The sequence below is a fragment of the Desulfosarcina sp. genome, from assembly GCF_055467485.1.
Window position 1 is genome coordinate 1 of the sequence record NZ_JBUOIV010000035.1, and the last position, 56,068, is coordinate 56,068.

At 56.8% G+C, this 56,068-nt stretch carries 55 protein-coding genes and 1 pseudogene; 26 read left to right on the plus strand and 30 right to left on the minus strand.

The window, feature by feature from the left end:
* The 3 genes from ACZCED_RS16050 to ACZCED_RS16060 all read left to right on the plus strand — a co-directional run.
* On the plus strand, positions 1-153 hold a 153-nt coding region (locus ACZCED_RS16050; protein ID WP_464861202.1), incomplete at its 5' end, for a DUF1214 domain-containing protein.
* Positions 154-267: 114 nt separating this feature from the next.
* A complete protein-coding gene (locus ACZCED_RS16055) occupies positions 268-1,674 on the plus strand; it encodes an arylsulfatase (protein WP_464861187.1) in 1,407 nt (468 codons plus the stop codon).
* A 423-nt stretch (positions 1,675-2,097) separates the two neighbouring features.
* Positions 2,098-2,781, plus strand: coding sequence for a GAF domain-containing protein (locus tag ACZCED_RS16060; RefSeq protein ID WP_462967763.1), 684 nt, complete (start codon positions 2,098-2,100; stop codon positions 2,779-2,781).
* Between the two features lie 127 nt (positions 2,782-2,908).
* On the opposite strand, the gene ACZCED_RS16065 is transcribed toward ACZCED_RS16060, so the two are convergent.
* Genes ACZCED_RS16065 through ACZCED_RS16075 form a run of 3 tightly spaced genes read right to left on the minus strand, consistent with a single transcriptional unit; the run spans position 2,909 to position 5,509 of the window.
* Entirely contained in the window at positions 2,909-4,150 is a 1,242-nt protein-coding gene (locus ACZCED_RS16065; protein ID WP_462967762.1) for an aldo/keto reductase, read from the minus strand.
* Between the two features lie 3 nt (positions 4,151-4,153).
* Positions 4,154-4,987, minus strand: a complete 834-nt coding sequence (locus ACZCED_RS16070) for an MBL fold metallo-hydrolase (RefSeq protein WP_462967761.1) — start codon at positions 4,985-4,987, stop codon at positions 4,154-4,156.
* Between the two features lie 45 nt (positions 4,988-5,032).
* Complete coding sequence (locus ACZCED_RS16075) at positions 5,033-5,509, minus strand: cache domain-containing protein (RefSeq protein WP_462967760.1); 477 nt, start codon at positions 5,507-5,509, stop codon at positions 5,033-5,035.
* Positions 5,510-6,481: 972 nt separating this feature from the next.
* Between ACZCED_RS16075 and ACZCED_RS16080 the strand changes: the two genes are divergently transcribed.
* Together ACZCED_RS16080 and ACZCED_RS16085 are read left to right on the plus strand one after the other, a co-directional pair.
* The gene (locus ACZCED_RS16080) at positions 6,482-6,919 is read left to right on the plus strand and encodes a DUF3015 family protein (protein WP_462967759.1); all 438 of its coding nucleotides are present in this window, start codon (positions 6,482-6,484) and stop codon (positions 6,917-6,919) included.
* A 68-nt stretch (positions 6,920-6,987) separates the two neighbouring features.
* Positions 6,988-8,913, plus strand: a complete 1,926-nt coding sequence (locus tag ACZCED_RS16085) for an Lnb N-terminal periplasmic domain-containing protein (RefSeq protein WP_464861188.1) — start codon at positions 6,988-6,990, stop codon at positions 8,911-8,913.
* 286 nt (positions 8,914-9,199) lie between these two features.
* Here ACZCED_RS16085 and ACZCED_RS16090 read toward each other — a convergent pair whose 3' ends face one another.
* The 4 genes from ACZCED_RS16090 to ACZCED_RS16105 form a co-directional block, all read right to left on the minus strand.
* On the minus strand, positions 9,200-9,673 hold the full coding sequence (locus ACZCED_RS16090; protein ID WP_464861189.1) for a hypothetical protein: 474 nt from the start codon (positions 9,671-9,673) through the stop codon (positions 9,200-9,202).
* Positions 9,674-9,765: 92 nt separating this feature from the next.
* Positions 9,766-10,215, minus strand: coding sequence for an SRPBCC family protein (locus ACZCED_RS16095; RefSeq protein WP_464861190.1), 450 nt, complete (start codon positions 10,213-10,215; stop codon positions 9,766-9,768).
* 6 nt (positions 10,216-10,221) lie between these two features.
* Positions 10,222-11,463: a radical SAM/SPASM domain-containing protein gene (locus tag ACZCED_RS16100; protein WP_464861191.1), complete on the minus strand. Its 1,242-nt coding sequence runs from the start codon at positions 11,461-11,463 to the stop codon at positions 10,222-10,224.
* Positions 11,464-11,706: 243 nt separating this feature from the next.
* Positions 11,707-13,128 (minus strand): MFS transporter, encoded by a 1,422-nt coding sequence (locus ACZCED_RS16105; RefSeq protein WP_462967756.1) that lies wholly within the window; start codon positions 13,126-13,128, stop codon positions 11,707-11,709.
* 496 nt (positions 13,129-13,624) lie between these two features.
* On the opposite strand from ACZCED_RS16105, the gene ACZCED_RS16110 reads away from it, so the two are divergent.
* The 4 genes from ACZCED_RS16110 (at position 13,625) to ACZCED_RS16125 (ending at position 16,230) form a co-directional block, all read left to right on the plus strand.
* Positions 13,625-14,098, plus strand: coding sequence for an EVE domain-containing protein (locus ACZCED_RS16110; RefSeq protein WP_462967755.1), 474 nt, complete (start codon positions 13,625-13,627; stop codon positions 14,096-14,098).
* Positions 14,099-14,905: a helix-turn-helix domain-containing protein gene (locus ACZCED_RS16115; RefSeq protein WP_462967754.1), complete on the plus strand. Its 807-nt coding sequence runs from the start codon at positions 14,099-14,101 to the stop codon at positions 14,903-14,905.
* A 94-nt stretch (positions 14,906-14,999) separates the two neighbouring features.
* Positions 15,000-15,620 (plus strand): LysE family translocator, encoded by a 621-nt coding sequence (locus tag ACZCED_RS16120; protein WP_462967753.1) that lies wholly within the window; start codon positions 15,000-15,002, stop codon positions 15,618-15,620.
* A 355-nt stretch (positions 15,621-15,975) separates the two neighbouring features.
* Positions 15,976-16,230, plus strand: coding sequence for a hypothetical protein (locus ACZCED_RS16125; protein ID WP_462967752.1), 255 nt, complete (start codon positions 15,976-15,978; stop codon positions 16,228-16,230).
* Between the two features lie 165 nt (positions 16,231-16,395).
* Here ACZCED_RS16125 and ACZCED_RS16130 read toward each other — a convergent pair whose 3' ends face one another.
* The 7 genes from ACZCED_RS16130 to ACZCED_RS16160 all read right to left on the minus strand — a co-directional run bounded on the left by ACZCED_RS16130 (position 16,396) and on the right by ACZCED_RS16160 (position 24,719).
* Positions 16,396-17,925: a class I adenylate-forming enzyme family protein gene (locus ACZCED_RS16130; RefSeq protein WP_462967751.1), complete on the minus strand. Its 1,530-nt coding sequence runs from the start codon at positions 17,923-17,925 to the stop codon at positions 16,396-16,398.
* A gap of 103 nt (positions 17,926-18,028) precedes the next feature.
* Complete coding sequence (locus ACZCED_RS16135; RefSeq protein ID WP_462967750.1) at positions 18,029-19,366, minus strand: TRAP transporter large permease; 1,338 nt, start codon at positions 19,364-19,366, stop codon at positions 18,029-18,031.
* 30 nt (positions 19,367-19,396) lie between these two features.
* Positions 19,397-19,972: a TRAP transporter small permease subunit gene (locus ACZCED_RS16140; RefSeq protein WP_464861192.1), complete on the minus strand. Its 576-nt coding sequence runs from the start codon at positions 19,970-19,972 to the stop codon at positions 19,397-19,399.
* A gap of 243 nt (positions 19,973-20,215) precedes the next feature.
* Positions 20,216-21,232, minus strand: coding sequence for a TRAP transporter substrate-binding protein DctP (gene dctP / locus ACZCED_RS16145; protein ID WP_462967748.1), 1,017 nt, complete (start codon positions 21,230-21,232; stop codon positions 20,216-20,218).
* A gap of 78 nt (positions 21,233-21,310) precedes the next feature.
* Positions 21,311-21,973, minus strand: coding sequence for a GntR family transcriptional regulator (locus ACZCED_RS16150; protein ID WP_462967747.1), 663 nt, complete (start codon positions 21,971-21,973; stop codon positions 21,311-21,313).
* Between the two features lie 367 nt (positions 21,974-22,340).
* Positions 22,341-23,612, minus strand: coding sequence for a sulfate adenylyltransferase (gene sat, locus ACZCED_RS16155; RefSeq protein WP_464861193.1), 1,272 nt, complete (start codon positions 23,610-23,612; stop codon positions 22,341-22,343).
* Between the two features lie 309 nt (positions 23,613-23,921).
* Entirely contained in the window at positions 23,922-24,719 is a 798-nt protein-coding gene (locus ACZCED_RS16160; protein WP_464861194.1) for a sulfite exporter TauE/SafE family protein, read from the minus strand.
* Positions 24,720-24,853: 134 nt separating this feature from the next.
* Between ACZCED_RS16160 and ACZCED_RS16165 the strand changes: the two genes are divergently transcribed.
* Positions 24,854-25,570: a type 1 glutamine amidotransferase gene (locus ACZCED_RS16165; protein ID WP_462967744.1), complete on the plus strand. Its 717-nt coding sequence runs from the start codon at positions 24,854-24,856 to the stop codon at positions 25,568-25,570.
* 150 nt (positions 25,571-25,720) lie between these two features.
* Entirely contained in the window at positions 25,721-27,313 is a 1,593-nt protein-coding gene (locus ACZCED_RS16170) for a PilT/PilU family type 4a pilus ATPase (protein ID WP_462967743.1), read from the plus strand.
* Positions 27,314-27,326: 13 nt separating this feature from the next.
* On the opposite strand, the gene ACZCED_RS16175 is transcribed toward ACZCED_RS16170, so the two are convergent.
* The 3 genes from ACZCED_RS16175 to ACZCED_RS16185 are packed head-to-tail and all read right to left on the minus strand — an operon-like array spanning position 27,327 to position 29,298.
* Positions 27,327-28,151: a M48 family metallopeptidase gene (locus ACZCED_RS16175; RefSeq protein ID WP_464861195.1), complete on the minus strand. Its 825-nt coding sequence runs from the start codon at positions 28,149-28,151 to the stop codon at positions 27,327-27,329.
* Complete coding sequence (locus ACZCED_RS16180) at positions 28,152-28,601, minus strand: YbjQ family protein (protein ID WP_462967741.1); 450 nt, start codon at positions 28,599-28,601, stop codon at positions 28,152-28,154.
* A gap of 10 nt (positions 28,602-28,611) precedes the next feature.
* Entirely contained in the window at positions 28,612-29,298 is a 687-nt protein-coding gene (locus ACZCED_RS16185; RefSeq protein ID WP_464861196.1) for a YbjQ family protein, read from the minus strand.
* Positions 29,299-29,436: 138 nt separating this feature from the next.
* Between ACZCED_RS16185 and ACZCED_RS16190 the strand changes: the two genes are divergently transcribed.
* Positions 29,437-30,183 (plus strand): hypothetical protein, encoded by a 747-nt coding sequence (locus ACZCED_RS16190; protein ID WP_462967739.1) that lies wholly within the window; start codon positions 29,437-29,439, stop codon positions 30,181-30,183.
* 113 nt (positions 30,184-30,296) lie between these two features.
* Positions 30,297-31,034, plus strand: a complete 738-nt coding sequence (locus ACZCED_RS16195) for a lysophospholipid acyltransferase family protein (protein WP_462967738.1) — start codon at positions 30,297-30,299, stop codon at positions 31,032-31,034.
* A 16-nt stretch (positions 31,035-31,050) separates the two neighbouring features.
* Here ACZCED_RS16195 and cmoB read toward each other — a convergent pair whose 3' ends face one another.
* From cmoB to ACZCED_RS16210, 3 genes are read right to left on the minus strand one after another with little or no spacing between them, the layout of a single operon-like run.
* Positions 31,051-32,028 (minus strand): tRNA 5-methoxyuridine(34)/uridine 5-oxyacetic acid(34) synthase CmoB, encoded by a 978-nt coding sequence (gene cmoB / locus ACZCED_RS16200; RefSeq protein WP_462967737.1) that lies wholly within the window; start codon positions 32,026-32,028, stop codon positions 31,051-31,053.
* On the minus strand, positions 32,025-32,891 hold the full coding sequence (cmoA, locus tag ACZCED_RS16205; protein ID WP_462967736.1) for a carboxy-S-adenosyl-L-methionine synthase CmoA: 867 nt from the start codon (positions 32,889-32,891) through the stop codon (positions 32,025-32,027). The genes cmoB and cmoA overlap by 4 nt, the downstream gene beginning before the upstream one ends.
* Before the next feature lie 16 nt (positions 32,892-32,907).
* Positions 32,908-34,227 carry a uracil-xanthine permease family protein gene (locus tag ACZCED_RS16210; RefSeq protein ID WP_462967735.1) on the minus strand — a complete coding sequence of 440 codons (1,320 nt, stop codon included), beginning with the start codon at positions 34,225-34,227 and terminating at the stop codon, positions 32,908-32,910.
* Positions 34,228-34,453: 226 nt separating this feature from the next.
* On the opposite strand from ACZCED_RS16210, the gene ACZCED_RS16215 reads away from it, so the two are divergent.
* Positions 34,454-35,053 carry a lytic transglycosylase domain-containing protein gene (locus tag ACZCED_RS16215; RefSeq protein WP_462967734.1) on the plus strand — a complete coding sequence of 200 codons (600 nt, stop codon included), beginning with the start codon at positions 34,454-34,456 and terminating at the stop codon, positions 35,051-35,053.
* Between the two features lie 49 nt (positions 35,054-35,102).
* Here the strand turns inward: ACZCED_RS16215 and ACZCED_RS16220 are convergent, their stop codons facing one another.
* Positions 35,103-35,288 (minus strand): DUF2065 domain-containing protein, encoded by a 186-nt coding sequence (locus ACZCED_RS16220; RefSeq protein WP_462967733.1) that lies wholly within the window; start codon positions 35,286-35,288, stop codon positions 35,103-35,105.
* A gap of 625 nt (positions 35,289-35,913) precedes the next feature.
* On the opposite strand from ACZCED_RS16220, the gene ACZCED_RS16225 reads away from it, so the two are divergent.
* Positions 35,914-37,098 carry a phospholipase A gene (locus tag ACZCED_RS16225; protein ID WP_462967732.1) on the plus strand — a complete coding sequence of 395 codons (1,185 nt, stop codon included), beginning with the start codon at positions 35,914-35,916 and terminating at the stop codon, positions 37,096-37,098.
* 101 nt (positions 37,099-37,199) lie between these two features.
* A complete protein-coding gene (gene recQ, locus ACZCED_RS16230; protein WP_464861197.1) occupies positions 37,200-39,266 on the plus strand; it encodes a DNA helicase RecQ in 2,067 nt (688 codons plus the stop codon).
* A 136-nt stretch (positions 39,267-39,402) separates the two neighbouring features.
* Here recQ and ACZCED_RS16235 read toward each other — a convergent pair whose 3' ends face one another.
* The 5 genes and pseudogenes from ACZCED_RS16235 to ACZCED_RS16255 all read right to left on the minus strand — a co-directional run bounded on the left by ACZCED_RS16235 (position 39,403) and on the right by ACZCED_RS16255 (position 41,698).
* A complete protein-coding gene (locus ACZCED_RS16235) occupies positions 39,403-39,540 on the minus strand; it encodes a hypothetical protein (protein ID WP_462967730.1) in 138 nt (45 codons plus the stop codon).
* 142 nt (positions 39,541-39,682) lie between these two features.
* A pseudogene (locus ACZCED_RS16240) lies at positions 39,683-39,988 on the minus strand (GGDEF domain-containing protein); the annotation flags it as partial.
* A gap of 143 nt (positions 39,989-40,131) precedes the next feature.
* Positions 40,132-41,013, minus strand: coding sequence for a substrate-binding periplasmic protein (locus tag ACZCED_RS16245; RefSeq protein WP_462967729.1), 882 nt, complete (start codon positions 41,011-41,013; stop codon positions 40,132-40,134).
* A gap of 24 nt (positions 41,014-41,037) precedes the next feature.
* Positions 41,038-41,220, minus strand: a complete 183-nt coding sequence (gene tatA / locus ACZCED_RS16250) for a twin-arginine translocase TatA/TatE family subunit (RefSeq protein WP_462967728.1) — start codon at positions 41,218-41,220, stop codon at positions 41,038-41,040.
* Between the two features lie 79 nt (positions 41,221-41,299).
* Entirely contained in the window at positions 41,300-41,698 is a 399-nt protein-coding gene (locus ACZCED_RS16255; RefSeq protein ID WP_464861198.1) for a hypothetical protein, read from the minus strand.
* A 298-nt stretch (positions 41,699-41,996) separates the two neighbouring features.
* On the opposite strand from ACZCED_RS16255, the gene ACZCED_RS16260 reads away from it, so the two are divergent.
* Genes ACZCED_RS16260 through ACZCED_RS16270 form a run of 3 tightly spaced genes read left to right on the plus strand, consistent with a single transcriptional unit; the run spans position 41,997 to position 45,146 of the window.
* Positions 41,997-43,070 (plus strand): uroporphyrinogen decarboxylase/cobalamine-independent methonine synthase family protein, encoded by a 1,074-nt coding sequence (locus ACZCED_RS16260; protein WP_462967726.1) that lies wholly within the window; start codon positions 41,997-41,999, stop codon positions 43,068-43,070.
* 28 nt (positions 43,071-43,098) lie between these two features.
* Positions 43,099-43,953: an AAA family ATPase gene (locus ACZCED_RS16265; RefSeq protein WP_462967725.1), complete on the plus strand. Its 855-nt coding sequence runs from the start codon at positions 43,099-43,101 to the stop codon at positions 43,951-43,953.
* 2 nt (positions 43,954-43,955) lie between these two features.
* Entirely contained in the window at positions 43,956-45,146 is a 1,191-nt protein-coding gene (locus ACZCED_RS16270) for a vWA domain-containing protein (RefSeq protein WP_462967724.1), read from the plus strand.
* A 63-nt stretch (positions 45,147-45,209) separates the two neighbouring features.
* On the opposite strand, the gene ACZCED_RS16275 is transcribed toward ACZCED_RS16270, so the two are convergent.
* Complete coding sequence (locus tag ACZCED_RS16275) at positions 45,210-45,998, minus strand: TatD family hydrolase (protein ID WP_462967723.1); 789 nt, start codon at positions 45,996-45,998, stop codon at positions 45,210-45,212.
* 205 nt (positions 45,999-46,203) lie between these two features.
* Between ACZCED_RS16275 and ACZCED_RS16280 the strand changes: the two genes are divergently transcribed.
* The 3 genes from ACZCED_RS16280 (at position 46,204) to ACZCED_RS16290 (ending at position 49,526) form a co-directional block, all read left to right on the plus strand.
* Positions 46,204-47,040 carry a sulfide/dihydroorotate dehydrogenase-like FAD/NAD-binding protein gene (locus ACZCED_RS16280; RefSeq protein ID WP_462967722.1) on the plus strand — a complete coding sequence of 279 codons (837 nt, stop codon included), beginning with the start codon at positions 46,204-46,206 and terminating at the stop codon, positions 47,038-47,040.
* 111 nt (positions 47,041-47,151) lie between these two features.
* On the plus strand, positions 47,152-48,564 hold the full coding sequence (gene gltA / locus ACZCED_RS16285; protein WP_464861199.1) for an NADPH-dependent glutamate synthase: 1,413 nt from the start codon (positions 47,152-47,154) through the stop codon (positions 48,562-48,564).
* Between the two features lie 89 nt (positions 48,565-48,653).
* On the plus strand, positions 48,654-49,526 hold the full coding sequence (locus ACZCED_RS16290) for a phosphatase PAP2 family protein (protein ID WP_462967720.1): 873 nt from the start codon (positions 48,654-48,656) through the stop codon (positions 49,524-49,526).
* A 188-nt stretch (positions 49,527-49,714) separates the two neighbouring features.
* Here the strand turns inward: ACZCED_RS16290 and ACZCED_RS16295 are convergent, their stop codons facing one another.
* A complete protein-coding gene (locus tag ACZCED_RS16295) occupies positions 49,715-50,041 on the minus strand; it encodes a hypothetical protein (protein WP_462967719.1) in 327 nt (108 codons plus the stop codon).
* Between the two features lie 333 nt (positions 50,042-50,374).
* Here ACZCED_RS16295 and ACZCED_RS16300 point away from each other — a divergent pair, with 333 nt between their 5' ends.
* Together ACZCED_RS16300 and ACZCED_RS16305 are read left to right on the plus strand one after the other, a co-directional pair.
* Positions 50,375-51,052, plus strand: a complete 678-nt coding sequence (locus ACZCED_RS16300; protein ID WP_462967718.1) for a zinc ribbon domain-containing protein — start codon at positions 50,375-50,377, stop codon at positions 51,050-51,052.
* Between the two features lie 228 nt (positions 51,053-51,280).
* Positions 51,281-51,841, plus strand: coding sequence for a nucleotidyltransferase family protein (locus tag ACZCED_RS16305; RefSeq protein WP_464861200.1), 561 nt, complete (start codon positions 51,281-51,283; stop codon positions 51,839-51,841).
* 14 nt (positions 51,842-51,855) lie between these two features.
* On the opposite strand, the gene ACZCED_RS16310 is transcribed toward ACZCED_RS16305, so the two are convergent.
* Complete coding sequence (locus ACZCED_RS16310; RefSeq protein ID WP_462967716.1) at positions 51,856-52,395, minus strand: type I restriction enzyme HsdR N-terminal domain-containing protein; 540 nt, start codon at positions 52,393-52,395, stop codon at positions 51,856-51,858.
* Positions 52,396-52,459: 64 nt separating this feature from the next.
* The gene (locus tag ACZCED_RS16315; RefSeq protein ID WP_462967715.1) at positions 52,460-53,320 is read right to left on the minus strand and encodes a DMT family transporter; all 861 of its coding nucleotides are present in this window, start codon (positions 53,318-53,320) and stop codon (positions 52,460-52,462) included.
* 151 nt (positions 53,321-53,471) lie between these two features.
* On the opposite strand from ACZCED_RS16315, the gene ACZCED_RS16320 reads away from it, so the two are divergent.
* Both ACZCED_RS16320 and ACZCED_RS16325 read left to right on the plus strand, forming a co-directional pair.
* Positions 53,472-54,557: a S1C family serine protease gene (locus ACZCED_RS16320; RefSeq protein ID WP_462967714.1), complete on the plus strand. Its 1,086-nt coding sequence runs from the start codon at positions 53,472-53,474 to the stop codon at positions 54,555-54,557.
* Between the two features lie 430 nt (positions 54,558-54,987).
* On the plus strand, positions 54,988-56,068 hold a 1,081-nt coding region (locus ACZCED_RS16325; protein ID WP_464861201.1), incomplete at its 3' end, for a sodium:proton antiporter.

Consider the following 56,068-nt stretch of genomic DNA (forward strand, 5'->3'; position numbering starts at 1 on the left):
TATTTTGGTCCCAAGCCACCACCTGGCAAAGAAAACAACTGGCTGCAGACTGTTCCTGGGAAAGGCTGGAACGTCATTCTTCGTCTGTATGGTCCGCTGGAGCCTTGGTTTGATAAGACGTGGCGCCCAAGTGAGGTCGAAATAGTTAAGTAAGTTCAGCTAACAACCGGCTGCAGCGGACGGCGCTTCACGCCGCCGCTGCAGCCGGAGCATTAGCTGGAGACAGCGAGGATCGATGACCAGGCTATAACGATGAAGGGGCAGAATATGAAGAGTAGCAAGGTGGTTAGCGTTGCATTGGTAATTGTCGCGATGGCAATTAATGTCGCTTATGCTCAGTCGAGCAAGCCGAATATAGTGTTCATCCTCACAGACAACCTCGGTTACGGTGAGGTCGGAGTTTACGGCGGCGGAGTGACACGGGGAGCTCCAACGCCAAGTATCGATTCGTTGGCAGAGGAGGGCATGCGTTTCCTCAACTTTAATATGGAGACGCAGTGTACGCCAAGCCGTTCAAGCCTGATGACCGGTCGCTGGGCTATTCGGTCAGGAACCCACTCAGTCCCGTTTGGTGGTGTCGCCGATGGTCTAACGCAATGGGAAGTAACCATCGGTGAGGCCCTTTCAAACGCAGGCTACGCTACCGGTTACTATGGAAAGTGGCATCTGGGAAGCCACGACGGACGTTTGCCAAATGATCAGGGATTTGACGAATGGTTTGGCATTCCCCGAACGACGGACGAAGCATTTTGGCCGTCATCTCCGGGATGGTCAGCGGACATCATGCCAGCCGAGCAGATCATGGAAGGCCAGAAAGGCAAAAAGAGCGTTCCGTTGAGGATCTATGACGTGGAGCAGCGTCGGCTCATTGATGCTGAAATTACCCGCCGAGCGGCCGCGTTCATCGAAAAGCAATCCAAAGCAAGCAAACCCTTCTTCGCTTACGTAGCCCTCACGCAGCCGCACCTACCGAGCGAGCCGAACCCGGCATTCAAAGGCCGAACCGGCAACGGCGACTGGGCGGATATGCTCACCGAAATGGATGCCAACGTCGGTAAGCTTCTTGCCGCAGTAGAAAAGACAGGCCTACGGGATAATACGATCGTTATATTCACCAGCGACAACGGCCCTGAGTACATCCAGCCTTGGGATGGCTGGGCTGGTCCTTGGCGCGGGCAATATTTCACTGCTTTGGAGGGTGGTGTTCGCGTGCCATTCCTAATCCGCTGGCCCGGCAAGATCGCTGCCCGGCGCGTGAGCAACGAGATCGTTCATGGTGTGGACATTTTCGCCACGCTCGCCACATTCGCTGGTGCGGACGTACCAACCGACCGACCGTTCGACAGCATTGATCAGTCAGACTTCTTCCTCGGCAAAACGGAGAAGTCTGCTCGCGAGGGTTTTCCCATCTGGTGTGCTGAACGATTGCAGGCAGTGAAGTGGCGCAACTGGAAGCTCCACTTTATGCGGCAGGAAACCATGTTCGATCCACCGGTCAAGAATCCCGTGCCGACGATTTACAACCTTTACACCGATCCGCGTGAGGAAAAACCAACGGTAGACACGTGGGTGGTTAGCCCAGTACTGAAGATTGTCGATGCGTTTGAACAGAGCGTGAAACAGTATCCACTCATTCCGATGGGTACGCCAGATCCCTATATACCTACACCTTGAGACGGTCAGCTAAGAATCGGTTACAGTGGACAGCGTCCCGCCGCCACTGAACCGGAGCGTTATATGCTCAAAACTAAGGACAGCTAAGTCGTGCCATACACAGTAGCGGTGTCTTTCGACAAATTTTATCAAAATGTTAATTTGTCAGGTGATCATAGGGAAACGGCAAATCGACGGAAAGACGATATTGTATCCACGTTGAAGAAAAAGCAAGACGTGATAGAGGCATTTGCCTCAAGCTCCATTCCCAGGTACACCGCTTTATAGTAAAGGGGTCAAGTCTGCTCTTGGCTCATTCGAAGATTCAAATGGAAAAAAGGGGGCAGACCTAACCCGCAATCTCGAAGGGGAATTCTGGGATTTGGGGGCGACCCCGAATTGCACCGCATTTGCTGGTTTATAAGAAAACTGGGGGAAGTGACAATGGATGGCGTGGATGCAAACCCGTTCACTCGGGAAAAGCTTACTGAAGACGTCTTGAATGAATGGCAGAATCTGCTCAATGAGACGGCTGAGATACTTGGTGTCCCTGCGGGGTTGATCACACGCGTTGACGGTCGGAAAATTGAGATCCTCCTTTCAAGTGAGACTGAGGGCAACCCCTATCCGGCAGCGTGCACATCTCAGTACCCCGATTCCGGATGGTACTGTGAGTATACTTTAAAGAGCAGGGGGCTTAATCTAATTCCAAATGCGCTCAAAGATCCTAAATGGGAAAACAACTCGGCTGCAGTCGAATTGAACATTATATCCTACTTGGGCTTTCCCATTGAACGCCCCGATGGAAGACAGTTCGGGACAGTCTGTTTCCTGGACAACAAGCAGAACGCTCATAATGAAATGCACATCAGACTGGTTCAGCAGATCAAGAGGATGATCGAACTGTCTCTTCGCATTGTTCTATCCAAAGAGGAGATAGAAATCCGGGATCGTTTGATTGATGATTTGAGTAAGATTTATCCAATCTGTAGTTATTGCAAGAAGGTTCGCGAAGAAACAGGCGAGTGGGTCCCGGTTGAAAAATATGTCAGAGATATTTCCGGCGCCGAGGCTTCTCACGGTATCTGTCCGCAGTGTTACGAAAGGGAGATGAAGCAACTTTCCTGACAAAGCGCTTTCAGCGGATCGCAAAAAACCGCGCCCGTTGAAAACAACGATAATTCCCTATTTATATTTCCCCCCCGGATAAAAAATTCCCGGGCGTTCGGCTGTGGACATGTCAAGGCGCCGGGCGTCACCCCAACAGGTGCTCGGCTTCTCGCAGCATGCGACCGATGGGAAGCCGGTGCGGGCAGAGTTTTTCGACGGTTCTGAGAGAATCCCTGTCCAGTTTTTTGGCGGCCCGGAATGTCGGCAGGGAACGGTACAGCGCTTTCCCCCGTTCGGTTTCGCCGTAGCCACGGGCGTACATGAGGGAGCGGAGGATATCGCCGATGGGTAAGCTGCCGCCGGTTGCGGTTTCGCAGATGCCGCGGCATCCGGCGCAATAGCTGCGCGCCGTGGCGGCGGCATGGCGGCAAAGCAGATCGCGTTCCGCCACCGACAGCGTTTCCCGTCGGACCGCAGCGGCCACGTTGGCCTGGAAGATGGTCATGTTGGGCATATGCGAGCAGGTGCTGGCGATGGCCTTTTGTTCCCACACCGCCATCAGCCGGGCCTGCTCCACGGTAAGCCCGCGCGATGCCAGGCGCTCAACGAGAGCATCGGCGGCATCGCTTTCCAGTGCCGGATCGTGCCACATGGCGTGGCCCTGGGTTTTCATGGCCGTCAACCCGATACCCGCCCGGGTGCAGGCTGTCACGGCCTCCGCCAGTTCGGTGTTGTTCATCAGCCGGTAGTTGTAGGTGAACATGATGCCGTCGATCCAGCCCAGCCGGCTGGCGTCGGCCAGGCAGGCGGCCATGTTGGCGTGGGTGCTGAACCCGAAAAACCGGATTGTCCCGTCTTTTTTGGCGTTGTCCGCCCAGCGCCGGATGTCGTCGGTCATCATCCGTGAGACGTCATCCACGCCGTGCATGCAATAGAGATCCACATGTGTCGTTTTCAGGCGGTCCAGTGATTTGGCGAGCGCAGCAGACAGTTTTTCCGGTTCGTGCGCATAGGTCTTGGTGACGAGGAAAACCTTTTTACGGTCGTCGGGGTGCCGCTGGAAATGCGCACCCATGCCTTCTTCGCTGCCGCCCTGGTAGTAGCTTTCCGCCGTGTCCCAATAGGTGACGCCCGCCCGCATGGCCTGGGAGAGCAGCATCCGGCTTTGCCGGAAGTCCACCATCCCCCCCAAAGACAAAATGGAGACCTGCGCACCGGTTCTACCAAACGGCCGGGTCGGCACCGGGTCCCTGCCGGCATTGTCGTTGCGATCCGCCAGGGTCAAGCCAGCCAGCGCATCAGAGGAAGCCGCCACGCCGGCAAGGCCGGTGGCGGCAACGGTTTTCAAAAAACCCCGGCGGGAGCATCCGTGGCTGCTGTCGTTCACGTTTCAATCCTCCAGTGAAATGCGGTTTCCCACGCCCATGGCGACGAAGTTACCCCCGTATGCGGCGTGCATCCGTTCGATGGCCCGGTCGCCGGTGCAGTGGCTGGGTCCCAGGCGGGTGACGTCCATCTCCCGGAGTTCTCCGATGACCGCGTCGATCGCTTCGTCCGGGGCCTCCAGCAGGTGAAATCCACCGAAGACAAAGTGGATCGGTTCCTTGAAATGCCGCCTGGCCCGGTCGGTGATCACCGCCACCCCCGGATGGGCGCAACCGGTGACGAGAACACCCCCCTTCGCGGTCCGAAGATACAGGGCCTGTTCGCCGACGCCACCCGCACTGCGCAACTCGCCGGTGCTGTAAACGCCGGGAACAATGGCCAGCGGTTCGCCCACCCGGATTACGGGGGAACTCCTGGATTCCAGGGAACGGACGAGGTGATCGTTGGCAGAGGCCGGGAGATAGAGCGGTATGCCTTTTTTCTTCTCAACCAGGTCGAACAGCCCGCCGATGTGGTCCCCATGGGTGTGTGAGATGACAATGGCATCGATGGACATCGGGTCGATGTCCATTGCGGCCATGTTTCTGAAGAGAATGCCGGGCATGCCCCCCGTATCGAAGAGAACCACCTTGCCGCCGGCCCTCACCAGGCAGGCGTAGCCCCATTCCGCCTCACACCCCTCGGCCACCGTGTAATTGTCGTAGACCACTTCAATGGACAGCGGCCGGGCCATGCCGGCGCCGCCCCATGCCGAAGCGGCGGCGGTATGAACAGTCCAGAAGACGACTGCCAACACCAGCAGTCGCCTCCACCCGGATCGGGTTCGCATGGATTTCATCTGATGGCCCTTCCCGTGCCTACACACCATCCGCGGTTCATATCGTTACTCGAAAATCCCTGCACCCACAATGACATTGGCTTCAGGCACCTTCAGGAAATAGCTGGTTTTTTGAAAAGACTCCTGGGTACCCGGTTTTCTCGCCATGTAGGTGACCCACCCCTCGTTTTTCAAATTCGCTGCGTCCAGTATTTTTTTAAAGGGTTGTTCGCCGGTCTGGTCGCGCCATTCTTTCATGGGGCGTTGCAGGGCCCGCGGCGGGAAATAGGGATGCCCCCACAGCTCGGCATTTTCGTTTCCTAAGCAGAAAACGTAGGAATCCTTCCACACGAAGGGGCCGCTGCGATCATTAATTTTTGCCACCGTGGCCTCCATGCCGTCCTTTTTGATCATCTCGGCGGCCGCCTTGCACTTGGCCACGCACTCTTCCCGCGTGGCCCCATCCCCACCCCACGCCGCCGGTTGTGCCGCCAACGAAACGCACCCCACCAACAAAAGAACCATCCAGACCCTGGGTTTCATGATGCCCTCCTTAATGTTGAAGGTTCTGACATTGTAAAGGACCCATTATGACCATTTGGGTGTTCTGTCAAGTATATTTATACATTTTATGGTAAAAATGGACATTCCAGGCCGAATCCAAACTGAAAACCAAATCCGCCCGATTTCGATCCTGTTCCCGGTCCTGACGAGGCGGCATCCGAACGTTTCCGGAAGAGGTCTCCCTCCCCGTTTGGTCATACCCCCTATACGGAAAGATCGTTTTGATGTCGTGTGATCCGGCATGAATAATTTTATCTTTGACCGATGATACCGGTATCCGTCCCGTCTACCGTCCTCAAGGTTGAAGGTTCTAACACTGTGAAAGCTTTCATATACTCATTTGGGCGTATTGTTAAAACATTTGGTCATTCTTTGGGAAAAATGGACAGTTCGGGACGAATCCAAACTGACAATCAAACCCGCCCGATCGTGTTCCGGGTTCTGAGGAGGCGGTATATGGAAGTTGACGGAGACGTCCATTAATATATAAATACAGGAAAATATTATGATGAAAAGGAAGACTTGTTTATGACCGAATGGACATCTCGGGTGCTCCAGAATAGATAATTAAGGCTGTCCAACTTGGCCCTTAAATTGACCTTGACATAAATTTTCAAATTATAATATATTCAAATGCATATGTAGTTCAAATACGATTGAAACTGATCTCCACAATCAAGCGGCATTCCAAACATACTGCCCTTTCGCACGAACGCTGAAATCTGGCTTTTCCGGAAGTTTCTAACCGAGTCCTTAGAGCGGGTGAAACAGGGAAGAACAGCTGAAAAACAGCCTGCTATGCATTGATCCACCTTTCATTACTCCGGTAAAGGTGCCAACCCTGACACACCGGATCAGATCCGGTATCCAGTCATTCTCCGGATTCCTGCTTTCGCCGAAATGACCAGCATTGGAATGTTTATTTGCCACAGCAAAAACAAGGAGGGTATTATGGGAACTTCAATTTATTCTTTTTTCCGTGCGGTAGCCGTGTTGGGTGTTCTATGTATCATTTATGCCTGTGCGGTTACAAATAGCTCCACAGAATCGTCGTCCCAAACTTTTCAAAATACGACCGATGCATCGAGCAAATTTACCTCTAGCACCAGCCCGGGCTCAGGTTCATCCGATTCTGCTAAAAGAGAACAAGCATTGGCTTTTTCGAAAATGAACCTCGAACGCATTAAAACCGATATGGCCGTGGGAGGAGGCGAACATCTTACCTCGCTGGCAACGCTAATGGAGATTCCGGCTCACAATCAGCAGCAATTTTTCGCACTAACAAAATCGAATTTCAGCATTCTGTTCAGTTCCGATAAGACAACCGCCGAGGAACTGCTGGCACGGCTCGACGATGAACTTGACACCCATCCAGCCTTGTTAAGATAGCCTGCGGGCGATACCGAAAGGATCCTGTGCGAACGTGGCCAGTGAGACTCGCCTGCTCACGCAAGGCGATGGTGATCGCTACTTGTCTTTTTCTCAACTTGTTGATGCCCTGTTCGCACCGTTCCGTGTCGGGAGCTGCCGCCAACGACGGCGATGCCTACCTGCTTGAGCTGCAACAGTCCGCCCAAGAAAAGCGACTGTGGGAGCAGCGGCATTGGCAGGTGTTGATGCACTACCAGCCACGCCTTTTTGGCGCTGGCGTAAAAAGCCAGGTTGATGATCCATCTTTTTTTTTAAGTCCTTCAGGCAAATTCGATCCCCGGGCCGAACTCGAAGCCACGCTTTCAAGTTTCTTTGCACCCTCTTTAGATGAAGAGGGAACTGAGCATTCCCAGTGTGCCTTCATTGCGCGATACCACTGGTTGAAGCAGGAACTTGGCTTTGATAGCGCCCGCCTTCCGGAATACGCCTGCCCCCAGTTTAACGACTGGTTGGCCGAGATGAACCCGGACGCGGTGACGCTTGTTTTTCCAGTGGCCTATCTCAATAATCCCGCTTCCATGTTCGGGCATACGCTCCTTCGCATCGATTCGAAAACAAGTAACGAGCAAACACGTTTGCTAGATTATACCGTCAATTATGCCGCCAACACCCAGCAAGAACGCGGATTGTCATTTGCGATGAAAGGGCTGTTCGGAGGCTTTCAAGGTAGATTTTCCGTTGAACCTTATTATGCTCAGGTAAAAAGGTATGGAGATTTGGAAAATCGCGACATCTGGGAATACCGCCTAACCCTGTCCTACGAAGAAGTGATGCGCATGATGATGCATGCGTGGGAACTCAAATCTGCACAATTTGATTATTATTTCATCGATGAAAACTGTTCTTATCAGTTACTCTCTCTTTTGGAGGCTGCCCGTCCGTCTTTGCACCTGCTGGATCAATTTGGCCTCTGGGCGGTTCCGGCAGATACCGTCCGGGTTGTCGCCGATGTTGAAGATCTGATATCATCTACAACCTTTCGTCCCTCCAGAAGAACGGTGCTTCAGGAACGGATAAGGAACCTATCGCCCGAATTGCAGAACATCGCCAAATGCATTGGAGACGACCAATGCCCGGTCGATTCTGTTTCCGAAAAAGGGCTTTCACCCCTGGGTCAATCAAAAGTCCTCGAATTGGCGATGGAATATGTGGGCTATCGGTACGCTGGGGAAAAAGAGGAAACAGCAGAAAATGATCCCCGGTTGATGCACATTCTAAAGGCGAGAAGCAAACTGGATATACCGCCGCAAACACCACGTATTGAAAAGCCGTCCATAAGGCCGGATCAGGGGCATCAAAGCAGCCGCGCTGAACTCAGCTACGGCTATGAAAATGACCAGCATTTTATCCAACTGAGCCTGAGACCTGTGCTGCACGATTTGATTGATCCGCCCGGAGGCTATATCGATGGTGCACAGCTCGAATTTTTAGATGCAGCAGGACGATACTATGTTAGCGACAACAAACTGGAACTGGAATATTTAGATTTTGTCGACATCGTGTCAATTCCGACTCGAAACCGTTTTATAGAACCATTTTCCTGGAAAGGAAATGCAGGGCTGAAACGGATGCTCTTCGATGACGATGACCGGCCGATCACCGGTCAAGGTAATTTTGGCGCTGGGGTAAGTTACGATATTTTGCATGACGCGACGATCTTCTTGTTTGCCGAAGCGATGATGGTCATCAGTGACCGTTTTGACGAAAAGCTGGCCCTGGGAGCAGGTCCGAGCGGCGGGATCATTTTTGAGCTGACGGAACAGTGGCGAATGGCGTTTTTTGCCCGCGCACTTGCCTTTATGCTGGGCAGCACAAACCTGACCTATGACATCGCTCTGGAACAGGTAATAGACCTGACGCCACAAAGTGGTCTGCGGTTTCGTATTTCTAGAAATCAAGAGTTCGGTAGTCCATATAACTCGTTAACGGCCGGGTTTGTCATTTATTTCTAGCACATTTTTTTGGTAAGACTTAGGTGATTTGGGCGAGATCAAGGGTCGCCCATTAAAGGCGTGTCAATAGTAGGATTGGTGGGGACATCCATTAAGATGAAGAGCAAAAATGTTTTTATGAATTAATGGACGTCCCGGATGCCCCCCCGACTTGCAAACCGCCCCTGCGCCGCATTCGCATGCCCGCCGATGCTTTTTTTCGATTTTATGGATATCTGTTTGGATAAATCCAGCCGTTTTGATTGGCTTCTTGTTTTGCGGAAAGACCCGGTTCCTGCGGCTCAAGTCAGGGGAGACTGCTCAAAATTTTGCGATAGATGTCCCACAGACGTTCCTGTTTCTCACTCCTTGGCTTTATCTTGAGGAAATTGACGGTACTGATCAGGACCCAATCGCCTTCACGAATAACGATTACTGCAAGGTATCCTTCGGACACAGTCAGTAGGCATCTATCACCAAGACCAAAGATTTTGTTCAGTTCAGTACCTGGTGGCATCTCTTTTTGGAAGAACTCCCGAAGATGCTTCTGGCTTTCTATTACAGCGATTTGGAAATATACCCTGCCGTCCGGCTGATCGCTCCATTGACAACCCTGTTCCTGCTCGATCGGGAAAAGTTTGTTCTGGTAAATCCCGATCAGCTGGCTGTCGCTAACCTGTTCGCAGACATCGAATCTAATATCACCCGCAAAGCATCGTGTGAATGCGCCCAATAAAAAGAAAACAATAAAAATTGCAGATCCACGGTATGCCGGCTTCAAGATTTCCTCCACTTGTGAATGATATTCCGTATCGGCATTTATCCGCCGATTCCCTGTCGTGCTTTCGCCATTGCCGACAACGTGAACACCGCTTACCCGCCCTGGTGATTTTTCACCGTAAACGCCCTGTCATCCGCTTCCATTTGATCGATAATCTGATGGATAACGCGCTTCGTTACCCTGGCGATGATCCATCCGGTCAATGGGAATGTCGGCTTGAAGTCAGCATGCCATTGAACGACGGTGGAATCCTTCTCCTCGCGAAACACCCACTTGCCAAGGTATTGCTTTACCGGAGAACCCGACAGGACACTGTACATGAACGTGTGGGGCGGCGTAACGACCTCAAGGCGTTCCATGACCGTGATTTTGCCGATGGCGAGGGTTCTGACGGTACCGACACCATTGTCCGCAGGGTCTCCTTTTTCATGAACAACAACCGGGAAGGCCGGGCTTGGCGATCCGGTAAAATCGCTCAACAACGACCATATCTTGTCCAAGGAGATGTTCGTTTTTCTGGTAACCTCGGCGGTTGTCACCATGTGCGCCTATTTTAACCCCATTCTTTTGTAAAATTCAGGTACCCTTTCCCGATGACACGAGGGGCATTCGTTCAAAATTTCAAGCGTGGCCTGTTTTTTCAAGGGCCATTCTTTGGTTCTTTTCGAAAAAATCGCGTCATTACTGACGTTGGCATAGCATTGCAGCCCCGGGGTACAAAAATGCTGACTGGTCTCTTCCCAGATCTCCCGGACCGATCGATCAAGAATATTGCCAAAGGAAAGCATGGTGAAATCACAGGGGCAGACATTGCCCTGGGAATCGATAAACATGTAGTTGAAACCCGCCCCACACCCATAGTATCGTTCGCTTTCAAAAAAATCATAGGCGAAAACACCGGGGTAGCCTTTTGTTTTCGTGCACTTTTTTTGAATGTCGAAGATGGTTTTCACATTTTCCTCCGACAGCTTTTCTTCGGGTCTGCTGATCAATTTCCCGCTCAGGATGGGCGACGTCAGCCGCAGGTCATTTATGCCGATGTCCTTGAAGAAGTCTATCACCTTGAAGATTTCCTGCCTGTCATCGACAAGCGCTTTGTCGGGCACAAAAGAAACGGCAACGTAAAAACCTTCATCCTGAAACAGCTTGATGGCGTTCAGGGCATAGTCAAAAATACCCTCCTTGCGGCGGCCTTTGTCATGGATTTCAGGTTTATAATGGTCGAGGCTGATTACCGGGATTTCCAGCCCCGCTTTTTTAAGGCGTTTTACCCGTCTTCGGGTAAGTTTGTATCCGGTGGTAAACATGAGAGGCATGGATCTTTTGTCGATGGACGCAATGATATCTTCCAGGTCATCGCGCAGTAAAGGCTCACCTCCGGTAAGACCGATGACGCTCGTACCCAAATCCTGAACGTCCGAAATTGTTTTTTGGAGCTGGTCGAAAGACAGGACGTCCTGCTTGGAACGGTCTGAAAATGAACAATGCCAGCAATTGCACGGGCATTTGGGCGTTATGGCAAAATTGGTCACAACAGGCACGGGTTTTCCGGAGGTTACGGAAACGACACCCTTGAGAAAACGGTCATACGCCAAGGAAGGGAAGGATGGCGTAAAGGTGTTCGTATATATTTTATCATCAATTTTAGTGAGCTTGCTTTCCTTGGACACATCGTGCATGGCCAGCTTTTGCCGGATGGATAAATGCGCAAGCTCCTTGTTCAGGCCCATTTTCAGGGTCGCAAGAACCTTCTTGATTCCATATAATTGTTTTCCATTATGTTTGCGCATGGCATACCCTTTGTATTTGCAGCGGGATGTAATTGATGGCTGCCTGAGCCGTTTAAACAGGCCGCATATCGGTCAATGTCGGTGCTGGGCTCTCCTTTCAATCCTCGAAATAGGACATGTATCCCTCCGGTTGAAAGGATCGCCCGTCTTGATCTTGACCCAACGGCCATCTTTTAAACAGCCGCTGCCGGCACCCGGCGCGCCTGAACGAACCTTCCCGGACAACCCCCCCTTCTGCCGCGCTCATGGTTTCCGCAGCCGCCCCCGGAACATGGAAAAAAAGATCCCGACCGTGCACAGGCCCACTGACACCGCGAAGACCACCCGGGTGCCGGTGAGAAAGCGGGTATAGCTGGCCGGCGTGATTGCCCGGTGGCCAACGAGCAGGGCGAGCACGGCGGTGGCGATCGCCATGCTGAGCATCTGCCCCAACAGCCGCATGGTGGCCACGGCCCCGGAAGCGATGCCGTAATCCTTTTTGGCCACGGCGCCCATGATGGCGCTCATGTTGGGCGAAGAGAACAGCGCGAACCCGAAACCCAGCAGCACCAGGTTGCCGACGATACCGGTGATGGTGGAATGGGGGTGAAGCTGCGTGAAGACGGCCATCCCCAGGGCGGTGATGGCCATTCCGCCCGTGGCCGGCAGGCGCGGCTCCACGCGGTCGGAAAGGCGCCCGGCCAGCGGTGAGAAAATGGCCATGACCACCGGCTGGGCCATGAGCACCACGCCTGTGCTTTGAGGCGTCATGCCCTTGATGTACTGCAGGTAGAGGCTCAACATGAACGTGACGGCAAACGTGGCCGAATAGTTGAGCAGGGCGGCCAGGCTGGAGAAGGTAAAGGTGCGGTTTTCCGCGAACAGCGACACGTCGAAGACCGGGTGAGGGGAGCGGCGCTGCTGCCGGAAAAAGAGCACCAGCCCCAATGTGCCGGCCGGAATCAGCGTGCATCCCAGCGGTGACGGCATCACCGTGGCACCGTAAACCAAAGAGAGAATGGCCCCGGCGTAGATCAGGCATCCGGCCACGTCCAGCCGACGGCTGCTGGGATCGGCCCATTCACCCTTGAGAAAGGCATGGGTGACGGCGATGGAACCGACCCCCAGAGGCAGCATGGCCACGAAGATGCTGCGCCAGCTGAACTGCTGGGTCAAAAAGCCCCCGACGAACGGCCCGACCGAGAGCCCTACATAGACGGCCGAAACGTATACGCCGATGGCCCGGCCTCGCTTTCGAGGCGGGAAGATGGAGGTCAGGATGGCCATGCCGGTAGTCACGAACAGGGCTGCGCCCAGGCCCTGGATCACCCGCAGGAAGAGAAACCAGGCGGTGGTGTGGACCAGGGCCGCGGCCGTCGCGCCGGTGGTGTAGACGATCAGGCCGGCGCTGAACACCTTCTTGCGGCCGTGGATGTCGGCCAGCTTGCCGGCCGGGATCAGGCCCACGGCCATGGCCAGCAGGTAGGCGGTCGCCACCCAGCCCAGCTCCACAGCCGTCATCTTCAGATCTTTTTGGATGGCCGGCAGGGCCACATTGACCGACGAAATCATGAACGGCCCCATGAAGGAGGTCAGCGTGGCCACGAACAGGGCCGACCGTTCCAGGGCGGTCTGTTTTTCCGGCGCGGGTGGGCCGGTTGGATCCGGATGGGGATTCACTGACATCCTGTCTTCCTGTCGGCGGCAACCTGAAGGTCGACGGTTATGGTTCTGCCTGTTATTCATTCAACGCTCGGCTGGCTTTTCCTTATCACCGATCGAGGCCTTTCTTCAACGCCAAGCACCGGCGCATCAAGGGGCTCTTGTGCAGCGCAGGTGCGGCTATCAGCCGCGATTGTCCACGTGGAATGGGGGCCACATGCCGCTCTTGCAGAATCATTTTCCATTTTGAGAACGTTTCTTAAAGATAATGGGCTTGCCGGTTCCCGTCATCCCCGGACGAGCGGGGCTCCACCAGGCGGACCACGCACCGACCCCACCGCAGCATTTAAGCCCTTGAAACCCAGAGCAAAATCAGTTAAAGTATAATTTATTATAAGTTCAGCGATTTACGTTCCTGTTCGTATCGGTCCGTGTTCGTCAATCGAATTAATACCGCGCCATTTTCTTGATGCCCGCCCTGCAGGTAATCATAGTTTCAGACCTTCCAAAGGAGCGACAAGTGAACTACTGGCTGATGAAATCCGAACCGTCGGTATTCAGCATCGATGATCTGAAAACCATGCCGGACCAGACGGAACACTGGGACGGCGTGCGCAATTATCAGGCACGCAACATGATGCGCGACCGGATGAAAGTGGGCGATCGCGCCTTCTTTTATCACTCCAACTGCACGGTGCCGGGGATCGTCGGGCTGATGGAAGTCGTGCGCGAAGGCTACCCGGATCACACGGCCTTCGACCCCAACAGCAGGTATGTCGACGAGAAAAGCGATCCGGAAAACCCGCGCTGGTTTATGGTCGACGTCAAATACATCCGCCACACGACACGGGTCATCCCCCTGGCCGAACTGAAGGCCCATTCGGCACTTGAGAACATGCCACTGGTGCGCAAGGGGAATCGACTCTCGCTCATGCCGGTTTCCGAGACCGAGTGGCACTATATTCTGTCGATTGAGAATCGCCCGGAGGAATAGATGGGCGGCGACCTTTTTTTTAAACATCCGAAACTGCCTTTTGCAGAATACCGCTATTCAACGAACAGCGGACGGCACTACAAGCCCCATATGCACAAGTCCTTCTGTGTCGGCGCCATCGATCGAGGAGAAGTGATCTATCAAGTTGAGGGGAAGACAGCGACATTAACGCCAGGAAGCCTTGCGCTGATCAATCCGGAAACGCTTCACGCCTGCAATCCCAGCCAATTGGGTAAACGAAGCTATTCTATGCTCTTCCTCGATGTTGCGTGGTGTCTGCAATTGCAGCAGTCCCTGTGGCAACTCGACACCTTCAGTCCGGTGAGGGCCGTTTTGTTGGAAGACCATTCGATCTATCAACAATACGTCCGCACGATGCAATTGCTGACGGACGACAGTGATATATTGGAAAAAGAGCAGTTGCTGGCGGAACTTGGAGAAAAAATATTTTTACAAGCCTGCGAACCGGCGGCGGAAAAAAAAGAACCGGCCTTGCACATCGAACAGCTGAAACAGCAGTTAAGTACAAATTTAGATATGGATACATCCTTATGCCAGATAGCCGTATCGCTGCAAGCCAACCCATACACGCTGCTCAGGCAGTTTAAGGCAGCCACGGGTATAACGCCGCATGCGTATCGACTGAATTGCAGAATAGAACTGGCCAGAACGCTTTTGCAAAAAGGCATCGACCTGTCACAAGTTGCCCTGGAATGCGGTTTTTTTGACCAGAGTCACTTTCACCGCCATTTCAAAGCAATAACGACGGTGACCCCCAAGGCGTATCAAGTCAATTTTATACAATAATTTAATTTTCAAAAATTCCATTCTTCCTGCATAAGGATCAGAACGATCTTCAATCTGCAGTGCGCCCATAACCCATCCGCAGGAGGCCTCCAATATGGAATTACACCTCTATTTAGCGTTTGTGGTTGCCACCACGATCATGATCGCCTTGCCCGGGCCGAGCGTGCTTTTAACGGTCGCTCACAGCATCTCCTTCGGTTGGCCGCACGCGCTATCCACTGTCGCCGGCGCGACAATGGGAATCGCCGTCCAACTGATTGTCGCCGCCATCGGCCTGACCTCCCTGCTGAACGTTGTCGCAGACGCATTTGAATGGCTGCGCTGGGCCGGGGCCGCATACCTGGTTTATCTCGGAATCAGGCAGTGGCGAAGCGCAAGCATGCCCCTGGAGATTGACACAATGTCGGTCTCAAGGACGAATCTGTTTGTTCAAGGGCTGGTTATCACGATCCCCAACCCCAAAAGCCTGATCTTCATTGCAGCCTTTCTGCCCCAGTTCGTCGACGCCGCGCGTCCGCTTGGATTGCAGTTTGCTCTCATTGTTCCGACATTTTTGGTGATCACGTTTGCCGTGACATCGGTTTGGGCATTGGTCGCAGGAAAGGCGAGCGGGTATCTGCAAGGTCGGCGAGCCTTTAAAGCCGTCTTGCACGCAGCGGGAGGATTGATGGTCATCGCCGGGGCCGGGCTGGCATTGGCTCGCCGGGGCAACTGAAAAGATGATTGGAATGGAAAGACAAAACAGACCGAAAAAAAATGGCAGTGGACCGCATTCGACCGCCGAAGTGCGAAAGTTAACTGTTTCCGGGCACCTCAACGGCAGCGGCCGCCTCGACACCTGCGTTTACCTGGCTGACCTGTTTTCCGCCCACCGGTGATGACCCGACAGGGGTGAACGTGCGCAAAAATGGTCAGGGCCCACCCGATTTTTCCCTCAGCTTGTCCCCAACATCCTTTAAAAATTAACTAACCTTCAGAAATAGTGGTGTAATTTTTTTTGGTACACCACATGCTTACCTGTTGGGACAACTCCGATCAACAGCTGCCGACCCATGGGGGAGGACCTTATTATGATGGTTCTACGCGAGTCTCACCAGAACTGCGAACGTGTTCCGGTCGAACACACCCGCCTCAATCGTAAAATACGACTGGTCGACCCCGGAGCGGGGATGGAATCAACCCGAAGGGACGATTGTCGGCGAAAGGGTCGTCTCCTCGACTACGACCCGGTCAATGGTTTTTTCAAGGGCCTGCTCATCATGCTGCCCTGTTCCATCCTGTTGTGGGTCGCCGCTATCTGGGGCATTCGATGGATGGTCCATTGATGGTGCGCTAAAAAGGGCGCGCCATGGCGGGTGGGTTGCGCGGGTCAACCTCACGGTTTTCCTGCAGGCGCAGTGGCGATATCCCCAATGGAGCACCTTTGAGGGGGGCGTCAAGCGGTTGGGTTCTGCAGGGGCACCGTGGAGGCGGCCACAATGGCCCCTTGCCTATTCGAAGAATCTTTTTTTGACTTCTTCCTTGAGTATCTTGCCCATGGTATTGCGCGGGATCTCCTGCAGGAAAACAATCTCCTTGGGGCATTTCCAGTCGTGCAGGTTGGTCTTGCAAAAGGCCCTGATATCGCCTTCGGTCAACTCGGCGTCCGGTTTGAGCTTCACCGCTGCCACCACCTTTTCACCCCATTTCTCATCGGGCTTGCCCACCACCACCGATTCATCGATCCCGTCGATGCGGTTAATGACCGTCTCCACCTCTTTGGCTGATACATTTTCGCCGCCGGTGATAATGATGTGCTTGATCCGGTCGGTCAGGTAATAATACCCTTCCTCGTCGATTTTACCCAGGTCCCCGGTGCGAAACCAGCCGCTCTCGAACGTATCTGCAGTTTCGCGGGGTTTGCGCCAGTATCCCGGCGTGATGGCTGCGCTCTTCAACCAAATCTCGCCGATTTCGCCCCGGGCGACATCGGTAAGGGTTGCCGGATCGACAATGCGTACCTGAAGGCCCGGCAGGGGCAGGCCGATCGATCCGGGAACGCGTCTTCCCTTCAGCGGGTTGGAAAAATTCATGCCGGTTTCAGACATCCCCTCACGTTCGACGGGTTCCCGCCCGAAGACGGTGGCGATGCGCTCGAATTCTTTTACCAGCAGGGGCGCAGAACCGGAGGTAAACAGGCGCATGTGGCTGAAATCCAGATGCCGGTCGCCAATATAATCCATCAGCTTGGTATACATGGCCGGTACGGCCATGAAAACCGTACAGCGGGAACCGCCGTCCCTGCGGGTGAGTTCGGTGACCACGGTTTCCGGCCTGAACTGGTCGAGCATGCGCACATGGGCGCCGCTGAAAAGGGCCGTGTGCAACGCAAAGCACAGCCCGTGCACATGAAACAGGGGCAGTGCGTGGCACAGCACATCGCCGGCGGTGATCTCCCAGATCTCGATGATGTTGCCGGCGTCGCACACCAGGTTCCGGTGGGTAAGGACCGCACCTTTGGGGTTGCCGGTGGTTCCGGAGGTATAGATGACCAGGGCCGGATCGTCCGGGGCGATGTCGGCCGCGGGAGCGGATTGCGGTGCCGAGCGGAAAAAGTCGATGTCCTGATAGGGTCGTGCGGTCACTATTTCCAGCAACTGTGCCTCGGGATCGATGCCGCGGACCAAGGCCTTTTTCTCCGGTTCGACGATGATCAACCTGGCGTCGGCATCGCCGAGCAGGTACGTCATCTCATTTTTTTTGAATCCGGGATTCAGCGGCACGGCAATCGCCCCGACCGCCTGGACGGCGAAATGGGCCACCACGGCGAACAAGGATTTAGGGATGAAGAGAATAACCCGATCTCCTTTTTGCACACCCAGACCCGTAAGGGCATTGGCCAATTGGTTTACATCGCGCATTAGCTGCGCATAGCTCATTTCGGTTTCTGTTCGGCCATTGCGCATAAACGTGATAGCGGTAGCGGAACCGTGCCGGTTGACCACGGTTTCGAGCCAGCGATTGATGGATTCTGCTTTCATGGTTTGCTCCCTCGGTCACTGCCCATGCGGATTCCATCGATGAAGGGATGGCACCAGGTGGCAACAGCCCGCAATCTTGAAACGGAATCTGATCCGATTGGGATTACCCGATCATTTTGTTGGGCAGCCATATAGCAAGTTCCGGCCAGATGCACAACAGGACGATCACCAGGAGATCGATGATCACAAACGGAACCACCCCAAGCAATACCTGAGACATGGGTACGTCCGGGGCAATCGTTTTGACGACATACAGGTTCAACCCCACCGGGGGAGTCACCAGTCCGATTTCCAGGTTGACGGTCATGATGACGGCAAACCAGACGGGGTCGAATCCGAGCCCCTGAATGATCGGCAGCAGCAGGGGGGCCACCATTAAAATCACGGCCGCCGGTGGAATGAAACAACCTAAAATGAGCAGCAGGATGTTGATCACCACGATGATCCCCCACTTTCCCACGGGCAGTTTCAATATCAGCTCGCCTAATGTCTGGGTGGCGTACAGATCCGACGAAATCCAGGCAAACACCAGGGCGGCGGCCATGATCATCAGGATCATGCTGCTTTCGTTCAGGGCCTTGATAAATATGGGCCAGAGTTGTTTCGGCCGGTAGATCCGGTAAATGGTCATTACGAAAAACAGGGACAACACCGCACCCAACCCCCCGGCTTCACTGGGTGTGGCCCAACCGCCGTAGAGCGAGCCCATGATGCCGACAATGATCAGCACAAAGGGCAGGACCTTGAAGAGCGAAACGAACCGGTCGGCCCAGGCGAACGTCTCGTGTACGTCTTCGGTTTCCAGAAAGTAGGTCGATCCGCGCCGGGCAGGCACAAATTTGCGGTAGAAAAAAACGATGCCCAGCCATGCGCAGCTGAGCACCACCAGCAGGATCCCCGGAATCACACCGGCAATGAAGCACTTGCCGATGGAGGTCTCGGTGGCCACCCCGTACAGGATCATGGTCACGCTCGGTGGAATCAGAATGCCGAAGGTGCCGGCATGGGCGATCAGTCCGGTGGCCAGGGCCGCCGAGTATCCCCGCCGCCGCATTTCCGGAATGCCGATGCCGCCGATGGCTGCGGCCGTAGCCGGGCTGGAGCCGCACAGGGCGGCGAAAATGCCGCAGCCGACCATGTTGGCGATGCCGAGGCCCCCCGGAATCTTGTGGAGCCATTTGTGAAGGGTTTCGTACAGGTCCTTGCTGGCGTGGGAGGCGGCAATCGGTGCACTCAGCAGAATAAAAAGCGGGATGGCCAGGAGCGCAAAGCTGTCCATGCTGCCGTGGAGCACGTAGGGTAAGGTGGGCAGCAGGTGGGGAGAGAATATTAGAATAAAAATGACCGATATGCCTGCCAACCCGGCCCAGATGGGAATCCCGGTGACCAGCAGGCCGAATGCGCTTCCAAACAAAAGGATAGCCAGTACGTATTCGTTCATACCTTGCCTTTCAGTTCAACGGATCATGCGCTATTCTGACGGGGCGGTTTCCTTGTTTAGCTTAACCTCTGCCAGTTCCGATGGCAGCACCTTCGTTTCGATGTCGCCTTTGCGCAGCCGCTCGATTTTGCGCCCGATGAAAACGATATACTGCAGAAACAAAAGGGTCATGCCCAGGGGGAGAAACAGGAAGGGAATCCAAAGCGGCGGACCCCACAACGATTCGGAATGCTCGTTGTTGACGACCGTCTCCCACCACATGGGCCAGGCATACCAGGCCAAGATAGCGGTCAGGATGCACGAGACGATGGATACCCCGATCAGGGTGATCTCGCGGGTGCGGGGCGACAGGTGAATGATCACCAGGTCCACATTGAGGTGGTGTTCATTCTTCTGGACGAACGGAGCGCCCACGAACACCGTGAAGATCAGCAGAAACACCGATGCCTCGATCTGCCAGATAGTGGAAATTCCCAGCAGCTTGCGGACGATGACTGCCTCGGTGACAATCAGTGCCGCCGCCACGAGACACAGGGCGGCCACCCAGCCGGTGATAACGGTCAGGCCGTCGGTGATGCGGACAAAGAACTGGAATGCAGTTTTCATTGGTTTCACCCGAAGCTTGAAGCGTTGATTGTGCGGGCATGCTGTGGATGGGGGAACATGCATACACCCGCCAGTGTCCCCCGTGCCACGGGGTACATGCAAGGCGGTCAGGCAGGCCCGGGCATTAGACCCTCCGCATCGGATGCGGGGTGAAAAGCCCGGGGCCTGCCGGTTTCAGTCTGCCTGTCCCTGGCAAATGCGGCCTGAAGCGGCAGAAAGGAATAGGGGGGACTGACGCACTCCCTATTTCATCGCATCCAGAGCCAGGTCGAGATATTCCTGGCCGCCTTCAACGGTTTTGGCATACTCCGGCCACGCGGTCTTTTGGGCAAATTCGAGCCACTGGTCGAATTCGGCCTTGCTCATATAGTGAATGTCGACGCCGGCTTTGGAGTATTCGTCAATCAGTTTGTCGACCAGGGTCTTGAAGTTCGGAACGACCCAATTGGCGTTCATCCACTCGGCAACTTCTTCGAAGACTTTTTGCTGCTCCGGGGTCAGGCGCTTCCAGGTAGTATTGGACATGATCAGGTTTTCGGCCATGTACCAGATCGAATAGTCCCGCGGCGCATTGATGTAGCTCAGCACCTCGTAGAGCCGGTAGGAAACGAAGGATGCCGAAGAGGTCAGCATGGTGTCCAGTACACCGGTGGACAGCGCATGGTACGTCTCGGATGACGGCATGCTGGTAATCGACGCCCCGGCTTCGCTCAGCATGAATTCAAATTTTTTTCCGGCCGCTCTCAGCTTGGTGCCCTTGACGTCGGGCGGCAGGACGATCTGCCTGACTTTGCTGCCGAGACCACCGTCGAACCAGGCCCAGACCAGGTTCTTAACGCCGTTGTCCTCCAACAGCGCGTCCACTTTTTTGCCGATGGGTTTGTTGCGCCAGGTCATGCCTTGCGCGACGCTGGTAACCGCGCACGGCATGAGCGTGATGGACAGCTGCGGCACCTTGCCCGAGGCGTAATCCAGGGGAAATACCGACATGTCCAGCGCCCCTTTGCGCAGGGCATCCCACTGCTCCTTGGATTTGTACAACGATTGGGCCGGATAGTAGCGGAACTTGATTTCGCCGTTGGTCTTTTCGGTGACCATGTCCCCGAAAACACGTGCCATCTGGTCGCGAACGTCTCCTGCGGCAAACTGGTGCGAGACTTTCAGCGTCATCGACCCCGCGCCGGCGATTCCCGGCGGGACAATCAACAGCGCAACGAACACAATCAAAAACGGCCACACAACGTTTCTTTTCGCCTGCATGGTATCCCCCTTTTTGTAGATGGTTGCTGGTTGGTGTTAAGGCGGCAGCGGCCGGTCACGTGGAACCATGCTTGATCTTCAGGTCGCCGCCTGTGATTGCTCGACCAGACGTTTAAGGGCCATGGTCTGGTTTTTCAGGTGCTCGCGCATAAGGGCTTCGGCCCTGGAAAAGTCGCGTTGCCGGAAGGCTTCCAACAAATCGCGGTGCTCGCGGATCGAGTCGGCGAATCGTGTTGGCAGGTTCAGGGACTGGAACCGGTACAACAATATTTTTTTGCGAAGGCCGGCGACAATCTGGTTGAGGGTGCGGTTGCCGGCTATCTCCTGGATAAACGAATGATACTGATTGTTGATGCGGATGTATTCTTCCTGGTCGTGCCGCTCGAAATTTTCTTCGAGCCTGGCATGCAGCATTTCCAGGTGCGCAAAATGTTTGGGCGTCATTTTTTCGCAGGCCCTGCGGGCGCAAAAGCCTTCCAGCAGGCTCATCACATCGAACATTTCGGCAATTTCCTCGAACTCCGGCTTGGTCACAAAAGCGCCGCGATTGGGCACCAGCCGGATCAACCCCTCGACGCTGAGGACCCTGAGCGCCTCGCGCATGGGCGTCTTGCTGATACCCATGGTTTCGCAAAGCTTACCTTCGTTGACCTTGTCGCCTTCCTTGAGCTTGCCGGTCATGATCATGTCTCTGAGCATATCGGCAATTTGAACGTGGTAGGTGGCCTTTTTAAATTTCATAATCATTTGTTTATATATAAAAAATTGACGTTTTGGTCAAAATATAATAATTTATAATAAATAATTTATTATAATCGCCTACCTTGTCATGGTCCGGAAGTCAACTGTTTTCTTGGATTTGCCGCCACCCGGGCGTGTCCACCCCTTGCGGACGCAAAAGCCCGGTGGTGCAAACTGATGCACGGCCGGGCTTTTGCTGTTGCTTCCATTGAACCGCAGCAGCTATTCCATTCCCCATCGCTTGTCGGAGCGAAATCAAGATGCCGAGTGTCGGTGCCGCGGGGGATCGTCACTTGCACTGCAAAAAAAAAGCGGGGCGCACGTCGGTGCGCCCCGCTTTTAATTGTCTGCCGGCAGATACGGTCGATCAGTTGCCGGTGGCTGCCTTGTGGGTCTTGATCTCCACCTTCTCGGTGAGGCCTTCGTAATACGTGCGCAGGATGGCGACAACCTCGTCGCGGCCGAAGTGATCGGGCAACTCGCCGCCTTCGGAGAGCATTTTTCGCAGCATGGTGCCGGAGAGCAGCACGCGGTCTTCCTTGGCGTGGGGGCAGGTTCTCAAAGAGGCCATGCCGTCGCACTTGTAGCAGTAGAAGGTCCAGTCGATTTTCAGGGGCTGGCAGAGCAGGCCCTTGCCGTCGCCCGGGGTCGGAATCTTGTCGAAAATGGTCTGGGCTTCGAACATGCCGTAGAAGTCGCCCACACCGGCGTGGTCGCGGCCGATGATCATCTTGGAGCAGCCATAGTTCTGGCGGAAAGCGGCGTGCAGGAGGCCCTCACGGGGGCCGGCATAGCGCATGTCCAGCGGGTATCCGCCCTGGACCACGTTCTTTTCCACAAAGTAACCCTTCACCAAGGCGTCGATGCACTTGACGCGAACGGATGCAGGAATGTCGCCGGGCTTCAGGTTGCCCACCAGGGAGTGGATGTAGACGCCGTCACACACCTCCACGGCGATCTTGCACAGGTATTCATGGGAGCGGTGCATCGGGTTGCGCAGCTGCAGGGCAGCCACCTCGCTCCAGCCTCTTTCCTCGAACTTCTTGCGGGATTCGGCCGGGCGCATGTAGACGCCGGCGTAGCGGGTGGGGTAATCCCCCTCGCTCAGGACCTTGACCGGGCCGGCCAGATTGACGGCTTTCTGATCCATGACCATCTGGACGCCGGGGTGATCTTCCTTGGCGATCTTCCAGAACTCTTCAGCCGTCGGGGTGCCCTCACCCATGAAGACCTTTTCGCATTCCCATTTTTTGTCGGCATCGGTCAGTTCGTATTTCTCGGTGACCTTCATGGTGGCCATGATCTCTTTGCCCTCGGGATCGTACAGGGCCACTTCATCACCGACGTTGATCGCATCGGCGTCATCCTTGGTCACATCCAGGCACACCGGTACCGGCCAGAAGGTGCCGTCTGCGGTCAAAAAATTGTCGCAAACGCCTTTCCAGTCGGCCTTGGTCATGAATCCGGTCAGGGGGCTGAAGCCGCCGATGCCGATCATGATCAGGTCGCCTTTGACGCGCGGGGAAATTTCGACCTGCTTGAGGCCTGCGGCTTTTTTCAGTTCGGCTTCTTTTTCAGCGCCTTCGAGCAGACAGACAGTGAGGCCTTTGCCGCCATGGGGGGGAATAAGATTGGACATGTGTTCTTTCTCCTTTCGATAATGTGATTTTCGCAATCTGTATACACAGATGATAAGCCTGGGGGGAATTAAAATACCAAGTAGAACTAACTATGCGGGAACGGTTTCTTTGTCAAGAATATTTCGGGAGTGGGCGGGCGATCGAAGACGATTGACAAGCCGGTTCCGGTTTTTTACACCGTTGCCAAGGAAAGTGGGACCCTCCCCGCGGCAAGCCGTGGGGAGGGTCCTCCGTAAGGATGAAGATCGTTTTCCCGTTCGCTCGAAAACCCTGTCGCAAGACCCGGGGAAAACACTCGCTGCCTGGGTTCACAGGATTCCGATCAGCATGCGGGTGGCCACTGCCAGCAGTAAAAAGGCAAAGATGCGTTTGAGCCGGTTTACGGGCAGGCTGTGGGCCAGGCGCACCCCTAGCGGGGCTGTCAGGACACTGGTCACCACAACGCCAAGCAGGGCCGGCAGGTAGATATATCCCACGGAATAATCCGGCAGGCCCTGGACCGTCAGACCGTTATAGATGTAGCCGAAGGTGCCGGCCATCGCTATCGGAAAACCGATGGCTGCGGAGGTGCCGATGGCGTGGTGAACGGTCATGTTGCGCCAGATCATGAAAGGCACGGAAAGCGATCCGCCGCCGATGCCCACCAGGCTGGACACGATGCCGATCACGTTGCCGACGCCCAACATGGCCGCGTGCCCGGGAATCTGGCGGGAGGGCGTGGGTTTCCTGTCGATCAGCAATTGAATGGTCACGTAGTAAAGAAAAACGACGAAGAAGCCTTTTAGAAACCGGGTGGAGAGCTGGGCGGCGATGCAGGTTCCGAGGAAGGTGCCGGTAAGGATGCCGATGGCAAATTTTCGTACCACGTCCCAATGGACGGCGTTGCGTTTTTGGTGCGCCCGGAAGCTGGCAACGGCGGTAAACATGATGCTGGCCAGTGATGTGCCTATAGCCATGTGCATGATCAAGGCATCGGGGATTCCCTGGCGGGCAAAGCAGAACACCAGGATGGGCACGACGACCACGCCACCGCCGATGCCGAGCAGGCCGGCCAGAATGCCGGCCACGGCACCATCCAGAATATACATCAACAAAATTGCCGTCATCGTGGCACCTCGTGGATCGCTTCATGTCATGCCAATGAAATCGGTTGACGAATCGACCGGACCCGTTATCATGTTTGCCCGGCACCCACAAGGTCAACCCGGCTATTCACCCACGCGTCACGAAGGAGTGGCATATGAAAATACACTGGCTGCAGCATGTTGCATTCGAGGGTTTGGGGCGCATTGCCGGCTGGGCGGCGGAAAACGGCTGCCCGGTGACCGGTTCACGGATGTTCGCCGGTGATGCCCTGCCGCCGACCGACAGTTTTGACATGCTGGTCATCATGGGCGGCCCAATGAGCGTCAACGATGAGCGTGCGCATCCCTGGCTGGCCGGCGAGAAGCGATTCATCGACCAGGCCATCCAGGCGGGAAAAATGGTGCTCGGCATCTGCCTGGGCACACAGTTGCTTGCCGGTGTTGCCGGTGCCCGGATCCGCCACGCCGATCACAAGGAGATCGGTTGGTATGCGGTGGAAAAAACGCGAGCCGCCCAAGATGCGGCGGCCGGCTGCGCCCTGGCAGGCAGGGCCGAGGTCTTCCACTGGCATGGCGAAACGTTCGACCTGCCCCCTGGCACGGTGCACCTGGCCCGCAGCCGGGCCTGCGAAAACCAGGCATTTGCCATGGGGCCCCGCATCGTCGGCCTCCAATACCACCTGGAGACCACACCGGAATCGGCCAACGCGCTGATCGAGCATTGCCGACATGAACTGGTGCAGGCGCCCTATATTCAGACCGCCGCCGAAATACGGTCCCAGCCGGATCGTTTCGAGGCATTGAACCTCGAGATGGACCGGCTGCTCGACTATTTCGGTTCCATCCACCGGATGCAGACGACGCTTGATTGATAGGCGGACGTGAGGCTTCAGCCCGGGGTAGTGGGATTGTTTTTGTTTTGACATCAAGGCATTGTACTTTTATATGGTCACCTGGTGCTGCGAACCGGTATCGAACCTATCCCCCCTTAGGGGCACTGCGGAAAAAGGAGAATATGGCTTATGATTGCGCAACAACCCCCCAAGGACTCGAACACCCCGAGAAAAAGACGACTCGGCGAACAGCTGATGGAAGACGGCCTCATCAGTGCCGAGCAGCTTCAGCAGGTTCTCAAACGGCAGGCCCAGGCCGGGGGGCAACTGGGTTCGATACTCATCGAAATGGGGTTTGTGGCCCTGGACGACCTGTTGGACCTGTTGAGCCGGAAGTTCGGCGTCCCGGGAGTGAATCTTTACCAGCGAAACATCAAGAATGATGTGCTCCAGTTGATTCCGGTGGAAAAGATGACCGCCATGCAGGTGCTGCCGATAGATTTGGAGAACCAGACGCTGCTGTTGGCCATGGTCAACCCCCAGGACTTCGCCGTAATCAGCGAGCTGGAGTTTTCCCTGGGCAAGAAAATCCGGCCGGTTGTGATGCCCGCCTTCATGATCGAAAGCGCCATCAGAAGCATCGCCGCCAACCCCGGCATGAACCTGCGCGGAGAGGTGCTGTCTGAGCTGGTGGAGATGGAAAAAGGAGAAAAATCCCCACGGCTCATGTCCCTGCTGCGTTACCTTGTCAAGACCGGCGCCAACGACATGGTATTTACGGCCGGGGCACCGCCGTCCCTTAAAATCGCCAATAGCATCAAGCGGCTGGCCATACCCGCACTCACCCCTGAAGACTGCATGAACTACGCCCGGGAGATGCTGTCCGATGAGGGCTGGCAGGCCTTTTCAAATATGACCGATTTTGATTTTTCCGCCACTTACCCGGATATCGGTCGATTCCGGGTGGCCCTTTATCGCCAGCGCAATTCCATCGCCATTGCCCTGCGGCCCATCATGGACGAGGTGCCGGACCTGCCCAAGCTGAACCTGCCGGAGTGGATTGCCAACTTTGCCCTGCGCCCCCAGGGTCTGATCCTGATTTCCAGCCCGGCAGGCCATGGAAAGACCACCACCCTTTCCGCCCTGGTGGACATCATCAATACCCGCCGGGGGTGCAACATCGTAACCCTGGAAGACCCGGTGGAATACCTGCACAGGCATAAAAAGAGCAACGTCAGCCAGCGCGAGGTGGGGCGTGACGTGGGATCTTTCGCCCAGGGCATGCGCCATGTGCTGCGTCACACCCCGGACGTTATCGTCGTGGGCGAGATGCGCGACAAGGAGACCTTCCGCATTGCCCTTCAGGCGGCCAACTCCGGCCATCTGGTCCTTTCCACCGTCCACTCGGACAACTCCACCTCGATCATCGATCGCATCGTGAACATGTTCGAGCCGTATGAGCAGAACCTTATCCGCATGACCCTGGCCGAGTCACTGCTGCTCTCCATTGCCCAGCGGCTGGTTACCCAGAAGGACGGCAAGGGACGGATGTTGGCCCTGGAGTTTTTTATCAACAGCCACCGCATGAAAGGATTTATCCGGGAAGGCAAAACCCATCAGATTCGAAGTCAGATGCAGACTGGCAGCGAGGATTTCTCCAGTATCGACATTTCACTGGCCAGACTGGCCAGAAAAGGCCTGATCCGCGTGGAGGATGGATTGAACCAATGTGAAGATGAGATGTTCTACCGCGGTTTGATGCAGGCGCCGGATAAGCGGTAGACCGTCAGGCCGCTTATTTTGGGGCGGCCATTTCGGCCGGCAGGGGAAGCGGGTTTCCGGTGGGGTACCCGCGCTCCCGGGCCAGCTCCTTCAGGCGGCCGATGCGGCGGCGATTTTCCGGGTGGGAGGCGAAATAGTGGCCGAAGCGGCCCGGGTCGCCGTCCTCGGGGATTTTGCTGAAAAAAGAGGTGGCATCCGCCACGTGCCCGTAATGGCAAAACAGCGTTTCCAGGGCGAACGCGTCGGCCTGGCTTTCCTGCTTGCGAGAAAAACTCAGTTCGGTGAGGACCATTCCCTGCCCGATCATGCTGTTGATGCTGTTGTCCGCCCCCAGCAACACCGTGGACGCGGTCATCAGCACCAGGGTCCGGCCCAGCCCGCGAAGGTGATCCCTGTTGGCATAATGCCCCAACTCGTGGGCCAGGACAAATGCCAGCTCGTTCTCCGAGGTCATTTCCGCCAGCAGACCGGTAAAGACCACCATGTGCCCGCCGGGCAGGGCCGCCGCATTGACGGCATCGGATTCGGTGACATGGACGGTAATCCTATAGGGCTGCGGGGCGCATCGATCCTGGAGACGATCCACCAGGATTTGGAGGGATCGGGTGGTGGTGGCGACCTCTTCATCTTCGACGATCCGCCCGATGAAGGCGCCGGCCAGCTTTTCTTCCAGATCCATGGAGAGCCGGGGGACAATCAGGTCGACCGCCAGGCCGAGGACCAGGTAGATGCCAACCACGATGGCCAGCAGGCCGCCGGCCAGTATGGCGAACTCCTTGAGTGGGTGGGTGGGTGAGACATTGACGTTGATTCCGGGCTGGCGGGCCGTGAATTTCACCTATTCCTCCACGGTAAGCGCCGTTCCGTAAGCCATGGCTTCCAGGCAGCCGATGTTCTTGCGATTGGACTGTTTGCCGATGGCCGACGTCTCGATGCGCACGTTGACAATGATCGTGGCATTGCCGGCCATTTCTTTCATGCGCAGCAGAGCCTCCCGCCGTGCCCGGTCGAGAAGGCTTTCGTAGGACTTGACCTTCCCGCCGAAAATATTGCGCAGGCCCGCCAGAATTCTCTTGAAATAATCTACTGAAATCACTGCGCTGCCATAGACCAGCCGGGCCGACCGGATTTTATGTTCGGGAATACCCGCGGATCTCAAGGTGACGGCCGGAAGGTTGACCGTTGCATTTTCCCGCTCGGCAATCGAACGGTAGTGCCGCTTTTCGGCCCAGGTCCCCGCACCGTATCCCAAGGCCAGCAATGACAAAAAGACGATCAGGTCAATCATCGGCAGTCTCCTAATCCACCCGGACGGCGGTCCCGTAGGCGTATAGTTCCGCTGCGCCCTGAGCGACGGAAGAAGTGGAAAAACGGACGTTGACAATAGCATTGGCGCCCATCAGCCGGGCCTCTTCGATCATCCTGTCCATGGCCTGCTGGCGGGATTCCTGGAGCAGCTGCGTGTAGCCCTTGAGTTCCCCGCCGACGAGATTTTTCAGGCTGGCCATCAAGTCGCGGCCGATGTGCTTGGCCCGGATGGTGCTGCCGGAAACCAGACCGAAATGCTCCGCCACGGTCTTCCCGGGAACCGTCTCGATATTGGTGATTATCATTTTGCCTCCATCGGATGTCGTGATATAGTGAACCTTGACTTGGGAAACCGGCGGTTGCGCGGGCGATCGCGATTCGTTGGAGGCGTCGTCAACCGCTGCCGAACCGCCGGAAGACGGCAGCTGGGCCTGGCTCTCGGGTGAACCCTCCTCGCGGATTTCGCAGAATGCACCGGCGGCGGCGAACACCTGCTTATACTTTTCGGCGGTGGCCAGGTCGGTGTGCTTGCGGACGGCTACGGGGCTGCCGGTGAACAATTTCGCGATCCCCTGGTCATCGGTTTTGAGTGCGGACTTCAATCGATCCTTGACCATCCCGGCGCTTTTCCCGGGCATGATCCTGCCTTCGAAGATAACGGTGTATCGATCGCTCATGGGTCGCTTGCTCCTCGTCAGGGTGTTGATGATGAACGGCCCGAACCGATCCGCAGACAAACTCGCGTGGAACGGGTTCGACTCGCTTATACGTCATCGATGGTTATCGGGCAACCCTCGATGAAACATGAGGGAAAAATGATCAAGACAATCTCCGTCCCCCGGCTGTTGCTGGGCGCCATGTTTCTGTGGCTGACCATGGGTTGCGCGACCTCCACCATGCAGACCCCTGCCGGTCCGGCACCCCTGACGAAGGCCGATGTGCCGCAGGGGTCCGGATGGTGGTACGTCCGCTTCAGGATGGACCGACCGGCTGAGGAAACCCGCTGGGAGAGAGATCTTCTGCTCGCCCATCGGGTCGCCGCTCCCCTGATTGGCGCCCATGAAGGGGAGATCGATTTGTGGCGCTTTCACCGCCGCTCCGCGGCGGATGAAACCGGCCACCAGTTCAGTTTCCTGTTTTTTTCGACTGCGGGGGTGGCGGACAGCATCAATCAGGTGATTTTGGAGGATCCGCTGGTCGGACAAATGCTTGCCGACGGTGTGATCAAAGAGGTGATCACCGATGCGGTCGATCACAATGATCGTCCGGATGTGGGCGACACCAGCGACGCCAACTGGTCGCCGGTCATGCAGCGTACCTGGCCCTATTACATCATGGGGGTGAGCCGCATGTGGCTGGCGATGATCGATCAGGTTTCCCGGGAACGCGGGGTGTCAGCCGAGGCCACGTTGGGTGAAACGCTGGAGCACTATGCCCAGGTAAATGATGCGATCAAACACATCTGGCAACAGGAAGGCTACCACGCCTTGCTCCACCACCTGAATGCCATCTATGGGTATGAAGCCCTGGTTTACTGGGAAAAGCGCTGGAAATCCTTCTGATTTTATGGTGTTCAGAGCGATCGCGCCGCTGCGTTCTGACTACGCGACAGCCGTTTTGTCGGAAGTGATCACGCCGCCGACCATGCGACGAACGGGTGCCGGAGTCACGGTTTATGCTGAATCGAATCATCGCCGCCCTTTTTCTGCTCTTTTTGGGGCTGACCTCAGCCGTTTTTTTCATCGCCGCACTGGTCATATGGGCGCTGACTGTGCCGGTAGACAGGCGGCTGGTCGTGCTGCACCTGTTCACCTCGTTCTGGGCGTCCCTCTATCTGTGGATCATGCCCGCCTGGTCCGTGCATGTTGACGGCCGGCGACCAGACGCCTGGAAACGCAACTATGTGATTGTTTCCAACCACCAGTCGCAGCTGGATATCCTGGTGGCCTTCCGTCTGTTCATGCCCTTCAAGTGGGTGTCCAAGGCCGAGGTGTTCAAGCTCCCGTTCATCGGCTGGAATATGTCGCTGAACCGGTACATCAAGCTCAAGCGGGGAGACAGGGAGGCAACGGCCAGAATGTTTGCCGACTGCGAGAAAGCCCTGTCCCAGGGCAACTCCATTTTTATTTTCCCCGAAGGTACGCGATCGAAAACAGGGGAGTTGAAACCGTTTAAACCGGGGGCGTTCATCCTCGCCAAGAAGATGCAGGTGCCCATCCTGCCGGTAGTGATCAGCGGCACCAATGCCGCTCTGCCCAAACACAGCCTCAATTTCCACGGCAGGCAGCATATGCACCTTCGCGTGCTCGAGCCCATCGACGCGGAACGGGTTGCCGCCATGTCGGTTGAGGATCTGACCGACATGGTCAGGGCGCGGGTGGTCGATCATCTGGAGGAACTGGCGCCGGCCTGACAGGGGCTTATGGTCGCTACCTCTGACGGGCAGTGGCCATAAGCATGGCCCGGACCGGCGCGGGATAGCCTTCTACGGTTTTTTCCGGATCATCGGGATCCAGAAAGTCTGCCAGGCTTTCCGTGTCAATCCAGTCGGTCCTGCGCTGTTCCTGCGAGGTGGTCCTGGAGACGTCCACGCATTGGATGTCGTGGAAGCCTGACCGCGTCAGCCAGTGGGTCAGGCAGGCCACGGTCGGGATGAAGAAGATATTATTCATTTTGGCATAACGCTTTTCCGGAAACAGCGCCATCTCACCATCCCCTTCCAGGACCAGGGTTTCCAGCACCAACTGCCCACCGGGCACCATCAGCCTGTGAATCTGGAGCAGGGTGTCCAGGGGAGATCGGCGGTGATACAGGATGCCCATGCACAACACCGTGTCGAAACAGCGGTGCATCGACGGCATCTCCTCCAGCTTCAAGGGCAGGCAATGCACCTGGGGAAAGGCCAGGTAGCGGGACAGGGCCAGAAACTGGAAATAGTAATTCAGGTAGGGTTCGACCCCCAGTATGAGGGCCGGTTGCCTGACGGCCAACCGGAACATGTAGTAGCCGCAGCTGGAACCGACGTCCAGGATCCGCTTTCCGGTCTGCGAACCCAGGTGCCCGGCCAGCCGGTTCCATTTGATGGAGCTGTCCCACTCGCTGTCTATCTGAATGCCGAAAATCTCGAAGGGGCCCTTGCGCCAAGGTTTCAGGTCGCACAGGGCCGCATCGAGAGATGCCGTTTGATCGGGGTCGAGATCGACAGCGGCGCCGATGCGGATGCGGTCCCGGTCCGCGTCGACCGAGGACGGCCGGACGTCGGGCAGCCTGTCCAGCGCACCCATCAGCGCGAGCCCCTTTTTATTGCTGCGATGGATGACATGGCTTCGCCTGTTGACTGTCGCGGCCAGTTCCGGCAGGAACGGTCCGAGAACCGGATCCCGGGCAAGGGCATCCAACCGGTTCATTTGGTGCAGATCCATGAACAGAAATTGAACCATTTCAGCCAGATGTCAATGCCGCTGAATCCACAGCGGCGCAGCCGTTCATGGTGCGTTGCCACCGTTTCCGGAACCAGCACGTTCTCGAGGGCTTCGCGTTTCTGGCTGATTTCCAGATCGGAATAGCCATTTTCACGCTTGAACCGGTAGTAAAAGTCAACCTGCAGATCCGACAGCGCCTGATTCGGGTGCACCGTTTTTTCTGAGAAAAGAAGCATCCCGCCAGGCACCAGGGCCTCGTGGATTCTCTTTAACAGGGCGTCCCTGTCCCCCGGCGGAATGAACTGCAAGGTAAAGTTCACGACCACCGCACCGGCCCGTTCCATGTTCACCCGGCGAATATCACAGCACAACGGCGTGATCCCCGCGGGTCGGCCGGCGTCATGCAGGCGCTTTTCAAATATGTCCAGCATGGGTTGGGAGTTGTCCACGGCAACCATCTCGAATGCACCGGCCGGCATTCGGCCGCAAAGGGCCATGGCGAGGTTGCCGGTGGAGCATCCCAGGTCGTACACCCGGGTTCCGGGGCGCAAGGACCGTACCACCAGCTGGGCCTGCCGGCGGATGATTTCGCCATACATGGGCACCGAGCGGTGGATCATGTCGTCGAATACGTCCGCCACCGCTGCGTCAAATTCAAATGGCGGCACCGGGGTTTTCGCTGTGCGGTAAATGGTGTCTTTGCCCATGATAATTCCCGTTGCTGCCAGCATGACATCAAAACGGGCCTGGTCCGGTTGTTCGGCAGCAGCCCGCTGGCTGTCAAGCCTTAAAAAAATGAAAAACGCCCCTACCGGGTCAATTCGACAGGGGCGTCGGTTGTACGTCATCAACTTGCCATGCGGATCAGCTTGCCTTCCTGCCCGGCAGTACCAAGTTGAGCACAACTCCCAAAATTCCGGACAGGCCGATGCCGCCCAAGGTGAATTTGCCGAAAGGCAGCACCATGCCGCCGATGCCGCAGACCAGGATCAGGGCCACAATCGCCAGATTGCGGGGTTCGGTGAGATCCTCGCCGGCCTTCACCAGGGTATTGAGGCCGATAACGGTGATGGCGCCAAAAAGCAGCAGCATGATCCCGCCCATCACCGGCACCGGGATGGTCTGGAGCAGGGCGCCCATCTTGCCGATAAAGGCCAGGGCAATGGCAAAAATGGCGGCCCAGGTCATGATGCCGGGGTTGAACATCCGGGTGAGGGTGACCGCACCGGTCACCTCGCTGTAGGTGGTGTTGGGCGGCCCTCCTAAGAAGGAGGCAAAAGAGGTGGCGATGCCGTCGCCCATCATGGTGCGGTGAATGCCCGGCTCCTTGACGAAATCCTTGCCGGTGACGCTGCCGATGGCCAGAATGTCGCCGAAATGCTCGATTGCCGGTGCAATGGCGACCGGCACGATGAAAAAAATGGCCTGAAGGTTCCACTCGGGCAGGACAAAATCGGGTACGGCAAACCACGGGGCGTCTACCAGCGGCGTAAAGCTGACCAGGGCGGGGCCGGTAAAGTTCTTCAACGCTCCGGGATCGAAACCGGCCTGAACGGACCCGGATACACCGATAAAATCGAGGATCAGCGACGCCGCGTAGCCGGCCCCGACACCGATGAGAATCGGGATCAGGCGAAGCCAGCCCTTGCCCAGCAGGGAGGTCACAATGGTCACCAGAAGGGCGACGCCGGCCACGATCATCGCCGTGCCTTGGGGAACCAGCCAGGCCGAACCGTCGCCGGTGCGGCCCATGGCCATGTGGACGGCCACCGGTGCCAGCACCAGCCCGATGACCATGATCACCGGTCCAACCACCACCGGCGGCAGCAGCTTGTGCAGAAAACCGGCACCGAAGGCTTTGATGCACAGGCTCAGCACTACGTACAGCAGGCCGGCAGCCACCATGCCGCACATGGTGCCAGGAATGCCCCAGGTATTCACCCCATAGATGATCGGTGCGATAAAGGCAAAAGAGGAGGCCAGGAAAATCGGTACCATGCGCTTGGTGATGAACTGGAATATCAGGGTGCCCGCGCCGGCGGTAAACAGGGCGACGTTGGGGTTCAGGCCGGTGAGCAGGGGGACCAGCACCAGGGCGCCGAAGGCAACAAACAGCATCTGGGCGCCCACCAGGCTGTCTTTGGGGCGGAACACATAATCGGTGGCGGACTCTTGCGCGGACATAACACCTCCTTTTGGAAATTGGGATACCATGGGGTAGACGAGAAAGTTGAACCGGTCTATATGCGGAAACCAAAGATGTGTCAAGCGTTGTGCCGTTGCCGCAGCCGCATCTTTTTTTGCTTGCCATAAGAAAGAAAAAACTTTACAAATCCACAAGTTGTGCCGATATCACCGCAAGTGAAACGAGAATGAAGGCCACTGCGTTCCCTATGACGGCGGATAACTCATGCGCAAACCGATTCGACACATTCCAATCCTGAAGCCCGGCACATGGATGGCCGTCGTGCTGATCCTGCTGCTGGCGCTGCCGGCTGCGGCCGATATCTACATGTATATCGATAGTCAAGGTGTCATGCACTTTACCAATGTTCCCACCTCCAGCGACTATCGGGTGTATATCAAGGAGCGCCCCAAGCGCCAGGGTACCCAGATGGACGCCAATCGCTTCGACCGCTATATCGACGAGGCCGCCGGTCTTCACGGGCTGGACTTTCCCCTGATCAAAGCGGTAATCCGTGCCGAATCGGCATTCGACCCCAAGGCCGTATCCAAAAAGGGGGCGCTGGGGCTCATGCAGATCATGCCGGCGAACCTGGAGGCCTTCCGGGTTTATGACCCGTTCGACCCCTGGCAGAACATCATGGGTGGCGCCCGCTACTTGAAGGCCCTGATTCAGCGGTTTGACGGTCAGGTGCCCCTGGCCCTGGCCGCCTACAATGCCGGCCCCCGGGCGGTGGACACCTACCGCGGCATACCGCCCATTCCGGAAACCGAGGCGTACGTTAAAAAAGTGATGAAATTCTTCTACCTTTACAAAAATGGATGAGTACGGTGCACTGCGGTGCAGTCGGTCGTCGATTCAGCTAACGCCCTGACTATCGTCGCCCCAGGTAGACCAGAACTAACCCAGCCACCATCATCACCAATCCAAACCGGCGAAGGGATTCAGGCGCCATCTCCATTATTTTGGCCATCCACCCCTTCATCTGATTCGGTGCCGCAAAATAAGGAACCCCCTCGATGATCATCACCATGCCAATCACGCAGAGAAAATAATCCATTTTTTCCAGTTTTTCGCTTTAAGCGGGTATGTTCGAAAATGACCCGCTGCCAGGGTCGTCTTCGACGATCAGGTATTACTGCTGGGAACCGCGACAGCGAGCGCATTCCCCGCGGCTAGCCGCGGGGAGGGTTAAATCCGTTAGGGACCAACGGATTCTGCTGCATCGCTACCGGGGGAAATCTGACGCACGGTTCCGCCATCTCCGGGCTGGTGAGCGTCCGGTACAGCGCGGGTCATATTGGCACGAAAGCCCGTGATGCGCAAGCCTATGCATCGGCTGCCAAGCCGGGCACACCACACGGGAAACCGTCTACCAGGCCAATCGTTATGCGGATGCCCGCATACACGGTGACAGTTGATCGCTCCGGCCCGACTCCGGCGTACCGCGAGGATCGGGTCAACGCGCGTCCTAAGGCTGATACGCAGCCGGCAGCCTGGACAAATCCATGAAAAATGTCCTCTGTTATGCTAAGTAAGGATTGTCGATCCACCGCCGCTGTGATTCGGTGCCAGTTGTCAGACATCCGGACCCATTACCCATCGGCAAAGGTATGTGATCGCAAGTGAGCCGGCCCCTACCATCCCCATGCAACGGCGTTTGGCCTGCCCGTAAGGAGACAACGATGAAAAGATGTGCTCAATGCGCAGTCGTCCTGTTGACGATGTTGATGACTACCGTCGCCGGGTCAGCCGATCTGGAGATGCTGCTGGCAGCGCCGCCAAACCCGGTCCAGGGCGGCGATACGGTGATGGTGGAGCTGTACCTGCACAATTTTACAGACGTTGCCGTCACCCGCGAACTGCCGCCGACGGTGGCCTGCCGAATCGATACCGGCCAATCAACGGACACCGTCAATGCCGATCTGGTGAACCCTGAGACGGAATCCCATGTGGAAATCCCCGGCCGGGGTTTTGCCAAACGGCAATATGCCGTCCTGCTGCCTCTCTATGCCACGGGTTCGGTTCGGATCGTGCTGGAGACGATTGATGCAAAGCCACTCATCATCCCGGTGGAAAAAGCGCCTCCCGAAGCGTGGATCGGCCAGCAGGTGCCTCTGGATGAGGGGCCCACTATGCTGCAGTCCTTTCTCGACGACCTGTCCGTTTACGAACCCATGTATTTTCTGCTGGGTGTGGATCCGGGGCTGGACCAGAGCAAATTCCAGTTCAGCTTCAAGTACCGCCTTTTCAATCCCAAGGGCTACCTGGCGGAAATTGCCCCCTGGGTGACCGGTTTCCATCTCGGGTATACCCAGCGGTCCTTCTGGGACCTGAAAGACGATTCCAAGCCATTTGACGACACCAGCTACATGCCGGAAGCCTTCTACCTGCTGCCCAAACTCGAACTGAATCTGGCGCGTATCTCTGCGTTCGGCATCCAGGGCGGTTTCCAGCACGAATCCAACGGCAGGGCCGGCACCGCCTCCCGCAGCACCAATTATATTTATCTCAAGCCAATCATGGGCGTTCACCTGGCCGGCCCTTACCACATGAAAATCGCCCCTAAAATTTTTACCTATGTGCAAAACGAAGATGAAAACAATGCCGACCTGGCAGACTATCGGGGGTATGTCGATCTGGAAGTGGGCATCATGAACCCGGAGGATCTTGCCCTGAACACCCACTTGTGGTGGGCCAAAAAAGGGCCATCGGTGCAGGTGGACCTGACCTATCCCATGACGCAGCTGTTGGGCAAAAGCCTGAACTTCTACCTGCAGGCCCAATACTTCAGCGGGTACGCGGAAACCCTGATCCGCTATAACGAGCGCCATGACGCCTTCCGGTTGGGTTTTTCCATCGTTCGTTAAGCCAGGGACCGGGTTGAAGCTGCCTTCGACAAAGAAACGGTGGGTCGGAAATACCCCATTTATCAATCCTCACAATGGTCATTCTTCAATTGGATTTAAGAATGAATATCAGCTGCCCCAAATGCCGATCCATGTTCTCCTATGGTCCCGATGGGGCCAGTGCGGAAACGGTAGCGGTTCAATGTCCGGCCTGCGGTCATGCCTACCCGCTGGCCCTTTCAGTCACCGGGGAAGAATTGCCACCTGAATGGGAACCCGGGGAAGCGGGGATGCCGGAACCGATGGTCGAAGACTGGAGCGACGGACCATCGCCACGGTCAATCCCGCCCGGCGATGCCGACCCCGAATCCATCCTCAACCGGGTGTTCGGTTATCCGTCCTTTCGGGAAAACCAGAAAGCGATCATCGATACGCTGCTGAACGGCCGAGACGTCTTCGCCCTGATGCCTACCGGCAGCGGCAAGTCCCTTTGCTTTCAGATTCCGGCCATCATCCGGTCCGGCGTCGGTGTGGTGGTTTCTCCGCTGATCGCCCTGATGCAGGACCAGGTGACGGACCTCCGCCATTCCGGGGTCCGGGCGCATTTTCTCAATTCCAGCCTTTCCGCCGAAGATGCCGTCCGGGTGGAAGCGATCGCCGCCGGCGGCGACTGCGACCTGCTTTATGTGGCCCCGGAACGCTTGCTCACCGAACGCTTCCAGCGCCTGCTGGCCAACATGGACCTGGCCCTGTTCGCCATCGACGAGGCCCATTGCGTCTCCCAATGGGGACACGACTTCAGGCCCGAATACCTGCAGATCGCCGATGTCACCCGGCGTTTCCCGGCGGTGCCGCGAATTGCCCTGACCGCCACTGCCGATCCGGCCACCCGTCGGGAGATCGTGGAGAAACTCAACCTGGCCGATGCCGCCCGTTTTGTGGCCAGTTTCGATCGTCCCAACATCTTCTACCGCGTCCAGATCAAGCAGAACGACAAGCGGCAGTTGCTTGCCGTACTGCGGGAGCGGCACGACGGGCACGCGGGAATCGTGTATGTGCGCACACGCAAGCGCGCCGATGCCACTGCCCGCTGGCTCGAGGAGAAGGGGATTGTTGCCTTGCCTTACCATGCCGGTCTGGATGCCGATGTCCGTCGTCGCCATCAGCAGCGGTTCTTAATGGAAGAGGGGCTGGTGATGGTGGCCACCGTCGCTTTTGGCATGGGCATCGACAAGCCGGACATACGTGTCGTGGTTCACCTGGATCTGCCGTCGAGCATGGAGGCCTACTACCAGGAGACGGGTCGCGCCGGACGTGACGGCCAGCCGGCCGAGGCCTGGCTGTTTTACTCGATGTCCGATGTGGTGGCCATGCGCAACCTGCAGGATCTTTCAACCGCGAACGAGGCCTTCAAATCGGTCCAGCAGCGCAAACTCGGGTCTTTTCTGGGCTTCTGCGAAAGCCCCGAATGCCGGCGAAAAGGCCTGTTGGGCTATTTCGGCGAATCGTACGCCCCCCCGTGCAACTGCTGCGACAACTGCACTGAGCCGGTAGACACCTGGGACGGCACCGTCGCCGCCCAGAAGGCCCTGTCCTGTGTATACCGCACCGGTCAGCGTTTCGGCGCGGTCTATCTCATCGATGTCCTGACGGGCAAGGCCACGCCACGCATGGAACGCTTCGGCCACCATCGCCTCAAGACATTCGGCGTGGGGCAGGAGCTGGCACCGAAGCAGTGGCACTCGGTGTTTCGCCAGTTGTTGGCTGCGGGCTGCCTGGACACGGATCTGGCCGCCAGAAGCGGGCTTCGCCTGAACGAGCGCGGCTGGGACATTCTAACGGGCAAACAGCCGGTTTTTTTCCGGAAAGACTCCGACCCGGTTAAACCCACGTCCCGCAAACAGAAGTCGGCAGAGACGTCATTCGAATGGGAAGATGCGGATTCCATCGCCTTGTGGGAAGCGTTGCGCCAGTTGCGGCTGGACCTTTCAAAGGAGTTGAAGGTTCCGCCCTACGTCATTTTTCACGACAAGACGCTCAAAGAGATGGTCATCCACCGGCCTATGGCCCGGGACGACCTGCTTGGCATTCCAGGTGTCGGCCACAACAAAATGGAACGGTTTGGCGACCTTTTCTTAAAGGTCATCGCCCAATCGGCAGGAGGAACGGCGCGACCGGCAGGCGATTGACCGCCGGAAAAAGAAAGCGACCGGGCGCTGCCGATCACAGTTCGATCAGGGTCTTCGGTTCGAGCAATCCCTTGCGCAGCGGCAGACGGCCGGTGGATGTGAAGTCTTTGGGCATGTAGGGTTTCAGTTCACGTCCCTACTGCTTCATCCGCTGGTACAGATCGACCACTTTCGGCTCTCTTTTAAGGTCATTAAACATCTCATCGGCCAGGTTCGTCAGGGTGGTGGACTCCCAGAAAAGCGGCTGCTCAAAGCCCGGCAGCTTTACCACCATACCGACATGGGACCAGGGGCTGTGTTCGAGCTTTTCGATGCGTTTGCTCTCTTCATACCGGCCGCTGAAAAGGACCAGGTCCCCGGTTTCATTTCCGGTGCCAGTTCGGCAAACGGTTTTGTCTCCATTGCCTGCTTACTCCTCATGCTTCAATTCGATTCCGGCCCGATGCCTTGGCACGATAGAGCAAGCGGTCCGCGGTTTCCACCCGCGTGTTGGCGTCTTCGCCGTTGCTGTGCACGATCCCGCAACTGATGGTCAGCGATGGCACCCGTTGGTCGCAATGCTTGAGATTCAACTGGAGGCGTTCGATAATCCGCCGGGCGTTTTCCACGCTGCAGTCGGGGAAGATGACCATGAACGCATCGCCGCCACAACGGCCGGTGATATCCATTTCGCGAACGGACTGGCGGATGATGTCCGCCACCTTTTTGACGATATCATCGCCGGTCTGGTGGCCATCCGTGCCCTTTCCCTATACCAGCCGCTACCCAAGAACATCCTATGTAAAAAGGTCGTCCCCGGTGGCGCTAGCCGACCAGCTGACAGCCCAGGCATTGTCTTGATCGAGCCAATCGGAATTGGCGTGTGCTAGCGGGGGTACTGGATCAGGAGGGTTTTGAACGCATCGCTTTTCTTGATCGCGGCAATCGAATTCCAAATATTTTCTGAAAGATCGGGATATCGTGAAACAAAATCGTGGGAGAGTATCAGGTAATAGGTCTTTTCAACCACCGGCGGATAGACCTTGCGGATGCCGCTGAAACGATCCGGTGCCCCCGAAATATGCGCGTCTATCACCGTGTCCAGGCAGACCACGCCGGCAAGCCCCCCTTTTTTCAGAATCGTTAGCAGCTCTACCGGCCTCGGTTTCTCCAGAAGGTCGATACCCGTGCGTTGAAGATCCGTGACGATGGACCAGCCCAACGGCACGCCAACGGTCGGCCGCTTCATCAGGTGCATGTTGACGAAGGCATCTTCGTTCCATCCCAATGGCGAAGCCACGTTGGTATAGAGGAAATAGGCGCTGTCGCGGCTTTTGCTGGACGGATCGATATCGCCGTTTTTGGTCGGGAAGCGTCCCAGCGACAACCGCTCGGGCTTGAGGCTGGCAGGGAAGACACCGTCCACCCGGCCGTGCTTCAGATCGGTCAGGCAGCGTTTCCACGGCAGCCGTACCATCTTCAGTTCCAGATTCAAATCCTTGGCCATGAGCCGGTATAGCTCGATTTCCAACCCGGGCGACTTTTCCTCGAAGTGCGTTCCGCCACCCATGATCCACGGGTTGCCCGGGGTATCATCCGTGGCCAGGACAAGGGATACGGCCAAAGCGGGTGGTGCCCACAGGCAAACCATGAAAAACAGGATGGTGCTCGATACGATCGATGCCACCACCCCTTTTTCTCCCGTCGGTGCAAAAAAAAGCCGGACCGGCGGGGTGTCGGACACCCGCAGGTCCGGCTTGAATGGCATACCGGTACTTTCGCGAATCTAAAACTATGCCTTTTTATCCTCTTCCAGCTTTTCCGGCGCCTCGTTTTCCGCTTCCTTGGAGGCACTTTTAAAATTGCGGATGGCCTTTCCCATGCCGCCTCCGATTTCCGGCAGCTTGCCCACCCCGAAGATGATGAGAATGATGACCAGGATGATGATTAATTCCGGCATTCCGATTCCAAACATAGGTTCCTCCTGTGGTAAACCGCATCCTAACGTAATTTTCCCGGTCCGGCCTGCCGTAGCGCTGGGGGGCTGTGCCCAATCAGGTCTGGTTCGGTTTCAATTCGTCGAGCAGTCGCTCAAATTCTTTTGACTTCAGATAGCTGTCAACGGCGCCCTGGTGTTCGATCCAGGAGGACCACACCTTCATCCAGGCGTCGTTATGCCAATAAAAGTCCTCGTTTTTCTTGCCCTTGAGTGTTTCGATATACTCAACGTACTCTTCTGAACAGCTGTCGCAAAAATTATAGGGGACCCTGTATCCCGGCACATTTGGATTGCTTCCCGGCGTAACCTGGACGCCGCATTTTTCGCATTTGGAAACGCAGTGCGTGCAGCGGAATATTTTCCTGACGGCCAACAGCTTTCTTTTTCGGATGATGGCGTCGTGTTTTTTCTGGGTGCATTTAAGTTTTTCGTCAAGGGAGATAATGTTTCCCATGGCTTGCCCGCCGTGAACGCATGAAGTGAATGGTGTAAGGCCAGACAATATCATTGTGTCCCATGGGTGTCAATCCGACCCGTGTGAAAAGGTGCCGATTGAAAGCCGGCGCTACCGTGGTCGATCATCGCCGATCCGTGATCCCCTGCAGTCGGCGATGTCGATCGCAACCGCCCGGGTGAAGGCGCAAGCAGATTTGCGGTTGCGCAAACCCGACGAGAAGTTAAGCGTATCCTTGTTAAACCGCCGTCGCCATGGTAAAACGCGTCGTATTCCCAAGTCAGTGAAAGGACGATCGATGCAACCGACATTTACAGCCGACTGCCTGCCTATGCTGATCGGCAGTTTTCCCATGAATGACCACCTCGCGGCCTCCCGCCTGATTATGGACTACACACCTGCCATCCCGCTGTGGATACAGCTGCCGGTTTTCCCGGAAGAGGGCATGGTGCCGCAATTTCTGCCGGGAATGCCGGGCGTGGTCAGCCAGGGTGGCAAAACCTTCATCGATACCGCTGCTGAATCCTTCGACGACGACCTGCTTTTGTTTTTCGAGGAATGCATGGCAACCCGTGAGGATCCGGGCCGGCTGCCGGCTTCCCGGTTCGCGCTGACCTCTGCCACCGGCAGGGGGGTGGCGGCACTGCTGGATACATTGGGCCGGATGAAGACCCGACCCGTGGCGGTCAAAGGACAGGTGACCGGCCCGGTTACCTTCTGCACCGGCGTCAAGGACCGTGACGGCCGGGCGATTTTCTACAATGAAACCCTTCGCGAGGCGGCGGTCAACCACCTGGCCCTCAATGCCCGCTGGCAGATCCGCACCCTCTCCGGACCGGGATGCCCGGTGATCATTTTTATCGATGAGCCGGCCCTGGCCGGTTTCGGTTCGTCGGAACTGATCAGCATTTCCAAGGAAGAGATCCTCGGCTGCATCCGCGAGGTGGTCGACGCCATCCACGCCGACGGCGGACTGGCCGGCATCCACGTCTGCGCCAATACGGACTGGTCCCTGGTGCTGGAATCCGGTGCGGATATCGTCAACTTCGACGCCTACGCCTATTTCGACCGATTTGTACTCTATGGCTCCCAGATTCGGGCGTTTCTGGAAGCCGGTCGACTGCTCGCCTGGGGCATTGTTCCCACATTGAACCCCGAGGAGATTGAACGCGAAACCGTCGACTCCCTGTATGCAGCGATGATGGAACGATTCCGCCAGATCGAATCGCTGGGCATCGATCCGGCGGCCATCCGCGCCCAGTCATTTGTCACCCCCAGCTGCGGATGCGGCTCCCTGAGCCTGGACCTGGCCAAGCGGGTGCTGGGGCTGACCCGGGATTTATCCGCGACCATTCGCCAAACGCGCCAATGATATTCAATATTCATCGAAAGAGGTGTTCATGACCCCACAACCGTCAGATGCGTCCTTTGCCGGGGCAACCCGGTACGTGCTGGATGAGGAACTGGCCCAGATCGTCAATATTTCCATCTCCCTGGAAATGCCTCTGCTGCTCAAGGGCGAGCCCGGCACGGGCAAAACCATGCTGGCCCACGCCATTGCCGAGAGCCTCAACATGCCGCTGATCGTGCTCAACGTCAAATCCAGCATGAAGCTGGTGGAGGCGTTGTACCAGTACGATACGCTCACCCGGCTCAACGACAGCCGATTCGGCGACAGCCGGCGGGACGTGAGCAACATCGAAGAGTATATCAAGATGGGCAAAATCGGACAGGCGTTCGTGGCCGACCACCGGACGGTGCTGCTCATCGACGAAATCGACAAGGCCGACACCGATTTTCAGGACGACATGCTGGACGTGCTGGACCAGATGGAATTCGATATTATCGAGATCGACAAAACCATATCGGCGCGGCACCGGCCGGTGATCATCATCACCTCCAATGCCAAAAAAGACCTCTCCGATCCCTTTCTGGGCCGCTGCAACTTCCACCACATCGCCTTTCCGGACCCCAAGATGATGCGCAAAATCATCGGTGTGCATTTTCCCGATATCCACGATGATCTGGTGGACAATGCCATTGCGGCCTTCTACCACATGCGGGAACTGGAAGCCGTGGAAAAACGGCCGGCCACCCGGGAGCTGATCAACTGGATACGCGCCTTGAACGCCGATCCCGATTTCAAACCCAAACGGCTGGCCAAGGGTGACGTCCCCTTTCTCGGCGTGCTGTTCAAAAAAAGCGGGGATTACGGACGGGCCAGCGCCTTCGTCAACCGCCGAAAGATGTTCTGATTATGTTCCTGGCCTTTTTTTATAAACTGAAGGAGATGGGGGTGCCGGTCAGTCCCACGGCCTTTTTAACCCTGCACCGGGCCCTGGCCAACCGCCTCATTTCCTCACTGGACCAGTTCTATACCGCTTCGCGGACCATTCTGGTCAAGAGCGAGCGCTACTTCGACCTCTTCGACCAGGTGTTCGCCCACCATTTTCAGGGCAGCGAACTGCCCGACGTGGAGGGGCTGGCGATCGACGAAATGGCCCGCGCCCTGCTGGAGCAGTGGCTCAAGGATCCCAAGGCCATGGCTGATGCCCTGGGTATGGATGAGGACCAACTGAACCGCATGACTCCGGAAGAACTCATCGAGTATTTCAAACAGCGCCTCAAGGACCAGGATGGACGCCACGACGGCGGCAGCAAGTGGATCGGCACCGGCGGCACCTCGCCCGTGGGACATTCCGGTATCCACCCCGGGGGCATGCGCGTAGGAGGGGTGTCGCGCAACAAGTCGGCCGTCAAGGTGGCCATGGAGCGGCGCTACAAGGACTACTCACTGTCCGGCCCTTTGACCCAGGCCATGGTGGGTGAGGCGCTCAAACGCCTGCGCAACATGGTGCCAAGCGGCCCCCGGGACCAGGTGAATATCGACGAGAGCATCTACCGCACCATGAAAAACGGCGGAGAAATCGAGATCGCCTTCGACCGCCGCATGAAGGACCGGCTCAAGGTGATCCTGGCCATCGACAACGGCGGGTGGTCCATGGACCCTTACGTGTCCGTGGTGCAGACGCTGTTCGACTACGCCCGTGCCCAGTTCAAGGAGGTCAAGACTTTCTTTTTCCACAACACCATCTACGATACCGTATGGCAGGATGCGGCCCGCTACCGCAAACCCGTGCGGATGGGCGACCTGTACCGCATGGACCCGGAAACCCGCCTTGTCGTGGTGGGAGACGCCAGCATGGCGCCATACGAGCTGATGTCCCGGGATGGATCCATTTACGTCCAGGACCGCAGCGGGCAGCCCAGCATCGAGTGCCTTAGGATGCTCGTGCATACCTTTCCCCACAGCGTCTGGCTCAACCCGGTATCCGCCGCCATGTGGAACTACACCCGCACCATTGTGATGATCCGCCAGATTTTTCCCATGTTCGAGCTGTCCATCGACGGCCTGGAGAAGGCCGTGCAGCACCTCATGGCCGCCTGAAGCGACCGTTCGGTGGTTGGGGGTTCAACGAAACCAAACCCGGAACGGTGAACCCGTTGACCCTTACAAAGACGGATCGATACGAAAGAGGGTACAGGTGTTGATCCATATCTGGTCCGCCAGTGCCGCCGGATCTTCCTTGCGCACATCTGCGACCTTCAAGAGAACCTCGCGAACGAATGCCGGCTCGTTGCGCCGAAATCTGTTGCGTTGGGGGGTGGGTGTCAAATAGGGTGCATCGGTTTCGACCAGGAGCCGATCCGCCGGAATGGAAGCAATCATCTGTCTCAGGGCTTCACCCCGTTTGCTGATAGTGACGATTCCCGTGATGCCGATAAAAAACCCCATTTCCAGGTAGCGGTCCAACTCCGCTTCTGTCCCGCTGAAACAATGGACCACCGCTTTACGCCGGTTGCCGGCAGTGGCCTCCAGGATCTCCAGCAGGCGCCCCTGGCTGTCCCGCTCGTGGAAAATCAACGGCAGGTCCAGCATTTCGGCAAGCTCCAGTTGACGGATCAGCCAGCGTTCCTGGTCCTTCCGGGGGGAGTGCATGCGGTTGAAATCCAGGCCGGTTTCCCCCCAGGCCACCACCTTTGGGCCGGACGCCAGAAGGCTGAGATGGGCCAGGGTCTCTTCGGTGCAGGCGCGGGCGTCGTGGGGATGCACTCCCACCGATGCAAAAAGGCCAGCATGCCTGTTGGCCAGCCGTACGGCCCGGTCCGAGGTGCGCTTGTCGATGCCGACAACCAGCATCCGGTGGACGTCCGCTGCCGCGGCACGATGCAGCACATCCTCCAAATCCGGTTCGAACGATCGGTCATCCAGGTGGCAGTGGCTGTCAAAAATATTCATAGGCTATCGCTGGCCAATCAACTATTATAATAAAAATAAAAGGTTAAATAGAAACCAGGCAAAATCGGGCAAATATCGACACGCTTGTGTTTTGAGCTTGATTTCAAAACCCGGGCATGTATATTAGCCAAGTTCAGTCCATTAATAAAGGATATGTTTTGCGGCAAGACGGCCGCAACGATAACGAAAAATGTGGAGGACGCACATGTTCAAGATCGTAAAACGGGAAGAGATGGCCGAAGGGACCGTTATCCTGAACGAGATCGAGGCCCCACTGATTGCGCGGAAAGCAAAGCCCGGGCAGTTCGTGATTCTGAAAGCCAACGAGGACGGTGAGCGGATCCCGTTGACCATGGCTGACACCGATCCAGATAAAGGAACGCTGACCATCATTTACATGGTCGTGGGAAAATCGACAGCCCTGTTCAAGACGCTCAAGGTCGGCGATACCTTCCAGGATGTGATCGGCCCGCTGGGAAAACCGACCCATTTGGAAAAACTGGGCAAGGTGGTCTGCGTGGGCGGCGGTACCGGCGTGGCCGTGCTGCACCCCATCACCCGCGCCCTGAAACAGATCGGCAACGATGTTACCTGCATCATCGGTGCGCGGACCAAGGATCTGCTGATTCTCGAATCGCAGATGAAGGCGGCATCCAACGACCTGCGGGTCTGCACCGATGACGGCACTTACGGGCATCACGGGTTTGTCACCGATGTCCTCAAAGCGGTCCTGGAAGCCGGAGACGTCAAGCTGGTGGTGGGCATCGGGCCGGTTCCCATGATGCGGGCCGTGGCCAACCTCACCCGACCCTACGAGGTCAAAACCCTGGTCAGCCTGAATCCCATCATGATCGACGGTACCGGCATGTGTGGAGGCTGCCGGGTAACCGTTGGCGGTGAAACCAAATTCGCCTGTGTGGATGGCCCGGAATTCGATGGCCACCTGGTCAATTTCGATGAGTTGATGCTTCGCCTGCAGGCATATTGTGAGGATGAGAAGGCTTGCTACGAGGAGTTCTGCACGCTTCGGGACGCGATCTGACCAGCCATTAGAAAAAGAAACTATTTTTCAGGCCAGACCGAGACAAATTACGTTGGGGTGAAGGGTTTGCAAGCATAGCAGCGCCCGGCGATTGTTGCGATGGAGGAAAAAATGACCGAAAAAACGGCTAAGAAAGAAAGGGCATCCCGCGTGGCGATGCCCGAACAAAAACCGGAAATCAGAAAACGGAATTTCGAGGAAGTGCCTACCGGCTACACTGTCGCCATGGCCCAGGAGGAGGCGGCCCGATGCCTGCAGTGCAAAAAGCCCGGCTGTGTGGACGGCTGTCCGGTGAGCGTGGACATCCCCGGCTTTATCGACCTGATCAACCAGGGCGACTTCACCGGCGCCATCCGGCACGTCTGGAGCAAAAACGCCCTTCCCGCCGTGTGCGGCCGGGTCTGCCCCCAGGAGATCCAGTGTGAAGGCAAGTGCATCGTGGGCAAACGGGGCGAGCCCGTGGCCATCGGCAACCTGGAGCGTTTTGTGGCCGACTGGGAGCGGGAAAACGGTACGGGCGCCCTGCCTCCCCGAGCGGCATCCACCGGTAAAAAGGTGGCCGTGGTGGGCTCGGGTCCCTCCGGCCTCACCGTGGCCGGCGACCTGATTCAAAAAGGATACGAAGTCACCGTTCTGGAGGCCTTCCACAAGCCCGGCGGCGTGCTGGTCTATGGTATTCCCGAATTCCGTTTGCCCAAGGCGATCGTGGCCCAGGAGATCAATTTCCTGGAACGTCAGGGCGTCAAGGTTGAAGTGAACGCCGTGGTCGGTCGTACCGTCAGCCTGGACGAGCTGTTTGAAGAAGGCTACGAAGCCGTTTATTTGGGCGTGGGCGCAGGGCTGCCCCGCTTCATGAACCTGCCCGGCGAGAACCTGATCGGCATCCTGTCCGCCAACGAATACCTCACCCGGGCCAATCTCATGAAAGCCTACCGCTATCCGGATGTGGACACCCCGATTCCCAGGGGAAAAAACGTGGTGGTCCTTGGCGCCGGCAACGTGGCCATGGACTCGGCCCGAACCGCCATGCGCTTGGGAGCGGACAGCGTCAAGATCGTCTATCGCCGATCCCGGGATGAAATGCCGGCCAGGGCTGCCGAGATCCACCATGCCGAGGAGGAGGGCATCGAGTTTTTCCTGCTCACTAATCCCACCCGGTTCAAAGGCGATGAGAAGGGCCGGCTCACCGGCATGGAGTGCCTGAAAATGGAGCTCGGCGAACCCGACGACTCCGGTCGCCGTCGTCCGATCGCCATCAAGGGATCGGAGTTTCACATGGACACCGACCTGGTCATCGTGGCAGTGGGCTCCGGTGCCAATCCCCTGCTGACCCAGTCCACCCCGGACATGCAATTGAACAAGTGGGGCTACATCGTGGCCGATCCGGAAACGGGAAAAACCACCAAAAAAGGCGTGTGGGCCGGCGGTGACATCGTGACCGGCGCCGCTACGGTGATCCTGGCCATGGGTGCCGGCCGCAAGGCGGCCGACTCCATCCACCAGTACCTGACCTGGGGGTGGTAACCGACCCATCAGCGCACGACATGAAAGCCGGACGGGGGTTGATTACCCGCCGGCTTTTTCCGATGACGGCCTAACACCGGGCAGGCAAAATGACGGCGTTTATTTCCGACACATCGCTGATTGTGTGGCTCCAGCAGTTCAGCCCGACACTCGATCTGCCGTTCAGGCTTGTCACCTTTTTGGGCAACGAGTCGTTTTTTTTGCTGTTCATGCCCCTCGTTTACTGGTGCATCCATCGTCGTATCGGTGCCGGCCTGGCCATCCTTTTTCTGATTTCCGCATCGGTGAACGCCATTGCCAAGGTATTGATCGGCATGCCCCGGCCCTTTATGGTGGATCCGTCGGTCATGCAACTGGCCGCTGCCGGCGGCAACGGATTCCCCAGTGGCCATACCCAGGGGGCCGTGGTGGTCTGGAGCTACCTGGCCGTCCGGTTCCAGAAAACCTGGCTGTGGTGGCTGGCCGGGGCATTGATCCTTTTCATTCCGCTTTCGCGGCTCTACCTCGGCGTCCATTTTCCCGCCGACCTGGCCGGGGGCTACCTGCTCGGCGGTCTGCTCGCACTGGCCTTCATTAAACTGGAGGGCCCGGTTGCCCGAAAGGTTGAAAGGCTTTCACCACCGGGATCGATCCTTGTTCTGTCGGTTGCCACCCTGGTGGCCGCTTTTTGGGTAAAAGACCAAGGCCCCTACGTGATCAGCACGGTTGCCGCCCTGATGGGAACCAGCCTGGGCATCGTCATGGAGCGCCGTTGGATCCGGTTCAGACGCAACAACGGCCTGGGACTCAGCGCAGCGCGTTACCTGACGGGTATCGGCGGCCTGCTGCTGATTTATGTCGGATTGAAACTCGGCTGTGCCGGGATGGAGCCGGCATGGCTGTTCAGATTCGTCCGCTATGGACTGGTGGGATGGTGGATCGCTGCCGGTGCGCCGATGCTGTTCAACCGGTGGGTCAACTAGCGTGCATCCTCGAGAGGATCATCCCGCGGCCCCTGGCCTTGTCTCCGCGTGCGCAAACCTTGCGATGCCGGCCTCGATGCGAAATTCAATCACCCATTGATGGATGGAGACGGGACAGAAAAAGCCGGCTCGATGACATGAACCGGCTTTCCTGAGCGAAGGTGCTGGCTGCGCGTATGCAGTTGATGTCAGGTGAACAGATCTACCGCTTTCTGCATCGCCTGGTTGGAAATGGAGGCGTGGGTTTGGGACAGCTGCTCGGCGGTCTGCTGGGCCAAACGGGTGGCTTCCTCATCGGAAAGACCGGCCTTTTCGGTGGCTTGGCCGGGTGCCTGAGAGCTGCCCAGACCGGTGGCGGACTTTTTAGAGGCATCGGACAGGCTGATCCGATAATCCGGGTTTTCAGAGGTCTGGGCGGCCTGACGGCCCGGCGCGTCTTCTTTTTCCCGCTTGACTTCGCTGACTTTTGTCGCCGTTTCCAGCCCATGGACCCCATTGCTTGTATTGATTTCCATGACGCTTCTCCTTTTCACTTATCCCCGATGGTCACTCATGTGCTTATGTTCAGGGCGGTTCCCTCTGGTTCACGAACATTTGCCGGTACATCCGGAATGTTCGTAAAAGTCCCGAATTGTTTATCGGCAGTCGGCAGGGACAACTTTAGTCTTTTTCTTTATTTTTTTCCCGGAACAGTCGTTCCAGGCTTTTCGACTGGACGTCGATGGGCGAGTTTTTTCCCGAGTTGACAATACCCAACCACGCCTTAAATTAACCGCTGATGTCTGCTGACAGGCATTCGGCAAACCCCTAGACGGATTCTTACGACCCAACATGATGGAGGCCAGCGAATGGCTTTTGAAACCAAAGAAGAAGTTTTCGAAAAAATAATGGGAATGGAAAAGCCTGCCTGCCCTCACTGCAATGCGAAGATGAGCATCTGGGAGGTGCCGTCCATCAACGTCGGCGATGGTCTGGGCTGGGGGACGCCCTACCTGTTCATGTGCTTTAACGACGAGTGCCCCCTTTACACCCAGGGATGGGATAACATGATGGAGAATTATGCCCATCATGCGTCCTACCGCTGCATGAACTACCCCGGTACCGACCAGTACGAGCTGATGCCCGTATTCAGCCCGGTCGGGGCAACCGGCCAGGTGATCGATGATCAGGTGCTTGCCGAGGAGGAGATCCTGAAGCAAAACATCAAAAAAGGATTCTCGATCCTGGCGGACTGCTACGTGAACAATGACGGTGTGACCATACTGAGGCTGCTCATGGATTCGGCAGAGCCGGTGCGGGTCCGTCTGAAAGCGGCCGAAATGATTGGCGATATCGGTGAATTGGAGGCTATCGAGCCTATCCGCAACCTCAAGTTCGGCAACCAGCGCCTGCAGGACCAGGTGGATGCCACCGTGAAGAAAATCCACGAACGATTCTACACCCGCGAATGTCCCTTTTGTGCGGAAATCATCAAAAAGCGCGCGAAGGTCTGCAAACATTGCGCAAAAGAGGTAGCCGGTCTGTAGGACCGAAACGTACCGACCGCGACCCGTTACGCCGTCGCCATGCTTTTCGGCCAGACGGCGTGGGCTTGCCTTTACCTGTTGTCCCCGCTACAATAACCCATCCAGTCACTTGACGATTTGACCAGCGATAGATAGGGCATTCCCCCTGCCGCTTGTCAGTACAGCGCAAAGATTCCGCTCATCGGGGCCGCGGGGAGAGACCTCATCGCTTGCCAACTGTGAGGCATGGTGGAAAACGACCATCACCTGGCACCAATGCTGTCCGCCATCGAGCGGATTAAATCAGACCTAAACGAATACCATCCCAAAGTCCTGCTGTTGTTCGGTTCACTGGCCCGACGCCTGTCCGGTGACCCGGGTGACCATTTTCCCAATGACGTGGACCTGCTGGTGGTCACCAACAATACCCCGTTTATGCTCATGCAAAGAGACTACGGGTGTGCGGTGGAGTTGCACAGTTTTCCGGTGGCCCGCATCGTGGGCATCGCCAGGAGCCTGCGGTACGACAGCCGACCGGTTGCCCTTTCCAAGCTTTACAGCCGGGTACTGGCCAGGGAGCATGCCATCGACGTGATCGCAGCTGCCATGATGCTGGGTCCGGCATACGGAAAATTCGGCATCGAACAGATCGAGATCAACGGTATTATCGATACCCGGGATTATTCGATCCATCGGGTCCTGATGGGAGGCGGGTGGTGGGAGCGGCTCTGCCGCTATGCGGCTGAACGACGCGGGCCGCTGATGCGGTTTACCGATAAGATGGTGCGCAATTATGAATTTGAAGAATGAACCGCGATCGCATCTCAGCGATCCCGCCTGCGTGTATTGACATTCATGGAGTCATAGGACCGAAACACCAGCCGTTCCCTGGCCAGCCGGTCGGGCGCGATCGGGGGGAGCGGGTCGGCCTGCGACAGGACAACGGCCTCTTCTCTGGAGGGAATGGCGGCCAGCCCGTCCCCTTTCTTCTTTCCGGTCGCCGCATCCAGAACCGTCGCATTGGATCCGTCGGAAACCGCCGCCAGCGGCAAGGGAGACGTGGCATAGAGCCTCGCCGCCGAAACGATTTCCCGCTCTCTCGATCCCAGTGAGCCGGCCGCGCATTTGACGGCGATTAACGGTTTGCTCCCGATTTGAATGATCAGGTCCACCGCCGACCGATACACCTGCCCATCGATCTCCAGATCGATCGGGGCATCCACGATTACATCTTCACGCCCGTAGCCTTTGATTTCGACCAGATACCGTTCCACCTGCTGACGGTTGGCTTCGGCACCTGCATTGGGCACCGTTTCCCCGGTAATAAAATCGATAATGACGTCCGGATTGGGATCTTCTTTCACAAGCCGCTCCAAAGGTAATGGGTTGGTCAACTCCGTTGGTGCATTTCACAATCCGTTGCCGTTGTCAAACCTCGGCCCGCCGAACCATGGCCAGCAGGGTGGTCGTCAAAATCACGGCCCCCCCGGCAAGGGTGTGAGCCGAGGGTATTTCACGAAGCAGGAAGTAGGCAAAGACGATCCCATAAACGGGCTCGAGGCAGGCGATCACGGATGCCAACTGGGCGCGTATAAAGGTCAGCCCGCGAATAAACAGGGCGTGGGACAAGGCCGTACAAACCACGCCCAACAGGGCCAGCATGCCCACTTGACCGGCATCGATGTGTACATCGACCCACACCGTGATCGGCAGCAGCAGCAGGGTCACACCGGCATTCTGGTAAAAGGCGATGACGACCGGCGGGTATTGCCGCACCCATTTGCGGTTCAACAAGGAGAGGATCGCAAAAGTAAACCCGGAGATGGTCCCCCAACAGACACCGGAAAAAACCTGGCCGCCAAAAGATGACGGGTAGACCATGATGCCCAATCCCAATACGACCAAAAGGGCGGTGACCATATCCGTTGCGCGACGTTTTTCCTTAAACCACCAGGGCTCTAAGCATGTGATGAACACCGGAAAAGTGGAAAAGGCAAGCAGGCCCACAGCTACGCTGGATATCTGGATGGCATGAAAAAAGGTGATCCAATGGACCGCCAGGATCAACCCGAGCACGCCAAACAACCCCATGGTTTTCGCATCTTTGGGCTGTTTGTTCGGCGGGGTCAGCAACAGAACCGCACCTAAAGCCATCGCGGCGAACCCGGTGCGGCCCAGGACGATGCACCATGCGGGCAGCGCCAGAAATTTGCCGAACAGCCCGGCTAGACCGAAAAGCAACACGGCCACATGGGTATCAATCAGTCCGGAGGCGTAAAACTTGCTCAATTTGAACCTTTTTTTGGAAACACGGGTCAGCGCCGGATTTGTATACTGAACCGCGCCGATTGATCAATGGTATAATGGCGTTATTGAATTGTTCCCCCCATCGTGAGATCATACCCTTGAAAAAACCAACCGATTCCCTGATGGAGAGAACATGCAACACCGCCTCAACGCCAAGGTGCTATGCGGTCTGACCGCTATTTTTTTTATTGCCTTCACCGGCTTGGCCAACAGCACCATATATAAGTACAAAAAGGACGGGGTCTGGCACTTTACCGACAATCCCGGCGAGATCCCCGCCTTCCCATTGACCCCGTCCGCTGAAGCCCCGCAGGAATCAGACCCGGCGGGGACCGATCTCAAACAGCAGCTGGCCGCCGCCTTGAAACCAAAGAACGAGATCGAAACGGCCGTGTTGGCCACCGTGGCTATTGAAACCCCATTCGGTCGTGGTACCGGGTTCTTTGTGACCGCAGACGGCTATATCGTCACCAACAAACATGTGATCCGCCAATCCTCGGGGCCTGGAACGGCGGACGATCCAGCGGCCAGATGGAAATCGGAAGCGCTGGATCGATACGACGCCCGGATCGAAACGGAAATGCAACGACTGGAGCAGGCACGCGCCGATATCGATGCGTTCCGGCGCTATATCGACAGCCAACCGGAATCACCGACCCGGCAATACAATGAAACGCGCTACCAGGAAGGGCTGCAGCGGTTTCAGCGCTGGGAAGAAACCATGAATGAACATCGGCGCAAGCTGGCCTCGGAACGATCCGCTTTTCAGGCAACCATGCTGCAGCGGCGCGTTGACGCCAGCCTGGCCGGACTGAACCGGCATTTTACCGTCCGTCTGGCCGACCACCGACCGCTGCACGCCTATGTGGTTGAAATCAGCAAGACCCACGATCTGGCGCTGTTGAAGGTTGACGGTTACACGACCCCTTTTTTAACCCCGGAGAATCCTTTTGCCTCCGCCCAGGGGGAGCCGGTCTATGCCATCGGCAATCCCGTGGGGCTGAGGAACTCGGTTACCGCCGGGGTGGTTTCCGGTTTCGACGGTGTTTTCGTCAAGACCAATGCCCAGATCTATCCAGGCAACAGCGGCGGCCCTTTAGTGACGGCAAAGGGGCGGGTTATCGGCATCAACACCTTTAAGCGCCTTACCCGCAAGTACGAAGGCCTGGGATTTGCCATATCCATCAAGGTGGCAGTGGATGCGTTTGATGCCATCTGATACTGGGTTTTCAACGTTGGCCGGCATCCTCGTCGGCCTGCTGGCAGCATGCCCGGGACATCGGCCAAACCAGTTGACAATAAAGCGAAAACCGTAGTATGCAAGACCTGCATTTCATTTCATATCTAATGGTTAGACGATATCTCGACCGGATGGGAACCCCGGTTGCCCGATGGAATGAACGGCCGGCCGGAGTGACCGGGTTACGGAAAAGCGCATCGGACAGACATCGGCATGAACAGTGGGGGAAGGCCTTTCCCGCCTGAGGACGGCGCTCCCTGTAGATAACTGGCAGATCTGAGCAATGGTTTAACAAGCTGGCTGACCCTGCCTTGGGTTTTCCTGTCGGTTCAGTCGGCAATCTCCTTTTCATCGACACGGGTCAACCGCTTCGTTGGCCCTGTTTTTCAACGGGGAGGCCGAAGCGCCCATGAGCACATTCTGCAGACGGTTGATCATTCTCACGCTATGGTTCGTCGCCCTTTTCCTTGTCCTGGCTGTCCAGGCAACGATGGTGCCGGCATCCGAACCGCAACATCCTCCCGGCAGCCAAATCGAAAGCAATCCGGCAACCGCCGAAACATCCTCCGCCGAGCATCCAACGGAAGCCGGCCACCAGGCGGCAGACCAGGGAGGTCACCATGGTCATGAAGACCTCGGCCCGGTCCTGCCGCTGTGGAGCTGTATCCCCTTTGCCTGTATGCTGCTTTCCATCGCCTTGTTTCCGCTTTTGGCGCCGGAGTTCTGGCATCACCATTTCGGCAAGGTATCGGCCTTCTGGGCGACGGCGATGGCCGGCCCGTTCCTGTACGTTTACACGGGCACCGCCCTGTATGAAATCATCCACATCATCCTGGCGGACTATGTGCCTTTCATTATTCTGCTGTGGTCCCTGTATACCGTTTCCGGTGGCATTCTTTTAAAGGGATCGTTGCGGGGAACGCCGGTGGTCAATGCGGCGATCCTGACATTGGGCACCCTGCTGGCCTCCTGGATGGGCACCACGGGAGCAGCCATGCTCCTGATCCGACCCTTTTTGCGGGCCAATAACTATCGCAAGAACCGTACGTTCATGGTGGTTTTTTTCATCTTCCTGGTGGCCAACATCGGCGGATCCCTGACACCGCTGGGAGACCCCCCCCTCTTTCTGGGGTTTTTGCACGGCGTCACCTTCTTCTGGACATTTGCCATTATACCCCACATGGCGACCGTTGCCGGATTGCTGCTGGTGGTCTATTTTTTTCTGGACCTATACCACTACCGCAATGAAACCGGGCGCGTCCCTGCTGACGAGGCCGAAAAGACCCCGCTGAAACTGGTTGGGGTCCACAATTTCATCTTTCTGGCCGGCATCATCGGTGCCGTGCTGATGAGCGGCATGGTCGACTGGGGCCACGTCAATGTGCTGGGTGTTCACCGGGGCATCCAGGACTGGGTGAGGGACGGCGTGCTGATTGTCATGGGTCTTCTCTCCATGGCCACCACCGCTCTGGAAATACGCGAAGACAACG

Excerpts from the sequence above, each read along its gene's own strand:
- dctP (WP_462967748.1), bottom strand. The coding sequence starts at position 21,232 with ATGCAGGCGAAAAGAAACGTTGTGTGGCCGTTTTTGATTGTGTTCGTT.
- ACZCED_RS16080 (WP_462967759.1), top strand. The coding sequence starts at position 6,482 with ATGGGAACTTCAATTTATTCTTTTTTCCGTGCGGTAGCCGTGTTGGGT.
- cmoA (WP_462967736.1), bottom strand. The coding sequence starts at position 32,891 with ATGACGTACAACCGACGCCCCTGTCGAATTGACCCGGTAGGGGCGTTT.
- recQ (WP_464861197.1), top strand. The coding sequence starts at position 37,200 with ATGAATATCAGCTGCCCCAAATGCCGATCCATGTTCTCCTATGGTCCC.
- ACZCED_RS16270 (WP_462967724.1), top strand. The coding sequence starts at position 43,956 with ATGTTCCTGGCCTTTTTTTATAAACTGAAGGAGATGGGGGTGCCGGTC.
- ACZCED_RS16135 (WP_462967750.1), bottom strand. The coding sequence starts at position 19,366 with ATGAACGAATACGTACTGGCTATCCTTTTGTTTGGAAGCGCATTCGGC.
- cmoB (WP_462967737.1), bottom strand. The coding sequence starts at position 32,028 with ATGAACCGGTTGGATGCCCTTGCCCGGGATCCGGTTCTCGGACCGTTC.
- ACZCED_RS16225 (WP_462967732.1), top strand. The coding sequence starts at position 35,914 with ATGAAAAGATGTGCTCAATGCGCAGTCGTCCTGTTGACGATGTTGATG.
- tatA (WP_462967728.1), bottom strand. The coding sequence starts at position 41,220 with ATGTTTGGAATCGGAATGCCGGAATTAATCATCATCCTGGTCATCATT.
- ACZCED_RS16160 (WP_464861194.1), bottom strand. The coding sequence starts at position 24,719 with ATGACGGCAATTTTGTTGATGTATATTCTGGATGGTGCCGTGGCCGGC.
- ACZCED_RS16190 (WP_462967739.1), top strand. The coding sequence starts at position 29,437 with ATGATCAAGACAATCTCCGTCCCCCGGCTGTTGCTGGGCGCCATGTTT.
- ACZCED_RS16245 (WP_462967729.1), bottom strand. The coding sequence starts at position 41,013 with ATGCCATTCAAGCCGGACCTGCGGGTGTCCGACACCCCGCCGGTCCGG.
- ACZCED_RS16150 (WP_462967747.1), bottom strand. The coding sequence starts at position 21,973 with ATGAAATTTAAAAAGGCCACCTACCACGTTCAAATTGCCGATATGCTC.
- ACZCED_RS16130 (WP_462967751.1), bottom strand. The coding sequence starts at position 17,925 with ATGAAAGCAGAATCCATCAATCGCTGGCTCGAAACCGTGGTCAACCGG.
- ACZCED_RS16055 (WP_464861187.1), top strand. The coding sequence starts at position 268 with ATGAAGAGTAGCAAGGTGGTTAGCGTTGCATTGGTAATTGTCGCGATG.
- ACZCED_RS16300 (WP_462967718.1), top strand. The coding sequence starts at position 50,375 with ATGGCTTTTGAAACCAAAGAAGAAGTTTTCGAAAAAATAATGGGAATG.
- ACZCED_RS16185 (WP_464861196.1), bottom strand. The coding sequence starts at position 29,298 with ATGAGCGATCGATACACCGTTATCTTCGAAGGCAGGATCATGCCCGGG.
- ACZCED_RS16165 (WP_462967744.1), top strand. The coding sequence starts at position 24,854 with ATGAAAATACACTGGCTGCAGCATGTTGCATTCGAGGGTTTGGGGCGC.
- ACZCED_RS16125 (WP_462967752.1), top strand. The coding sequence starts at position 15,976 with ATGATGGTTCTACGCGAGTCTCACCAGAACTGCGAACGTGTTCCGGTC.
- ACZCED_RS16170 (WP_462967743.1), top strand. The coding sequence starts at position 25,721 with ATGATTGCGCAACAACCCCCCAAGGACTCGAACACCCCGAGAAAAAGA.
- ACZCED_RS16180 (WP_462967741.1), bottom strand. The coding sequence starts at position 28,601 with ATGATTGACCTGATCGTCTTTTTGTCATTGCTGGCCTTGGGATACGGT.
- ACZCED_RS16215 (WP_462967734.1), top strand. The coding sequence starts at position 34,454 with ATGCGCAAACCGATTCGACACATTCCAATCCTGAAGCCCGGCACATGG.
- ACZCED_RS16115 (WP_462967754.1), top strand. The coding sequence starts at position 14,099 with ATGGGCGGCGACCTTTTTTTTAAACATCCGAAACTGCCTTTTGCAGAA.
- ACZCED_RS16295 (WP_462967719.1), bottom strand. The coding sequence starts at position 50,041 with ATGGAAATCAATACAAGCAATGGGGTCCATGGGCTGGAAACGGCGACA.
- ACZCED_RS16260 (WP_462967726.1), top strand. The coding sequence starts at position 41,997 with ATGCAACCGACATTTACAGCCGACTGCCTGCCTATGCTGATCGGCAGT.
- ACZCED_RS16195 (WP_462967738.1), top strand. The coding sequence starts at position 30,297 with ATGCTGAATCGAATCATCGCCGCCCTTTTTCTGCTCTTTTTGGGGCTG.
- ACZCED_RS16320 (WP_462967714.1), top strand. The coding sequence starts at position 53,472 with ATGCAACACCGCCTCAACGCCAAGGTGCTATGCGGTCTGACCGCTATT.
- ACZCED_RS16280 (WP_462967722.1), top strand. The coding sequence starts at position 46,204 with ATGTTCAAGATCGTAAAACGGGAAGAGATGGCCGAAGGGACCGTTATC.
- ACZCED_RS16265 (WP_462967725.1), top strand. The coding sequence starts at position 43,099 with ATGACCCCACAACCGTCAGATGCGTCCTTTGCCGGGGCAACCCGGTAC.
- ACZCED_RS16085 (WP_464861188.1), top strand. The coding sequence starts at position 6,988 with ATGGTGATCGCTACTTGTCTTTTTCTCAACTTGTTGATGCCCTGTTCG.
- gltA (WP_464861199.1), top strand. The coding sequence starts at position 47,152 with ATGACCGAAAAAACGGCTAAGAAAGAAAGGGCATCCCGCGTGGCGATG.
- ACZCED_RS16100 (WP_464861191.1), bottom strand. The coding sequence starts at position 11,463 with ATGCGCAAACATAATGGAAAACAATTATATGGAATCAAGAAGGTTCTT.
- ACZCED_RS16070 (WP_462967761.1), bottom strand. The coding sequence starts at position 4,987 with ATGAAATCCATGCGAACCCGATCCGGGTGGAGGCGACTGCTGGTGTTG.
- sat (WP_464861193.1), bottom strand. The coding sequence starts at position 23,612 with ATGTCCAATCTTATTCCCCCCCATGGCGGCAAAGGCCTCACTGTCTGT.
- ACZCED_RS16105 (WP_462967756.1), bottom strand. The coding sequence starts at position 13,128 with ATGTCAGTGAATCCCCATCCGGATCCAACCGGCCCACCCGCGCCGGAA.
- ACZCED_RS16120 (WP_462967753.1), top strand. The coding sequence starts at position 15,000 with ATGGAATTACACCTCTATTTAGCGTTTGTGGTTGCCACCACGATCATG.
- ACZCED_RS16210 (WP_462967735.1), bottom strand. The coding sequence starts at position 34,227 with ATGTCCGCGCAAGAGTCCGCCACCGATTATGTGTTCCGCCCCAAAGAC.
- ACZCED_RS16095 (WP_464861190.1), bottom strand. The coding sequence starts at position 10,215 with ATGGTGACAACCGCCGAGGTTACCAGAAAAACGAACATCTCCTTGGAC.
- ACZCED_RS16275 (WP_462967723.1), bottom strand. The coding sequence starts at position 45,998 with ATGAATATTTTTGACAGCCACTGCCACCTGGATGACCGATCGTTCGAA.
- ACZCED_RS16140 (WP_464861192.1), bottom strand. The coding sequence starts at position 19,972 with ATGAAAACTGCATTCCAGTTCTTTGTCCGCATCACCGACGGCCTGACC.
- ACZCED_RS16060 (WP_462967763.1), top strand. The coding sequence starts at position 2,098 with ATGGATGGCGTGGATGCAAACCCGTTCACTCGGGAAAAGCTTACTGAA.
- ACZCED_RS16235 (WP_462967730.1), bottom strand. The coding sequence starts at position 39,540 with ATGGTGGTAAAGCTGCCGGGCTTTGAGCAGCCGCTTTTCTGGGAGTCC.
- ACZCED_RS16220 (WP_462967733.1), bottom strand. The coding sequence starts at position 35,288 with ATGGATTATTTTCTCTGCGTGATTGGCATGGTGATGATCATCGAGGGG.
- ACZCED_RS16255 (WP_464861198.1), bottom strand. The coding sequence starts at position 41,698 with ATGGGAAACATTATCTCCCTTGACGAAAAACTTAAATGCACCCAGAAA.
- ACZCED_RS16075 (WP_462967760.1), bottom strand. The coding sequence starts at position 5,509 with ATGAAACCCAGGGTCTGGATGGTTCTTTTGTTGGTGGGGTGCGTTTCG.
- ACZCED_RS16290 (WP_462967720.1), top strand. The coding sequence starts at position 48,654 with ATGACGGCGTTTATTTCCGACACATCGCTGATTGTGTGGCTCCAGCAG.